This is a genomic window from Streptomyces corchorusii (genome assembly GCF_001514055.1).
In the GTDB taxonomy this organism is placed as follows: Bacteria; Actinomycetota; Actinomycetes; order Streptomycetales; family Streptomycetaceae; genus Streptomyces; species Streptomyces olivaceoviridis.
Genome location: NZ_KQ948351.1, coordinates 656,248 through 711,065, shown reverse-complemented (window position 1 = coordinate 711,065; position 54,818 = coordinate 656,248). Strand labels below are relative to the sequence as shown.

The following is a 54,818-nucleotide window of genomic DNA, read 5'->3' as shown; positions in this document are numbered from 1 at the left end:
TCGCAATCGGGATCGGATTGCTGATGGGGGCGTTGGCTGCGCCCGCCGCAGCCACGTCACCCGCGCAGCTAGACTGCTATGTGGCGGGTGACTACAACCAGTTCGTGGCGAACACGCCGTGGCACGTCGAGCCCTACGGCAGTAGCCGGGTCGCCGCCCGCGGCGGCGGAGCTTTCTACATCATCCAGTACTGCCAGAACGATTACGGCAACTGGTGGTTCCAGAGGGATGACTACCTGTGGGCGTACGAGAAGTACGTCGGCGTGTGACCTCAGCCTGATAGCGGGCAGTCCGGCGTCATCACCTGGACCCGACGCTAGGTGAGGGTGCCGGCCGCCATCACGTGGACCTTCACGCCAGCCCCGGCCGGTACTGCGGTCTGCCCGCCGACCAGGACGCCGGTCGACTGCCACACCCGCACGCTGGCCTGAGTGGCTGTCACGGCTTCCAGGGTGACGAACAGGCCGCGCGGGTCGCTCGGGTCGGGGTCGACAGCGGTCGCGGTGACGACGGGCGGCTGCGTGAACGGGCGCGCGTACACCCAGGTTGCTCGCCCGTCAGCCGCGGTGCTGACCACGGTGGCGGCTGGCGGCTCGCCCCTCGGGCCGGCCGGACCCTGTACGCCCGGCGGTCCGGGCGGTCCGGGTGGGCCCGGCTCGCCCTGGTCTCCCTGCCGGCCGCGCGGCCCCGGTTGCCGCGCCGCCCGTTGCGCCTCCCGCAGGACGCCCGCCATCGGGTTGTCCGGGATCAGTCTCGCCGCCGGCCGGTACGCCATCAGTCCTCCGCACTCACGGGTCCGAACTGGACCTTCACCTGCTCGCCCCCGCCGTCCGCCGACACTGCCACACCGGTGATCTTCATCCGCTGCGAGATGTTCCGGCACGTCGCGGTCGTCGTGACGTCCACACACCAGCCCGGCACCAGGCGGGCGATGTCGACCCCGGCGTCCGGGGACAGGGTGACCTCCTGCGAGTCCAGGTAGACCGGTACCGGCAGCGACGCGTTCAGCCGCGACCGGGCCGCCGCGTCGGCACTCGCCTGGTCTGTGATGCTCGTGTCCTGCACGCTGCGCTCGATCAGCCCGTAGTACGGGTGCGTGCCGCCCGCGACGCCCACGACGCCCGACTCGTCGCTGCCGTACACGATCCACCGCGTCGCCAGCGCCGTACCGTCCTCCGCGACACTCAGCCCGTCCGGCAGGTCCGCGTCGGTGAGCCGGCCGACGCTGGCACTCCAGTCATCCGGCATCAGCAGCAGCGTCTCCCCGAAGGCCGTGAAGTCCAGGCCCGAGTCCGCCAGGTCCCGCAAGTGGTCCCCGCTCTGCCCGATGGCGGCCCGGTACGCGCGGGAACCGAGGACGCCGGACTCCTGAAGCACCTTCACGCTGTGCCCCGGATCGTCCGGGAACATGGCGTCCTCGATCACCCACTCGGCGATCTCCGTCAGGTCCGTGTTCGTAAACGCCCGGGTCTCGTGCGGGGTGCGCCGGTTGAGGACCGACACGATGTCGGCCGCCGCGATCTGCACCGTGCCGACACCCCACGTCGGCTGGATGATCTGCCCGCCCCACACGTAGACGTCGTTCCGGTAGATGTGGAGCCAGTGCCTCATCGCACGCATGTCGCCCAAGGGGCCGCAGCAGTCCCAATCCGGTTCGATCGTCACTCGCGCCGTGGAGGCGTCGTTCAGCAGCCGGTTCCACTCCAGCTTCGTGATGGTCTGCGCCTGGGCCAGCAGCGCGCCCCCGCGGTCGGAGATGTACGCGGTGTACTCGGCCGCGCACCCGAGGCCGGCCATCACAGGGCCCTTCCGGACACAGCGAGCGACAGCCGGGTGTCGGCCGCCGGCGGCTCGAAGCTGTCCGTCTCCAGCAGCAGGCAGTACTCGGCGCAGTCCAGGACCGGCCACGACGGCGGGGCCCCGTCCCGGCCGAACACCGTCGTCGCCGGGGCGCACTCACCGCCGCAGTAGACCGCCGCCCGGCCCGTCTGCCCATCGAGGAGGAGTTCTGACCCGGCCGCGAGGTAGGACACCGTCCACTGGGCGTACGGCTCACACCGCTTCTTCTCGGCGACCTCCTCACACGTCAGGCCCTCGTCCGCGCTCGTCCTCTGGAACAGCGAGATCGTCAGCCGCCGCAGATCGGTGCTGCCCGCGTACACCGATATCTGGGCGACGTCGTCCATCCAGCCCGGCCGGCCGGACAGGTCGATCTCGTACACCGCCTCGTTGACGGCGAGCGCGTTGCAGAAGCACGTCACCGGAGCCGACGGCACCGGCGGGGCCGCGGAGGCACACGACGGGTCCGCGCAGCTGTCCTCCGCGTCCACGCACGCCGCGAGACGGCACCCCGTGCAGGCCGCCCCGCCCGGCGGATGAACACACCACTGGATGCACTCGCCGTCGGTGTCGGTCGGCAACCCAACGTCGAGAAGCTCCACCGGGTCCGTGTACGCGAACGGGCTCGCCGCCGTCATCGTCCACTCCACCTGAATGATGTCGGCTCCCATGGAGCAGGTGCCGCCCGCGCACGAGCCGTCCCCGTTCCGGCCGGTCACCTTCGGTCCGGACGTCAACGCCACCCGCCGGAAGGTCCGCCGGTGCGCCGCGTTGAACTCCTCCCGGGTCATCTCCTCCCCCGGACAGCACGCGTACATCTCCACGCAGTCCCCGCCGCACTGCGAGCCCGTGCAGCCCTGCAACGCTGCCTTCAGGAACTGCAACCCGTACTCCACGCCGCAGCACGTGGAGCCGAGGAGGATCGCCGTGAACGTCATCTGCCTCGGCTGCACCCGGGCCGGACCGATCGATCCGCCGCCGGTCACCGCGGTGCTCACCGACCGCTCCACGGGGTAGTCGTCGATGCCGTCGATGCTGAGCAGCAACACGCCGGCGAACTCGACGCTCTCCGGGGCGTCCGGGTCGTACCACTCGGCCGGGGTCAGCGGATCGTCAGGCGTGGTGTACGGCAGCCCGTCCGGGTCGAGGACCTCCGAAGTGAGCGTCTCGCAACCGCAGATGTCCGCGCCGCTCGTCAGCGGCGAGCCGACCGTCCGCAGATACTGGCGCAGCCGGGCGTGGTTGACCACCTCCACGCCGCCCACCGTCACGTAATCGACCAGCAACGTCGGCACCTCTCTCAGGTCAGGTTCGCCAGCGCGATGCGCCGTAGGACCACGCGGGCTGTCTGCTCGGGGTCGTCGGCCGCCTGCACGGTGATGTTGTTCGTGATCTGCGCCCCGATCGGGCTGCGCACCGCGCCCAGGCCGCTCGCGGCGCGCTGCCCCGGCACCGGGAGGACGAGACCGGCCGCGGTGAGGTCGCCGAGCGACGGCTGCACCACCGGCCCGGCAACCACACTCGCCAGGCCGGCCAGCGGCTGACTGACCGCGTCGCTGAGACGCCGGGCCGAGACCTTCGCCGAGTTCGCCAGGTCGCCCAGCCGGCCAAGCAGACCACGCTGCAAACCGGCGCCAGTGAGGTCACCGATCTTCATGAACACCCGCGACGGCGACTTGATCCCGAGAGCCTTCCGGATGCTCTTCTGCATGGACAGCGCGATCTTCAGCATCAGATCGTCGATGTCTTTCTGCTGCGCCTTCAACCCGGCCAAGAAGCCCGCGCTGGCCTGCTTCCCCGCGTCGAACAGGTCGTCGGCCGCGCTCTTGCCGAGGCCGTTCGTCGCGTCGACGAGCTTCTTCTGAAGCGAGTTGATCTGCTTCAAACTGGCCGTGGACTGGGTCGACAGGAACGAGGCGAGCTGCGCGCCCTGCTGCGGGCCGAGCGCGATGATCTGCTGCAACAGATCCTTCCGCAGGCCGCGCTTGGACAGGTCGTTGACCTGCTTGGTGAAGTTCTTCACCTGGGTGATCGCCTGGTCCAGGCCCTCGGTGATGGCGAACTTGCTGATGCCGCCCTGGGTGAGGTTCTGGAGGCTGAAGCCCTGCAACGCCGACGCGGCGGTGTCGGCCGCGAACTTCTTGGCGTCGGCGATTCGTTTCGCAATGGCGTCGCGCTGGTCCGCCAGCTTGGTCAGCTGCTTGTTGCCGTCCGACACCAGCCTCAACAGCTGGTCGTCCAGCTTCGTCTTCTTGCCCCTGAACGCGTTCCGGATGTCCTGCGCGATCTTGTCGGTGGTCTGCTTGATCTCCGCGGCCGACCCGGTCAGACCGATCACGAAGCCCTTGCCGGTGTCGCGGCCGATCTCGATGAACACCTTCGACGGCGAGCCGATCTTCAGTGCACTTTTCGCGGCGCTGATCGCCGAACCGACCACGTCCTTCGCAGCGGAGGCGACCGCCCCGGCCATCGCCCTGACACCGCTGATCAGACCGGCGACCAGGTCCCGGCCGACACCGACCAGCGCTCCCGAGGCACCCGCCAGGGCGCCCCGAACCCTGGACGGCAACCCGGCGAAGTACGACACGACCCCCGCGACGGCCAAGGTCGCGGAGGACAGCATGGACGAGCCGGCCGACCGCAGCACCGCCGCCGCCCGGCCCGGCAGCGACGAGATCGCCGACGCCGCGCGGCCTGGCAACTGCGAGAAGAACGAGACGACGCTCGCGATGCCCGAGCTGGTCGCCGACCGGGCCGAGGCCCACGCCGACAGCAGCAGCGAGGCGAGCCGGCCCCCGAGCGAGGCGAGCGCGTTGACCGCCATGCCGGGGAACTGCGTGAAGAGGGCGATCGCCAGGCCGATCCCAGTACCGATGGCGGTACCGACGGCCTGAAGTGACTGGTGGAACAAGGACGACAACAGGCCGGGCAACGCTTGCAGCGCCGCCATGATCATCGACGGCAGGTTCTGGAAGAACGTGACGACCACCAGGAACGCCGAGGAGATCAGCGAACCGAGCTGTGACAGCCCGGACATGATCATCGACGGCAGGTTCGTGATGAACGTGACGACGGCCGTGATCGTGGTGATCAGGCCGGTCAGCACTGAGACCACGCCCTGCACCAGGGGCACGACGCCCTGGAGAACGAGCCAGCCGGCGAACGCCGCCGCCACCTGGACCAGCGGCGTCACGATCTGGAGCAGCATCCCGGCCAGCGGGGCGACCGCGGCGACGAGGTCGGCGACAGGCTGCACGAGCGGCAGCACGGCCTCGACGATCGCCATGAACGCATCGACCAGGCTCGGCAGGATCGGCAGCAGGGCGGCCGTGATCTGCTGGATCAGCGGGACGAACGCCGCGACGATCTGCCCCACGGCCTGCGCGAGCGGCGGCAGGAGCGGCGCGAGCTGCGCGAACACATCAGCGACGGCCTGGCCGATCCCCACGGCGAGCGGCGTCAGGGCCTGCACGAGCTGCACGAAAGCGTCCGCAAGCGGCGGCAGCACCGGCATCAGCTGCGCGACCACTTCCTCAATGATCGGCTCGAACGCCTGCGCCAGCGCGGACAGCACCGGTGCGAGCGCTGTCGCGAGTACGGACACGATCTGCCCGACGAGCGGCAGCAGCGGCGCCAGCGCCTCGATGACCTGGCCGATGGCCTCGCCGAGCGGGCCGAGGCTGGGACCGATCACCTCGAACGCGCCGGCCAGCCCCGTCGCGATGGCCTGAAGGCTCGGCGCTATCCCCGCCAGAGCGGGCCCCAGCGCGTCGATCAGGCCCGTCAGCGCCGGCCCCAGGGTCTGGAAGACCGGTGCCAGGGCGGGCGCGATCTGGCCGATCTGCGTCACCAGCGCGGCCAGGATCGGCCCCAGCTGCTGCGCGATCGACGCGATGGTGCCGAAGAGGTTCTGGACCGCTGACTGCCCGGACGCGGTCTTCAGGAACTGGGCGATCTGCCCGGTGATCGTCTGGATGTTCGCCAGGAGCCCGCCGCCGACGTCGCCGGCCGCCTTGAAGACGCTGGACAAGATCGAGCCGACGTTCTGGGCGATCCCACCGAGCTGCCGGAAGACGGTGAGCGCGCCCTGGATCCACTTCAGGCCGTCGCCCGCCCGGGTGGCGTTCTCCAGGAACGAGGCGACCTTGTTGACCACCCCGTCCAGGACGCCGCCCAGCCCCCGAAAGGCGGGCAGCGTCGACGACGTGAACCGCGCGATGGCCGTGAGTAGCCGGTCGACGCTGTCGGACTTGATCCCCGCTATCTCGGTCCTCAGTCCGGCGAAGACGCCCTTGACGAGGTTGACCGCAGACGACGACTTCGCGAACCCGGCCACCGACGACGCCAGCCGCCCGAACTCGCTGGCCACACCGGTCATGCCGGCCTTCAGCGGCCCTCCGAGAGCCTTCGCCGCCGCCTCGATGTCCCCGCGCAGCGGCTTGAAGAACGCGCCCTGCACGCTCGACTTCAGCGAGTCGAACGCGGGCTTGAGTGCACGGACTTCCTTCGCTGCCGCCTGCGCCGCCGGGGACAGTCCTTCCAGGGACTTCTCGAACTCGTCCGCGTCGCCGGTCAGCGCCGCCGTGAACGCGTCCCCTACACCGGCCAGGGCGAGCTTCAGCGTGCCGAGAGCCGCCTGCACGCCGAGGAACGCGGCCGGGGCCGCCGCGACGATCCCGACCGCGGGGGCGAGCGCACCGGCCAGCGCCGCCACACCTTGCGCGGCGCCCGCCGCCGCAATACCGATCGCACCGAACCGGAGGACGCCCGCCAGGGTCCGGCCGACACCGCCCGCGATCCCGGCCAGCCCCGCCAGCGAGCGCGTGAACCGGTTCGTATCGACGTCCGCGGGCACCCGGACGCTGGGCGCGTTGTGCCGGCGTATCCGGTCGTCGAAGTCGTCCAGGTCGGGGACGACGCGGATGGAGACCTCTTCGCCGGCGAGAGCGGCCCGCAGCCGCTCCATGAAGAAGGTGACGTCCGGCGTCACCGGGATGTTCAGCGACTCGATCCCGGACAACCCGGCAAGGAGCCGTGCATCGAACCGGGACAGGTCCGGCTCCACCCGGATCTGCACCGAGACGTTGCGCAGGCTGTTCTGAAGGTTCCGCTGGATCTGCCGCGCGATACCGTTCGTCGCCCGGTTCAGCGCCGCCTGGATCCGCCGCCCGAGCTGCTGCGCATCAGCGACGACCCCGGTGTCATCGAGGTCGATCGTGATATGCGCTGACCCGAAGTCCTCGTCTTCGCCGGCCACCAGGCAACCCGCTTCCGCGTGTGGTTGCCCGGCCCTGAACCAGTCAGCTTGGACCGCCCCGGCAGGCGGGGCGGTCGATCTTCAGATTATCCGCTAGCGGCCCATCAGCCGTGCGTCCTCGCTCGCCATCGCGGCCATCAGCGCCTGCGCGTCGGCGACGCTCATCCCGGCCGGTCTGGGCCGCCCAGCGGCCCCCGCACGAGGCCGGTAGCCCTTCGGCGGGGCATACAACTCCGCCCGTCTCCGGGCCCGCTCGCTGTCGTCCTTCGCGCCGGCCTCGATCTGCGCCTCGGCCGCGTTCAGCATCCGCTTCAGCGGCCACTGATGGGGGTCGATGCCCTGGAGGGCGAGGGTCCCGTCCCACGAGTCCCACCAGGCCGCGACCTGGGCGCAGAGCCGGAAGACGACCCAGTAGGGCGGTTCCCACTACCCGCGCCGTACAGCTCGACGACAGCCTCCAGCATCTCGGCGACGGCGCGCACCGGCAGCCGCAGCGCGTCCTGCGCCCGGGCGCCCGGGTGCTCGGCGGCGAACGCCAGCGCCTGGTCCTCGTCCTGGAACGACTCCAGCACCTTCCCGTCGCGCACGACGTCCAGGCGCAGGAAGAACTCCGCCGACTCGGGCAGCATCTGCCGGGCCAGGAACACCCGGACCGCGCGCATCGTCTTCCGCAGCGTCGTCGGGTCGGCTTCCTCCAGGTTCTCCAGGTCGACGCCCTTCGCCTTCTGCGCCTCCTGAAGCTCCATGTAGGCGTCCACGAACTCGTCGCCGTACACCTCGGGTTGCAGCTCCAGCTCGTGGGGGCCGACCTCGATGATGTGAGGCTCGGTGTTGAGCGCGATGGTCTTCCGCACGGGTCTCGTCCTTCTCTTCCGCTCCGTGCCCGGCCCTCAACCAGTCGGCACCCAGAAGGGTAGCCGCACACCCCAACGGCCCTGTACAAGCCGACGGGGATCAGCGGCCCATGCGCAGCGCGCGGCCGAGGAAGTTGTTCGCCCTGGTGCCGGGATGCCGCACCAGCCGAGTGAACACCACCTCTCCGCCGACCTCGAACCGGAGCACGCCGTTACGCCGGCGCGGCCGGATCAGGTGAGGCCTGGTCCCGTGCAGCACGTAGAGCACCGCCGGGTGGTCGCACCGGACGACACCCTCAAGACCGCGGGGCCCCTGCTGGACGTCCCAGCTGATGTACCGGCCCATCGACCCAGGCGCCTCCTGCTCGGCGATCCGCGCCACCCTGGCAGTGCGCTCCCGCAGCTTCCGCTCGACCCGGCCGCCGCGCAGCCGCAGGAACCGGGCGATCCGCCCGGGTTCCATCCTCACCTCGGCGCTCATACCGGGCCCTCCGCACAGGGCGAGCAGGGCGGCAGCGCCACCGTGACGGTCTGCTCGATGCCGACGCACCCGCCCTGCGGGCCGACGGTGCGCTGCTGCCCGAGAACGAAGCGGCGGCCTCGCCGCCCCTGGGGCGCGGTGTGCGGCAGGCAGCACAGCAGCGCGTTGTAGACCGCCAGCGCGTCGACGTGCAGGATCCTCGCGGCCTCCCGCAGCTCCTCACAGCTCGGCGGGCAGCCTTCCTCGTTCGGGACGGGCGCGCACCGCAGCACCGTGATGACCAGCTCCACCGCGGTGACCGGCGGAGGCTGGCAGTTCCGGGCGTCCCGCACGGTCTGGTCCTGCGACGGGAAGCTCTGCATCGTGGACGGGAAGACGCGGGTCACGTTGACCGACAGCTGCCCGCCCGTGCTGCCGGTGCAGGGGTCTTCGCAGCCGTCCCAGGCGGGCAGGCCGGGGACGACGCAGCGCCGGCAGTCCGGGCAGCCCGGATGCCCCTCCACCTCGGTGGCGACCTCATCGAGGGCGGCGCACACGCACGCCAGGACGGTCTCGGCGAGTTCGTCGATCGCCAGCGGGCTCAGTGCCATGCGTGTCTGCCTTACGGGTGGGTGGTGGTTCGGGGTCGCCGGTGGTCGACGGAGAACACGCGGCTCTGTGAGGTCTGCCGGTAGGGGTTCACGGCCATGAGCCAGGAGTCGACCTCGGGCAGCCCGGTCAGCCTCTCGGTGTACATGGTGATCGGGTCGCTGAACTCCAGGTCGACGCCCTGTCGGGACACCCTGCTCAGGTTCCGGTTCCGCTGGAGGTTGCAGCCGCACGAGCCGCCGCACCCCTTGACCAGGTGACAGACCAGCGCGGAGAACGCGGCGAGCGCCGCTTCGTCGAGAGGCAGCCCGACCCGGTACGTCACGCAGAACGTGTTCGGCGCTCCACAGGGAGCGGCCATGTCCTGGCAGTCCGGCCAGCATTCACCATCGGTGCGAACGAGCAGGTTCGACGCATCCACCCGGTAGGCGGACGGATCGAGGGTTACGCCGTCGACCTCGACGGACACGATGTCGTGGACGGGGCCCTCCAGCCGCACTTCGCACAGCTCCCCGCACGAACAGTCGCTCGCGCACCCGCACACGGACGCGTTCCGCCACTGCCCGTCCCGGCCCAGGTACGGCACCCACGGGCCGGCCGTCGCCCACCGCACCCCGAGCGGGTAGCCGTCCAGGCAGCTGCGGCGGCACGGCCTGACCGTGAACGGGCACAGCGGGCCCCAGCGCCGGCCGGACAGGGCCCAGAGCAGGTTTGTTGCGACGCGCCGCCATCTGTCGACCGTCTCCTCGCTGGTGTCCTCGGGTAGCGAGCAGCAGTCCGGCACGAACGGCCACGGCGCGCAGGGGTAGGGCTGGAGCATCAGCGTCTCCTCCCCGTCTCGTACGGGCAGGGCTCCGGGAACGCCGCGCGAATGAACCGGCCGACTGCGCCGTTCGCGAAGCTGTCCGGCATCGTCGACAGGAACGGCGAGCCGGCGTCGAACTGGGGCCCCCGATGCTGCACCTTGACGTCGGCCATGGGGGTGCCGCCGATGCCGTTGAGGACCCCGAACACGGTGCGCTTGTGGGCGTCGTGGCCTGGCGCTGTGTCCAGGGCCAGCAGCATCCCGGTCTTCTCCACGGGCAGCGGCACGTGCAGGTCGTACGAGACCGGGTCGTCGTGCCCCAGCCCGACGAGGAAGTCCCGCGTCCTGCGCATCTCGGCCAGGTAGGGGGTCGAGCGGGTCCCGAACTGCGCCTCCAGCTCCCGCACAGGGCCGCGGTGGTACACCGGCAGTTGCTCCGGTTGCGGGCGCATGACGAAGAAGTCGTCGTTGCACCAGATGAACGGGTCCGACACCTCGGGGTGTTCGCACGCCGCACGCATGGCGGTCGTGGTGTTGACGTACCTCGAATTGCCGCGCTGGTGGGTGGGGATGTGCCGGGCCCCGGCCGCCCACCACGGGCGGAAGCCGACGATCCACACATGCCGGTGCGGGAGGTTCGCCGCCCACGACCGCAGCGCGTACCGCAGCAGCTCATTGTTGGCGCCCTCCCGCACCGGCACGACCAGATCCGCGAGCTCCATCACGCCGACATGGAGCCGCACAGGACCGGCTGGTAGTCGCACGTCGGGGTGGGCGGCGGCGTGGTCGTGAGGAAGATCCGGCGGTGGCAGTCGGGCCCGAGCGGGGTGAGCATCGGGCCCGGTGTGCCGGCCGCGTCGACCGGCATCACGTCGTACGGGCCGACGCCCCACGAGCCGCCCGCGCGGGTCGAGCCGGTGATCTGGAGGGTCACCGCCTCCGAGCCGACCTCCAGATCGCCGAGGAGCCCGTTGCTGACCCACGGCATCAAGAAGTACAGCCACTGGCCCTGGGCGCCGTCCGCGCACTCCTCGCCCAGCACCTCGGCCCACAGCTCCAAGGCGAATCCGGTCTTGCAGGCCACGCCGCAGGTGTCGATGCCGATCGGGGTCCCGTCGAAGCCGAGAACGACCGGCTGGCCCGTCAGCAGCTCCAGGATCTCCGGGGAGACGCTGAAGATGTTGAGCTCCAGATCGAAACCACGGAACACGGGGCAGCCCTTGCGGTAGCCGCAGACCTTCCCGTTGGCCGCCTTGTACTCGATGTCGTCGCCGTCGTCGACGTTGTTGTTCATCGCGATGCTGCTGAAGCACTCCGCGACGAACGCGTTGTCGTCACCGCAGACCGGGTTACCGCACTGGTCGACACGCGTGATCCGCAGGACGTCCGCGTTCGCGATCAGGGGACAGGACATGGGCCGTAGCTCCCTCACAGCAGAGAGCCAGGCCCTGAACCATCGGCAGTGAAAGTCTAGCCAGCCGCCGCGGCGGCGAGGGCGCCACGCTGCTCTGGCACGCTCTCGGCCAGGCCGTTCACGGCGTCCGTCCACGCCGCCAGGTCGGTGCGCGCCTGGCTGGCGAGGAACGCGCTGCGGGCCAGCGCCGCAGCGGTCGCCTGAGCGCGGCGCGGGCCCTCCGCGTACAGGTTCGTGACCGCGTCCGCCCACGCCCGGTGGTCGTCGCGGTCGATGAACGTGCCGGCCTCGCCGAGGGCCTCGCACAGGCCCGGCGTGGGGTGGGCGATCACGGGGATACCGGAGGCGAGGGCTTCGACAGCGGCCATGCCGTAGCTCTCGTACACGCTGGGCATGAGCAGCACCCTGGTGTGCGCCCACACGTCGCCGCGCATGTCGGAGGTCTGCGGCAGGACACGCATGTTCGCCAGGGCCGGCCCGGTCACCTGCTGGCCGTGCGCGCCGGTCACGCCGAGGAACGGCAGCTGGGGCAGGGCGTGGGCGACGGCCCGCCACGTGTAGACGCCCTTGTCGGAGCTGAGGTTGACGAGAGTGACCCGGTCCCCCGTAGCCGGCGCCCGGTGCTCGTCGGGGAGGACGGGCGGACGCACGACCAGGGCTGGAGTCCGGTCGACCTCCAGGTACCGGGTGGCGAGCGAAGCCCTGACCCACTCCGTGTTGTAGACGATCAGGTCGGGCCCGGCCCACAGGGAGCGGGCCGAGAAGTCGTGGTCGGAGTGCATCAGCAGCACCGACCGCGCCCCGATCTCCCGAGCCAGGCCGGTGGCGCGCGCCGCGTAGTTGTGGTGGGTCACCATCACCTGTGGTCGCATCGACTGGAACAGCAGCTCGGCCGTGTGCGGTGAGAGGTGCAGGTAGGGGACGCCGTCCACCTCCCACGACAGTGGCGCCTCGGGCATCGACGAGCACACCACGAGCACTCCCATGCCCGCATCGCGGAGGGCGCGCATCATCGTCTGGAGCATCGTCTCCGAGCCCGCGCGCCGGTAGGGCACCCCGTAGTGGATCCACGCCACCACCTTGATGCGTTCCCCGGCGAGCGGGTCTGCGGGCACCGTGACCCGGGCCTGGACTTTCCGGTGCGCGGGCAGGCGCCGAATGCACGCCTCCTCGAACTCGCCGAAGTCCGCGTCGGCCTGCGGCAGCACGAGCCGCGGTGCCCGCGTCAGGTTCGGCGCCAGGCGCTCCGCCTGCCGATCGCCGGCCACCGTCACAACCACCTCGGGGCGAGCCGCCTGCTTGGCCCGCCACCAGTAGCCGAGCGGCCACACCCGCACCCCGTCGACCTCGCGCGGGCTTTCCCGCCGACGAACCGTGGTGACGACGTGCACCTCGTGCCCAGCCGCCGCCATAGTGCGCAGGTACGCGGGGGGATCCTGCGTCGGTAGAAGTGCCAGGATGCGCATGCGCTCTCTCTCCGTTCTGGTGCGCCTGGTGCCGTGTCAGCTGCTCGGGGTACTCACGCGACCCGCTCGTACCGCAGGGTGGTGCGCCCGCTGCCGTCCGACTGGATGCGAGCCACGGACGGCGCGGGACCGCTGAAGGTCTTCACGGCCTGGAGGCGGACGAGGCGCGAGCCGGGAACGCTGTACGGAACGAGGATCGATGCGTGCTGGTTGGTGCCCTGGGTGACGACCGTCGTTGCCGGGGAGACGCTCGTGGCGATCTGCTGGACCAGGACCTCGCTGTCGGGCACAACGACGCCCGCGGTGACGTCGAACAGCCGGGCACCGATCCATACGTTGGTGCCGTCCGACGCGGTCAGCACGGAGCGCACGTTGGCATCGAGGTGATAGGTGCCGGCGGCCGGAAGCGTCAGCTGGAGGCCCGTGTTCACCCATACCCCTGTACCGGTGGCCCCGAGGTCGACCACGGCGGGTAGCTCGGCGTAGCCCTGGCCCACGATCTGGATACTGCTGGAGGTCCCCATGGGTCAGTCCCCGTCCGTGTAGGCGTGTTCCGTCCAGTGGACGAGGAAGTCCGCGCCCGCTGCCGTGCCAGTGAAGATCAGGGAACCGTCCAGGGCGAGGTCGTAGGAGTCCCCGTCGACGCCCCACGACAGCGTTACGCCGGCCGGGACCGTGACGTCGTCCGCGTACGTGGTCGGGGCTCCCCCGTTGCGGGACCCTGAGCCCGCCGCCTGGACGCGCACGGCGCCCGCCAGGACGGTGAGCGTGACCGCCTGGACGTCTGCGGGGAACGAGTCGATGTTGCCGCTGGTCGCTGTGCCGGTGAACCGCTTGATCCGCGACCGCACTCGCTGCGTTGGGGAGGTTCGCACGTCCGGGACCGTCTGGACGGAGCACTCCACGATCTGTTTCGGGTCCGGGGCCGGAACAGTCACGCCGGCATCGTTGAGCCACCGCTGTGTGGTCTGCCCGTCGCAGTCCACTTCCGTGAGGCGACGGAAGACCTGGTCAGGGACCACGACCTCGGCCGGCGCGAAGGTCAGCGTCTCCCCGGTGTCGTTGTCAACGGCTGTGATGACGCCATAGTCCGTTCCCGTGGGCGGGAGAGCGCGGGACCTGATGTGGTACGCGCACGGGTCCGAGACGGCCGTGATCCAGCTTCCCCCGAAGGGGTCCCACGTGTTGAGGACCGCGCACAGGTCGGAGAGCAGCGGTGTGCCGCACTCGTCCAGCCCGTCGTTGAACGGCGCGGCGAAGACGTTCCGGCCGTTGATGATCCACGACGTGAACTTCAGGTTCGGCCGGTCGCAGATACCGGCCGGCGTGCCGTTGATGGCGGAGATGCCGCACGGCGTGGTCGCGCTGTTGTCGTAGGTGACGTACCGGTAGCCCGGCACCTTCCAGCACTCAGAGGCGATCGTCTGCGGGCACTCGATCGAGAGCCCGGCGGAAGTCCCTGACACGCTTACGCCTCCTTCATGGTGGAGACGATCTCGTGCCCGTCCTTCGGCGTGGCCGCCGCCACGCATCCGCTGGTTTCCGACATGGGAAGCTCCAAGAGGGTGAGGGTTCAGGCGACGCGCTCGAAGCGCATCGTGGTACGGCCGGACACCGTGTCACTTCCGATACCGGCCTCGATCGAGGCGCCTTGTAGGTTGATGCGCGCCGCTTCCAAGCGGATGGTTCGAGAGCCCGGCACGCTGTACTCGATCAGTACCGAGGCTGAGGCGTTGCCGCCGACGCTCGCCACGTCCGCCTGGGTAAGCCAGTACTGCTGAACGATGCACTCACTGTCCGGGACCACAGCCCCGGCGGTGACGTCCCACAGCCGGGCTTGCAACCAGACGTTGAAGTCGGCTCCGCGCGCCTGGAGGTTGCCGCGCACTGTGGTGTCGAGCTGGTACCTCCCGGCGCCCGGCAACGTGATCTGCAACCCGGTGTCGACCCACACGCCGGACGCGGTGGGTTGTAGGTTCACAGGCGCTGGGAGGACGGCGTATCCATGCTCGACGAAGCGGAGTCCCGCTGCGGTTCCGGTCATGCTGGCGTGTCTCCCGTCGGACCGATCCAGTGCATCGAGATCCGCGTCCGGCCGTCGGCGTTCGAGACGACGGATGCAGTGCCGGTCTGCCCGATCCGGTACGCCCACAGCGTGACGACGTCGCCCGCAGCGAAGGTGTGCAGGAAGCTGAGGCCGCCGGTCGCCTGGTTGCCGGTCTCCGCCCCGTTCACGCCGACGATCATGGCTTCGCTTCCGACGATCGCCGCGCCGTTCTTGTAGAGAGCGGTGGTGACGTACTCGGCGCCCGTCGTACTGGCGGGCATCCCCGCGGTGGCGCGGGCGTTGTAGTCGACTTCCCACACCCCGGCGCGTGGGATCGTCAGGGCCGGGACCTCCGTCACCTGCTCGTATACCCGGTCGGCACCGTCCAGGGCGTGCGAGAACTGGAGCGTCGCGTTCTGCGCCCACGAGCCGTCAGCGGCCACCTGCCACACCGCCGGACACGCCCCGTCCGCCGGCGGCGTGACCGCGATACCCGGCCCGGCCTGAAGCTGCACTTCCGGCACCAGGAGCCCGGACGCAGTCCGTCGCATGGTGTTGCACTCGGCCGGGTCCAGGCGCGGGAGGGCCCGGACGCTCCCACAGCAGCTCCCCGCCATCACCGGTACGTCCAGTTCAGCAGGTAGGACGCGGCGGCGGACGCGCCGGCGAAGGAGGCGGCGGCCAGTGCGGTATCTGCTTCCTGCTCCACGGACCATGTCAGGGAGGCACCGGCCGGCACGGGGACGCTCGCGCCGTCCGACATGGTCACCAGGACTCTGTCGCTCAGCACGGCGAGGCTGACGCTCTGAAGGCCCGGGTACGTTCCGGCGAGGTCTTGTACCGCGGTGCCTGTCACGCTCCGAACGCCCGTGCTCAGCGGCCCTGGTGGCTGGTCTGCCGCGGTGCACTCGACCGGCGCGATCGGCGTGTAGGGCTTCGTCAGGTCGCCGTCCAGATACGTACCGAGCAACTCCGGGGCGCCCCCGCCGCACGGGTCGACGGCCCACAACTCCGTGTACGTGACGTCCCCGACGCCGTCGCCGTCGGTGTCGTCGCACCCGCAGCGTTCGATGACCTGCCGCGCGCAGGACTCGCAGGCGCCGACGCTCCCGCCCGGCGTGTAGGCGGTGGTCCCATCGAGAAGGGTGTCCCCGGCGGCCGTGAGCGTGCCGGTGGAGTTGTCGACGGTCCAGTGCCGCAGGAACTGCGTCACGGTGCCGTCCGTCGCGGTGTCGCACAGCAGCAGCTGAAGGTGGTCGATCTCCTCGGTGGAGGCATCGCACACCCCGACCGTCCCCGTCGGCGTGTACGCGGCCCCGGCCAGTGTGTAGTCGGAGAAGCCGACGATGGCGCCGGCCTCGTCGCGCCGGAAGTCCCGAGTGAACGCGGTGACGGTGCCGTCGGCCGCGACGTCGCACAGGACGGCCAGGTCCTGCTCGGGCTGTTCGGTCCCGGACGGGCACACGGTGATCGTGCCCTGCGGGGTGTACGTCTGCCCGGTGGTGGCGTCGACGAGTCGCACCGACTCGATCGAGCCGTCGGCGGCGTACTTGTACTCGACGAGCACCAGCCCGACGACGTCGCCGGCCTGGTCCACGTCGCAGAAGGTCCCCGAGACCTGGATGGAGCGGGAGTCACCGCATGCGATGGTCCCGGCCGGTGGGGCGCCGGCGGAGAACGTGCCGGTGGTGAGGTTGATCCAGCCTTCGGAGGTGACTGCGCCGTTGCAGTCCCGCACGACGGTGACAGCGATCGGTGTTCCGTCCGCGAGGCACAGCCCGACCGTGGTCGTCGGAGTGGTCGGGGAGGCGCAGTCGTTGACGGGAAGGCACACGCCGACGGTGCCGGTCGGGCTGTAGGCGGTGACGCCGTCGAGGCGGGTGTCGGCCGTGCTGGTCGTCGTTCCGTCGCTGGTGAACGTGCGCAGGAACGGCACGCTGCTCCCGTCCGCCTGGACGTCGCACAGGAGCTGCGTCGAGCGGTCCGTCGCGGCGGGACAGGGGACGATCGCGGGCGCGGTCAGTGTCGCGCCGGTCTCCGTGTCGAGGTAGGTGACGGCCGGGTCGCCGCAGGCCGCGCACTTCAGGACCGCGGCGGTGCGCGTCGCTCCGCCGCCGGCGTCGTAGCAGACGGTTCCCAGGACGACCGGGGTGTCCGCGGTAGCGTCCGGGCAGTCCGCGGGGGCGGTCGGGGTGTACGGCTGGGCGAAGTCCCCGTCCCGGTAGGCGCCCAGGAGCTGCGGGGCGCCGCCGTCGCAGGGGTCCAGCGCCCACACTTCGACGTAGGTGACGTCGCCGGTGCCATCGGCGTTGGTGTCGTCGCAGCGGGTACGGGTGCTGATCTGCCGGGCGCACTGGTCGCTGGGGGATCCGCAGACACCGAGCGTGCCGGCCGGCGTGTAGGTGGCGCCGGTCGTCGGGTCGACGATCCGTGTCCCGACCCGGGCGCCGGTGTTGGTGTCGTAGATCGGTTCGACGAGGGCGAGGCCGGCCACGGTACCGTCCGCGAGGACGTCGCACAGGAGAACAGCCTCGACGTCCACGCGGGGCGTAGCCGCCGCGCTGCCGCTGATGATGACGGGCCCCTGCCCGCAGCATCCACTCACAGGGTGACTCCCCGGGTGTAGGTGACGGTGACGATGCCGCTCACCGCCGTGATGGTCAGGGGGCCGGTCAGAAGCGCGTCCCCCTCCTTGTTCGTGGACCAGGTGACGGTCTCGCCCTGGAAGAGGGTCGACGTGCCGTCGCTGGTGGTGATCTGGCCCGGCCCGGTGTGGGCGGTCACTGTGACGGACTGGAGCCGCGCCGTGGTGGCAGCGCTCCAGGAGTCGCCCACCGCGAGCTGGACGCGGCCTGCCTGGACGCCGAGGGCGGGTTCCGCGTCGCCGCCCGCCTCGCAGGGCACGGGGGCCACGGGGGTGTACGGCGCGGACAGGTCAGGGCTGTACGTGCCGATGCTGACGAGGTTGCCTTCACAGTCCACGGCCAGGAGTTCTATGTACTCCTTGTCCGGGCTTCCGTCCCCGGTGGTGTCATCACAGCGGCACACCTCAAGCACGTTCTGCGCCGGGCAGGGCTGCTCCGGGCAGCAGGAGCCGCCACCGGCCGTCTCGCACTGGCCGATGGTGCCGGTCGGCGTGTACGGAGCGCCGTCCAGCGTGGTGTACGTGACCGATTCCACGGCGCCGGTCTCGCAGTCGGTGACGACGTTGGCGAGGACCTGAGTGGGGCATCCGGCCTGGTCGTAGGTGGTCTCGGCCGTGAACGCGGAGAGCTGCCACGAGGTCCGGGCCGCGGTGATGCCGTCACAGGAGTCGTAGGTGTCGAAGCCGAGCACCGCGGCGATCTGACCGGCCGCGAGGTCGGCGGCCGGTACGTCCGCCTCGACGGTCAGGGTGCCCGTCCAGCCGATGGGGGCGTTGTTGGGCGGCGCCTGGTGGGTGATCCGCGTGGTGCCGTTGAAAAGCATCAGCCAGCCGGTGGGTCCGCACGCTGCTGTGGGGCCGAGCTGGGCGACGTCCACGGACAGCTTGACGTGCGCGGTGCCGGTGTCACAGGACGGGCGGGCGGCCTGCACGGTCGCCGCCATGGTTCGCACCACGCCGGACGGGTGAGGGCCAGGCGCGGGGTCCGGCCCGATCGTGATGCTGCCGCCGCTCCACAGGGCCGCCGCGCCGCCGGGCACTGGCACGGTCGGCGGGCCGCCGACGTACGCGTTCGGGTCGGTGTCGGTGACGGTCGGCGTGGGCGTGCCACCGGTGGGCAGGTCGCACACCAGGAGCGTGCTCGTGTTCCGGCACGGCTCGGCGTCCGAGGAGCAGACGCCGGCGGTGCCCGCCACGGTGTACGGCGTGGTGCCGTCCAGCTCAGTGTCCACGGTGGTGGCGACCTCGCCGGTGCAGTCGTACGTCAGGCGCCGCAGGAACTGCGTCACGGTGCCGTCCGCCGCGGTGTCGCACAGGACCAGCGTTTCGGTGTCGCCGCAGGGCGCGGCCGAGCCTCCGGAGCCTCCCCCGCAGGCCATGTAGCCGTCGGGCAAGCCGCCCTGGTACCGGTTGCCGTCCGGGTCGATGTACGTGGTCGTGCCGCAGTCGCGGTGCTCGACCGTCCAGTACTCCGGTGCGCCCGGCACGCGGTAGGTGAGGGTCACGTCCAGCAGGACACCGCCGGAACTCGGCGGGGTCGTCTCGGTGACGCGGATGGCGAGGAGGTTCGTTCCCCGCACGGCACCGGCGATGCGGTGCTCCGTCTCCGTATACGGCGGCCGGTTGAACCACGTCGCCTGTGCGTTGGTCCGCGTCTCCGCTGCGCCGTTGAGGGCGTAGCCCAGCACCGCGTTGTCCGCGTTGAGCGTGTCGATCTTGATCGTGGTGGCATCCAAGACCGCATCGTCCGGCAGCTCGAATGCCGTAACCATGTAGTAGTCGGCCGGGGCCCCCGAGGGGAGCGGCGTGGTCGCCGTGCTCGGGGTCAGGGACACCCAGCCGCCGCCGGGGGGACGCGGGGTCGTCCACGCCGCTGGTCCGGCCACGTCGTAGACGGTGCGGCCTCCGGCCGGGGTCATTCCCCAGGTCCAGGCCGGATCGACTCTTCCGGAGGTGTTGTTGCCGGGGTTGGACACCACCCGCTGTGAGGTCGGCAGCAGCGGGGTGACGCACACAGCTTCCCGTGTGGTCTCGCAGCACTCGCCGAGCCGCGTGCCCGTCGGCAGCGTGTACGGGGCGCCGGTCATCGCGTCGACGAGCCGCGTCGTCAGCGCCTCGCCGCTGCCGTCGTAGACCGTCTCACGCCGGACGCGGGCGACTGTGACACCGGTGGCGGCGTCCACGACGCACAGAGGCCAGGACTCCACGTCTGCCGTCTCTGGCTCGGAGCAGACGCCGACGATCCCAACCGCCGTGTACGGGGTGCCGTCCAGCAGGTAGTCCGTGTGGCCGGTGATCTGCCCGTTCTCGTCGCGGGCGTAGTCGCGGATGAAGGTGGTGACCGTGCCGTCCGCTGCGGTGTCGCAGAGCAGCACCAGGTCCCGCTCGGGCTGCTCTGCGACACCAGCGGGGCAGTGCCGTAGCTCACCCTGGAGGGTGTACGTGTTGCCGGTGGCCGGGTCTACCAGACGTACGGAGGCCAGGGAGCCGTCCACGTTGTACTCGTACTCGACGAGGACCAGGCCGAGGACGTCCCCGGTGGTCGGGTCGACGTCGCAGAGCAGTCCGGCGAGCTCGAACGCGCGGCTGTCGCCGCACGCCATGGCGCCCGCGGGGGGCGCTCCGGTGCTGTAGGCCCCGGTGGTGAGGTTGAGCCATCCGTCCTGGGTGACGGTGCCAGCGCAGTCCCGGGTGACGAGGACAGCGATCGGGGTCCCGTCCGGCAGGCACAGGCCGAGCGTGGCGGCCGGCGTCGTCTGCGCCTCGCACGGCGTGTCCGGGCTGCCGGCCCCGGCGCAGGTGCGGACGGTACCGGTCACCACGTGCGCGGTGACGCCGTCCAGCTCGAAGTCCTCGAACCCGGCCGTGCCGTTCAGCCACGTGTAGCGGCGCAGGAACGGGCCGCTGTCGTCGCACAGGGGCAGGGTCTCGGTTGCGGGACACCCGTACTCGCAGTCCACCGGGGAGGCCGGCGAGTACGGCACCGACGGGTCGTCCTGGTAGGTGAGGACGAGCGTGGCGGTGCCGTCCGCGCGGACACACCACAGCTCGCTGTAAGTCTGGTCGGCGGCGCCGTCGCCGTTGGTGTCGTCGCAGCGCTGCACGCACACGGTGTCGACACAGCCGGTGTCACAGGCCGCCGTCCCTGCCGGTGGAGGCCCGGCCGTGTAGAGGCCCGTGGTGAGGTCGATCCAGCCCTCTTGGGTGACCGCTCCGGCGCAGTCCCGCACCACGGTGACAGCGATGGGGGTTCCGTCCGTGAGGCACAGGCCCACCGTGGCAACCGGCTCCGTCGGGTTCGCGCACGCGGGCACGTCCGGCCCGCAGTTGCAGTTCGTGAAGTTGCCACTGACCGCCATCAGTCCGCCTTTCCGTTCATGACTCGTCACCGCATCCCGCCGACAGCCAGGAGACGTAGACGGCACTGCCCTCCGGCACTTCGATGCGGAAGGAGTCGCACAGCACGCCCGGCCGGCATTCCGTGCCCGGAGCGACCCACTGGAGGCTGACCCCGCACTCGTTGATCTGCACGCCGTCCGTCGCCCCGGCGCAGGGGTAGACGGTGACCGGCCCGCACGCCACGGAGAGGCTGACGCTCTCGGTGGCGGCCGGGATGGTCCACGTCTCCGGGCCCGTGAGGCCGGCGAAGCCGGGGCACATCGGCTCCGGAACGCACCGCTGGCAGTCCGCGCAGTCCCCGACCGTCCCGGCAGGCGTGTACGGGGTGACGCCGTCGGGGGTGGTGTCCACGCTGCTGATGACGGCGCCGGTGCAGTCGTGGACCAGGTGCCGCAGGAACGGCACACAGTCCTGGTCGCACAGGCGCAGCACCGTGACGGACGCGCAGTCCTCCGTGCCGCACGGGCCGGCGTCCTCGGGCGCCGGGCCGTGCGTGAACTCGCCGTTCGCCGGATCGAGCCAGCCGACCAGTTCCGGCTCGGCTGGCGGGCTACCGCAGGCGGTGCAGCCGGACCGCGCCAGCAGCAGCACGGTGGTGCCGTCCGGGCGGCACAGCAGGGTTGAGGTGATGGAGGGGGCGCAGCATGCCTCCCCGGGCTCGCCGCTACCGCCGCCACCGCAGGCACACGGGGTGGGCGTTACTGCCATCAGTCCGCCTCCGGGTGGGCCTGTCGGCGGTGCGTGTCACGGCCGCGCGCGGTGGTGAACGGCCGGGAGCAGACGTCACAGGTGATGGCCGCGCCCTCCCCCTCTGAGGGCGCGGCCTCAGCCGGGGCCGGCCTGTGCTCCGGTCCCGGCAGCTGAACGGCGTCCGGGGCGTACGCCGCCTCGGGCACCTCCGGTAGAGGCTCACCGGGGACCGCTGTGCGCCACTGGGAGGCTGCGGCGAGCGCCGCGTCTTCCTCGGGGGACCGGTAGGGGTGCCCGTCGACGGTCGACCCGATGAGCAGTGCTTCGGGCATGTGCGTGAACAGGCCGGGCGGGACCGCGAACGCGCTCGGCGAGCAGGTGCGGACCTTCGGCGTCTGCCGGACGGCCCACTTGGCGAACTCCACGCGCATGGCGCGCGCCGGCTCCACGGTGATCATCAGCACGGGCACAGCGACACCCTTATGGCTGCTGCCTCGCAGCACGCGACTTCGACGACGAAGGAGCGCTCGGCGAGGACGAAACGGTCGTTGGTCGTGATGCGGAAGCTCTCCGCATCGGTGCCGGGCACGATCTCGGGCGCCTCCCGGCGGACCCGGATAGGGCCGGTGATGTAGAGCCAGGCTTCGCCGTCCGGGGCCTGCGTGCAGTCCTGGCCGCCCACGTTCAGGGCGTAGCCGGCGCCGAAGATGACGCCGTTGCCCATGAGGGTCTCCGGGCAGCGGTCGTCTCGGGTGCGGGTGACCACGTTGCAGCAGCCCATCAGCGCCGCTGCGGCGGCCGGGACGTGGAGGAGTCCCTGCCCGCCATAGGTCTCGGCGAGCCATCCTTCGAGTGCGGCCACGCCCTGGGCGACGGGGACGGCGGCGCCGGGGGTGAGGTCCACGGCCATGTCGCAGAGGACGTCCCGCATGAACCACTCTTCGAGCGCCCGCTGTTCGCCCATGCGCAGGGTCTCGCGGGCGTGCTGCACGGCCTCGTCGTACGGCCAACCGATCGTGCCGCAGGTGACGCCGGCGTAGATCGTGATGGGTGCGGCAGTGCACACCCCGGGCCGCTCGAACGTCTTCGTCGCCGGGCCGGGCGTGGTGCTGCCGTCGGGGCACCACTCCCAGTCATGTGCGGCAGCGCACGACAGCGGCATCCACTCGGTGCCGAGAAGTTCGTGCACGTCAGGCACGTCGACGATCTCGACGCAGCCACCGAGGATGCCGTACGGCGACGGGTTGCCCGGGATCGGGTCGACGCGCTTACGGAGTCCGGCTGCTGGCATCTGCCTCACCTCCGCTCATCCGGGCAGCCCCGGCCGGGCAGAGGGCCGGGGCTGCGGATGGGGTGGGGGTCAGCTGCTGCCTGCGGCGCAGACCAGTTCGAGCTGGGCGCCGGTCGCGCCATCCGGGCAGACCGGGACGGTGACGAGGCGGGTGTCCACCGACCTGTCGACGAGGGCGACACACTCCTCCGCGAACAACGCGGTGTAATCATTCGTGACAAATTTGGTCGAATCGTGCACGACCCCCAGATTGACCTCCTCGCCGCGACCGATCTGGATCGAACCCGACGGGTACACCAGGAAGTTGACCTCGGCCGGCCACTCGGTGGCCGGGTTGGCACCACCGATGTCGACCGGGACCGCCGGGGACAGGCCGCGCGCGAACTGCACCCGCACACCCAGCGTCGAGAACACGTCCTGGATGCAGGTCGGGGACAGGTCGCAGATGTTGACGCCGTTCTGCCGCGCCAGGTCGGCCAGGAACAGGTTCCGCGACCACCAGGGGAAGACGACCTCCAGCGCGATCGTCTCGCACAGCGAGTGCCGCTCGATCATGTCGGCGGCCTGGAGCGCGACAGCCGCGTAGATCGCCGACAGCGCACCGAAGGTCGGGGCCATGACGACCGGGGTGGCCGTGTTCAGGGCCTGCTGGAACAGGACCTGCTTGATGCGGATCTCGTGCGCGACCATCGCGTTGCGCAGGTACCAGCTCACCAGCTCCGGAAAATGCCTCTGGGTGAGAATGCCCGCCTCCAGGCACACGCCGACCGCGTCGCAGCGCACCTCGACCGGGTCCGGGCACGGAATCGTGTAACAGGGCTTCGTCGCACCGGAGATGTCGTCGGCCTCGGTGTGGACCCACGTCATGCTGGAGACGTCGAGGCTGAGCGGCTTGTAGTACCTCAGCCCTCCGCGTGCGAGCTGGATCTCCGGGGCGTCCCACAGCATGTCCGGGCAGGCCACGCCGGTGATGTCGTACAGCGTTTCCGAGGGCGCACACCAGCCGCCGCTCGCGACGAGGTCACCCTGCGGCAGCCGCCCCTGGTTCTGCGCTGCGATCGCCACGGTGGTGCCCTCGGGCGCCGAGCTGGAGTCGGTGACGATCAGGTCCTGCGCGAACGGATGCCGGTACGAGATGACCTGCCCCACCCCGCCACCAGCGGTTTTGAGCGCATTCGCGCGGCTGATGATGCCGCTGACGACCTGCCCGAAGTCGAGCGGGGCGCCCGGGGTGTAGCCGGGGACGTCGACGGCGGCGGTGATGGTCGTGCCCGGCGCCGGCGGCTCCGGGAGGACCCGGGGCTGGGAGGCGCGGACGTTGGCGAGGTTGAGGACCGGCCGCTTCGCCAGGATCGCCGACGCGGACACCTCCGGTTCCGGCTCGACCGGCGCCACGGGCTCGGCCGGGGTGTCCTCGACCGCGGGGGCAGCAGGCTCGGTCGGCGGCTCCGGGGCCGCCGCCGGGTCCTCGCCACGCACCTTCGCGGCGAGCTGCTCGATCTCCGCAGCGGTGGCCTTCGCGGCGTCGATGCGGTCCTTCTGCTCCTGCCGCATCGCCTCGATACCGGTGGTGAGGGCCCGCAGCGCGGTGACGTCGTCGGGGGTGACGAGGTTGGACTTGGCCTTGGCGTCGAATGCCTGGACGGCGCCCTCAAGGGCGGCGGCAAGCTGCTCGTCGTCCAGGGCGCTGAGGTCTTCGGGGAGCTCGAACGGCTCGGGCATGTCAGGACTCCTGAATGCTTCGCAGGAGTCAGGCCCTAAACCATCGACTGGAAGGTCATATTAGCCGCACGTACGGCCCGCGATGGTCGTCACCGCAGGCCGTACGCGCGGGGTGTCAGGCCCCGCCCGCGGTGCCGGGTGCCGGGCTCTGCCCGGCGGCAGCCGCCTCGGGGTCGGGGTCGATGACGCTGCCCGGGTAGTTCCTGGAGACGGCCTGTGCCGTGGCCAGGGTGTGGGTCTGGAAGGCGACCTTGCCGTTACCGCCGTCGAGGACGACGCGGTACAGGGTCCGGCCCGGCACCGGGGCAGCGGTGCGCGCCCGGCCCTTGTTGCAGCCGCACGCCATCAGACGCCGCCCTTGCTGATCTCCCGGACGGTGCGGCCCGTGCCGCGAGCGGCCATGGCGTCGGCGGTCGTCTTGTACGGGGTGGGCCCGAACACCCGCTTCCCAGCGGCGTCGACGACCTCGTACTGCGTCTTGTTCTTCTGGCAGGAGCACGGCATAAGTCAGTTCCCTTCCTGGGGCTGGGCGGCGGTGGCGGCGATCTCGGCACGCAGGGGTGCGAGTCGGGCAGTGAGTTCTTCGAGTTCGGCGCGAGCGGCGGCGGCACGCTCGGCTTCGCGGGCCTTGAGGGCGTCGGCGAACTGGTCGAGGAACGCGGGCTGGAGGAGCGCGGCGGTGACCTCGCCGGCCACGCCCGGGGCCGGGGCCTGGTCGCGGGTGCGGGCGTGCTCGGGCTCCGGTTCCACGTCCGGGACCGTGGCCGGCTCGCTGGTGGCGGTCTCGTCGATGACTGCTGCGGCAGCGGTGAGGGCGAGGTTCGCCCGGTCCACGACCGCGGCGGCACTGAGCGGCGAGGAGTGGCCGGGTACCGGCACGGACAGGACGGCGCGGAGCTGCCAACGCCCGTCGTCGCCCTGCGTCATGTGGTACGAGGGCTGGCACGCGGCGAACACAGTGCGGTCCCACGGCGACAGCCAGGGAGCGGCAGCACCGGAGAACCACATGCCGCCCTCGTTCACGCCGACCGTGATCACCGCCGCGACGGTGCGGGTGTCGTCGAACTGGCACACGGCGGTCTCGCACTCGTAGCCGTCGCGGTGATGGCCCACGTTCATCGTCATCGCGCCCGCGCGGACCTCGGTGCCGTCGTCCAGGCGGAACTTCGCCCGTAGGAAGTGCGACAGGTCCAGGCCCCGCGCGGCGAGCTTCTCGATGGTCACCTTCCGGCCGTGCACGGCGTGGGGTACGCCGGCCTGCGCCACCCAGCCGTAGGCGCGGCCGTCGACGATGTGGACGCCGCCGCTGCCCGGTGGCAGTTCCTCGGGGGTGGGCTCGCGGAACCATGCGGCGGGGAGGGGCTTCTCCGACTGCATCACCTGCCACGCGGAAGCGACGATCTGCGCGCCACGCTCGTCGTACAGCGCGTCGAGAGCTGCGGCGGCCGTCGCCTCGTCGCCCCACGGGTGCACGGGCAGGTCGGTGTCGTCGGACGCGGCGGCCGTGACGTCGCCCTCGGGCAGCGTGGACGCGCCGACGTACAGGCCCCGGGCGATCCGTACGACCGTGCCGGCCGCCAACGCACGGGCCAGGTGGCTGTGCACCGTTTCGAGGGACATGCCGAGCTTCTCGGCCAGGTGGCGGGGCCGGACCGGTGTCGGGGAGCTGCGCACGTAGGTGACGAGCCGCTCGTGCCCGTCGCCGGACGAGGCCACCACCGCGGATGCGGTCTGTTCGCCGGGCGGGTCGAGGACGATGCGGGCCTTGTCGTAGGCGGGCATCGCCACGAGCGTGGCGCCGCGCAGCCGGGCGCGGGTGATACGCACGAGGTAGTCCCCGGACCTCTCCTCGTGGAAGACAACGCCTTCGTCCGGGTCGGAGTCGCCGGCGGCTGCGGTGATCTGGTTACCGAAGACACGGCGGGCGGTCGCGGCGGAGATCCGGCCTCCGGGGCTGGTGAACAGCATCACCGAGCGGGAGCTGTGCGCCATCTCGATCCCGGACGCGGTCCACTCGGTGCGTTCCCGGCCGGTGAGCATCCACGTGCCGTCATCAAGGCGCATGACGCTCGCGGACGCGAACGACGCGGCCAGCGCCGGCCCCGCTTCCTGGCCGGGGCTGGTGGTATCGACGAGCTGCACGTCCACGTCGTCCAGGTCGACGGACACCCCGAGCGGCGCCTGCTGCTCCAGCAGCGTGACGGCGTCGTACCCGGCGGGCTGCGTCAGGTACAGCACGCCGCTGCCGGTGATGCGGTCGCCGACCCGGCCGAGTTTCTGGATCGACCCGGCCAGTTCAGCACCGTCGTGGCCCTGTCCCATCGCCTCCGCGTACTGGAGCGGCCACGGGCCGGTGCCGTCCCAGTACAGGGCGCCCGGCGCGAAGACTCTGCCGTCGCCGGTCTGCTGGTTCTCGAACGCGAGCGCTGCGCCGTCGACGTCGGGGGTGGACCAGGTACGGACGGGCGGCGGCGGGGTGTCCGCCTCTTCCTGGACGGGGGTGGCCATGGGTGGGTCCTCCTCTGCGGGGCGGAGCGGGATGTCGAAGTGCTCGCCGGCGAACGCCACGCGCAGCCTGTCGAAGGTCACCGGGCCGACGTTCTCGACCAGGTCGTGGAACCGGTCGGGGTCGGCGCTGTAGACGGCGGTGACGTGCGGGTGCCAGGGCGTGTGCTGTGCGGGGATCTCGGGCAGGATGCAGAACTCGTGGGTGTCCTCCACGGCGTAGACCGCTGCCACGCGAGCGTCTTGCAGGTCGGGGCCCTGCGGGTCACGGTCTTCGCGGTTGTCGCCGATGCTCCACACCCACACCGGTTCGTCGCCGTGCGGGTTCCAGTGGGCGGCACCGAAGGCGCGTGCCGAGATGGGCAGGGTGGGGGCGTACTCGCGCATCGTCGTGACGAGGGCGGCGCGCTGCTCGGCCGTCCAGTCGTCGCCGTTGCCGAGGAACATCAGCGTGCAGTGCAGCTCGTCGGCGGGTTCACCGTCGGCGAGGGCCAGGCGCTGCGCGTCCTCCTCGGAGGGGAGCAGGGCGATCATCGCGCCGGTGTGCTGCACGGCCGCCGCGGTGCGTTCCTGCGATCCGAAGACACCAGCGCGCGGACTGTCCTTCGATACTGCGGACGCCGCGCGGGTTTCTGGTGCCAATCGCAGGTAGCAGCGGCAGTTCACGGTGAGCGCGGCGGGCGCCATCGGGTCCCCCGGGTACTGCATGGGGATGCCGGCCACGGTGAACGCCTCATCGATGAGGCGGAGCGCCCCGTCGACGGCGTCGTGGGCGTGCCGGACCCGGGCGTCGTGCTGCGTGATCCACTGCTTGACCAGGGGCCGGTCGGGGCCGGTCAGGTCTCGTGCCGCCGCGAGGGTGGCCGCATTCCACGCCCGGGTGGACTCGGTCCGCGCGATCCGCGCCTCGCGGGTGACGCCGAGCTGCTCGCCTTCGCGGGAGAACAGCTGTCGCAGCCTGCCGCGGAGCTGGGCGACGTCTTCCCCGGCGTCGAGGCCGGCGGCGAGTTCGGCCACGGCGGCGGCGGTGAGCCGGCCCCCGACGGCGCGTAGCAGGTGCCAGGTGTCGTTGACGTACGCGCCCAGCGACGGGGGAAGGCTGTCGCCGCGCTCGTACCGGCCGGGAAGGTCGTCCCACCCGTCCGGCAGGCCGGTGCCGGTGTCGGCCGCGGCCTGCTCGGCGGCGGTCTCGGCGACGCCGAGGAGACGCCGCAGGAGGCGCGGCATCCGGGCACGCCACATGCGGCCGATACCGGCGAGGGAGAACCGCGCGGCGACGATCTCCGTGGCGTCACGCAGCTCGCTGCTGATCTCGGCCGCTACCTCATCCAGGACAGCGGCCACCTCTTCGGCTATCGCCTGCTCTGCCGCCGCCAGCTGCTGTTCGGCGTCAGCCACGGTTCACCTCCAGACTCGTGTTGGGGCAGTCGTCCGACAGGGGGGTCAGCCACACCACCGTGGCCTTGCCTCGGAAGCTGAAGGGGCCTGCGTCCAGGTCGATGCTCACGCCGTCCAGCCGAGTCGCGGACAGCACGCGAAGCCCGTCGCAGTGGGGGCACAGGTCGAGCTGGTGGAAGTGCTCAGCCACGGGTCACCTCCGGCCCGTCGAGGTCGCATATCTCGCACAGGGCGTAGAACTGGGCCCGGGTGACACCGGCGGGCGTGAGGAGATACAGGGGCGCGCACGCCACCGTGTATGCCTTGCAGCGCGGGCACCACTGCGCGTGGGCGTCGCCCATGACCGGGGTGACGAGCGGGTGCACGCCGGCACTCATGCGGCCTCCGTGAGGCAGGCCGACAGGCGGAGCACCTTCTCGGTCTGGTCGTAGCTGTGCGCCATGCGGGCGGCGATGAGGGCCCGCGCGTAGTCGTCCAGGGCGTCCTTCAGGCAGTCCGGGCTGAGGCCGTACCGGTCGGCGACCTCGGGGACGCGAACCCATGCCCCGTCGAGGAGGTGCCAGGCGTCGATCATCGCGGTGTCCACCGGGTACACCGTGTGCACTTCGCCGGGGCGGATCTCCCGGGCGCGTGCGCGTTCGCTGCGCGGGCAGGCCGGCTTGTTCCGGATGCGTTCCCCTGCGGTCGCCAGCGCCGCCCAGATCAGCACGTCGACGGCGGCTATGAGGCCCTCAGCGATGCGGGGGGCCGAGGAGGCGGGCAGGGTGTCAGGGATGCTGGTCGTCTCTCCTACGGGCAGCGTCGTCACGTTGCTCTGCGTCTCCTCGTCCTGGCGGGGGTCGGTGTCGCTGGGGGTGGTCTCGCCGGGGCTGGGGGCGTCGGACTCGTCGAAGCCGGTCTCGCGGCGGGCTGCGGCAGCGGAGATCAGACCGGCCTGGTACGCCTCAAGGGCGGTCTGGGCGCGGTTGGCCTGGACGCGGAGCTGGCTGGTGTCGTACCAGACGAGCCACTCGTCCGGGTTCTCCACGGCCTGGTCCTCAAGGAGGGGACGCAGCCACTGGGTGGTCAGGGCGTAGCAGACGATCGCCAGGCGGGGCTCTACGCCGAGACGGACTGCCTCGGCGCTGATGGCCCACGCTGACCAGTGGTTCGCGTCGGACAGGCCCAACAGGATCTCTGCGGGGACTTCCAGGCCGTTGGCGAAGCGCCTGATCGCCTCGTCGCGGAGTCGCAGCGCCAGCTCGTCAAAGTTCGACTCGAACGACAGCCACTTGATGTCGGAGATGACCTCGGAGGGCACTTCGAGGATGATCGGCACGGTCGCGGCGGCGCTGTCGGGTTCGCGGATCGCGGTCGAGGCGACGTCGAGGAACACCTCCAGCAGGTCGTCCTCTGCGTCGGCGCCCTGCCCGGGTTGGGTGGGGAATCTCGTGCCCTTGGGGACGAGGAGCACACCGCGCCCGGTGATCCGGGAGCGGGCAACGGCGGCGACGGCAGCGTTCAGCAGCTGGAGTTCCTCCAGCAGGGTGAGGCTGGAGCGCACGGGGCTGTCGGCCTCGATGTGCCGGTCCGGGGACGGCTCCCACACCCGTATCGCGATCGGTGCCAGCGGATCAGGTTCGGCGTCCGGGTTGTACGGCGGGATCGCCACGTCCTCGCCGTCGATCTCAGCGGTCAGCTTCCCGCCGCCCTGCTGCTTCACCTCGCGGGTGGACAGCACCCGCCAGTCGTAGCCGTCGACCGTGTTCGTCTTGTCGACGGTGGGGCGGACGACGATCCAGCCCTCGCCGGCGACGACAAGGTGCGGACCGAAGTCGCCGAGCAGCGTGGACTGCCCGTCGGGGCCGCCCGCGATCTCCCGAACGATGTCCGCCGCAGGGTGGTTGTCGGGGGCGCGTTCGATCGTGCCGTCAGCGGCACGCCGGCCCGCGAACAGGGTCGCGCCGGACATGGCGTTGCCGACCCACGTTCCGGCGAAGCGAACCTCGGGGACGTCCTTGAAGAACCGCCACGCCTCTTCCTGCCATCCGGCGTTGGTGCCGCCCTTGCGGAGGTTGGCCGTCTTGACGCTGTAACGGGCTGCTGCCGCGGTGAGCTGCCGGGGCATGGCTCAGCCGTCCATGGTGTCATCGCGCCGGTTCAGGAGGGCCTGGATGCCGGCGACGGCGAACCACTCGATGCCGTGGACGATCCATGAGGCATCGCCCCAGCTGTCGGTGGCTATCAGGTACACGAGGAGCGTCACACCGGAGAGCCAGTAGCCGAGACAGTAGATGCAGCTCACGAGCTGCATGACGAACGCGCGCGCCTTGGAGTCGATCTTGTTGGCGTGCCAGGCGCCGAGGCGCTGCCTTGCAGGGTCCAGGATCGAGTCGTGGACGCCGAGCTGGGTCGCTCTGTACGACGCCAGTCCCAGCACTGCGAGCATGGGCAGAGAGATCACAGGCCGCCTCCGTCTAGATCCCCAGGTCAGAACGGCGGCAAGGATACTGCGCATCAGTGCGCGCGCAGTGCGCACCGGACCGAATGGCGTCCAGCTACGAGAGGACCGCGCTGCCACGCCCAGGGTCGCGACGGTCGCCGGCGACGTCCGGGACCGGACTCGGCAATTCCACTTAACGGCTAGGTAACGGTCTCGCCGCTAGACCCGTAAATAGGCGACCTGCGACAACACCAAACGGCTGCGATCAAATGACAGACGCACGCGAAAAAATGACAGAACCCTGCGATCCGATAACCGCGTTTCCGCAGGTCACAGCGTTGTATCTCCCCTACCACGGTTATGTATGCCCTAGGCTCTGAAGTGACCGCGAATTCGTGGAACGACAAAGGGAAGCACTCGGTGGCACCGTCACGCACCTTTTACCGAGAGCTTCCCTGCCGTGCCACGGTCCCACCGTTCGAGAATCGAGAGGAACAAAAGCGTGGCCACGACCGAAGGTACCCCACCGCGGGTGCCCGACCCGACGACACCGGAGCCTGCGCGACCGCCTGAGACGGACAGGTCTACCCGGGCCTCCTCCGCTCTCGCCTGGGCGCAGCTCGCCCTGTGCGCCGCCAGCGTCATCTGCGGCGTCTTCATCGGCCTGAACTACTCGGAAGGCTTAGGGGAAACCCTGGCGGGCGCCGGCCTCGGCGGCGCCAGCATCCGCATCATCATCAACGTCCGCCGATAACCGCACGGACTGACGGCCCGGTACCGAGGTATGCGGTACCGGGCCGCATACCGGCCGAGGCCGGGCCGACGGCCAGCTTCAGCCACTGGCGTGAGCGGCACGTCCATGACGGCTCGTGCCCCACGACCGGGCGGCACCACCGCCGGGACCACTACTCCAGCGCGTCTACATAAACCGTGATCTTGACGTGGGGCCGCCGGACGCCGTCAGGGTGGACGGCTTGCAGAAGTCCGTAGTGGGACTCGATACCCACCACCCGGAGAGGTACCCGCTCGGTCCACAAGGTGATGGTCTCGCCGATGTCCGGCACACGAACGGGGCCTTCCACGAGCGCCAGGCCGAACGCGGGACCGTTGGGACGGCGGTACGCGAACCAGATGCTCTGGTCGAAGGGCCCGAGGCGGGTTCCGGGCTCGACGGCGGCCATGCCGGCGGCGTGGACGGCGGCGATGGGTTCGGGCAGGTCGGCAGTCATAGCGAGCATCGTCCCCCGAGGGCCATGCGCAGCGGGTCAGAACAGCGGCACCGTGTTCATGCCGTGCTGGTCCAGGGCGGGGCTGGCATCAGCGATGGTGTCGGGGTCGTCAAAGAGCTGTTCGGCGGGCTGCGGCAGGTCCACGATGGCCAGCGAGCCTGGGCAGGACACCAGGGCGCTACCAGGCTCGCGGACTCGGCCGGGCGGGTCGTGCCGCCATACGCGGCCCTTGGCGAGGCGCCCGGCGACTGGGCCGGCGGCTATCGGCCGGCCGCAGTCCCGGCACTCGATGCGGGGCATTTTCACGCCCACCAGTTTGCCGGGCCCGCTACGGTGCGGGGGCCGTCGACGGCCCGACAGGTCAGTCCTGTGCGGGGCCGCGGTGGGGCATCTCTCCTTGCCATGCCTCGTGTACGCCCCTGGTGGGCTCGGAGCTGCTGCGGCGGGCGACCCGCAGGCCGGGCTGTGGCCACTGGTACGTGACGATCCGGGTGGTCGTGTCGCCGAGCAGGTCGACCTCGACCTGGTAGCGGACCGTGCCGTCGCGCCAGTTCTGCCGGGCGAGGACCGGGGCGTGCCGCCACTTCCCGCCCGACATCACCTTCAGCGCCGGCCGGTCGGCCCTGGGCCAGGTCCACACCTCGGGCCGGGGGCCGTCCTCCTCGCGCCACGGGCGGGCTGGCTGCGCGTCCGGAATCGTGCTCATACATCCGAGGGTAGACACCCGGCGATGGTCACCCAGGAGGGGCTGTGCGGCTTGGGGAGCGGCTTGCCGTGTCGAGCGACGGCGAGCCCCCCGGTGTCGGGTCGGCGGGGCCGGCGTGGGTGGTCCGAGGAGGTTTGCGGGTCGACGGATCGGCGGTACGGGAAAGGGCCCGGAAGGCGGTGCCTTCCGGGCCCTTTGGGGTTACTTCTTCTTGCAGGGGCAGTAGCCGAGCTTCGTGCAGTCCCCGAACTTGGCGTGGAAGCGCTTGACGTAGCTGTCGAAGTCTTCGCGCCAGTAGCGGCCGAGGGCGTCGTCGGGTTCGAGGTCTTCGAGCATGGAGCGGATTCCCCAGACGAAGTAGTCGGTCTGGCCGTATTCCTTGCTGTCCTTGATCCCGGGGAGCTTTGCCGCTTCTTCCCATGCGAGGTCGCTGAGGCGGTGGTAGCGGTCGAGGTCCGTGGTGAGGTCCTTGACGGCGTTCTGTGCCCTGACCCAGCAGTCCTTCAGGTAGCCCGTCTCGTGGTCCACAGCGAACTGGAGGCAGGCGGCGAAGCCGGCCTTCCGGAGCTGCTGGCGGTCCTCGACGGGGAGGTCAGCGACGGCCTTGATGAATTCCATGTCGGATTCCCATCTGGTTCTTCCCGGCCATTCTGGCCGGGCAAGGCTTTCGAATTCTGCTATTCAATTGGCAAGGAACTGGGAGTTGTTGAGTGGTGCAAGTACTTTCTATCCAATAAACAACCCTTGATCCAGTGGAATTCTGGAATTTCCGGAAAGGAATTCTGAATCGAATAGGGGGCCCTGTGAGGGCCTGTGACCCAGGGGCGGGGAGAAGGGGAGGCGGCAGCGGTGGACGGGCTGAGAGCGGCCGTAGACAGCCTTGAACCCCCTGGCGGATGCCGAGGGGGTTCAAAGGGGTCAGCCGGCCGGGGTCAGCCGATACGACGCCCGTACGGGGATGCCGGCCGGTTCGGTTGCACGCTGCTCGGTATGCCGGTGCGCGCGCCGCTGGGCTGGGGGGCCTGTGGGAGCGGAGCGTGGACGATCGCGCCCGCGTTGGCCTCGGGGATCAGGCCGTACACCAGGACACAGGAGGCGTCGATCCGGCCGGGGCTGTCGGGGTCGGTCGGCTGCCAGGTCGCCCACTCCCGTTCCAGGTCGGTGAACACCCCGCGCAGCCGGACCTTGTCCTGCACCATCTGCTGCGCGATCGGCTCCGCCCTCAGCAGCTTCCCCTGCTTCGCGCGCACCGGGAGGACCGCCGGCATCAGGACGTGGTTCGGGATCTCCCCTTCCCGCTGGAGCTTCTCCCACGACGTCTGGACCGCCAGCACGCACATGTCGCGGCCGAAGTTCCACTCCACGTAGATGATCGACGCGTTCGTGCGGTACGCCAGCCGGCACGCGGCCATGGACCACTCCGCCGACGACATCGGCGCCGAGACGTCGTCGGTGATCCAGACGCGGCCGTCGTCGCCGAGGAAGCCACCGATGACGCCCGCGGTGTCCCGGCCGCCGCCGGACGGGTCGATGGACACGGCGATCTTCTGCGGCTCCACCGGTGTGGTGGTGTCGCGGAGCAGGCGCAGCAGTTCCTCGGACACGAGTGCTCCTTCACCGGGCTGCGGGTCGCCCTGATAGAGGGCGTGCCAGTCCCGGACGATCGACGTTGCCTTCTTCTGCGCCCACCAGCCGCGCAGCCGGGCCACGTCCCGGGTGGGGATCTTCGGGTGCGGCAGCGGCTCCCCCGCCTCCCGGCCGAGCGGGTCCGGGCCGAACTTGGGGTCGGCGACCGCGGGCAGGTGGATCACCTTCCACCGGCCGCCGTCCTCGACCCGGCCCTCTTCCTCGATACGGCGGCCGGCGAAATCGTCGGGGTGCCACCGGGTCTGGATCGCCACCACCGCGCTGCGGTCGGGCTGGAGACGGGTCAGGGCCGCCGAGCTGTACCAGTCGTGCAGCGCCCGCCGGGCGGCCTCGGATTCGGCGTCCGCGCGGTCCTTGTGCGGGTCGTCGATGATCAGCAGGTTCACGTCGAAGCCGGTCAGGCCCTTGCCGACGGACACCGAGCGGACACCGCCGCCCTTGGTGACCTCCCAGTCCTGCATCGCCCCGGAGCCGCCCTTCAGGCGCAGCTCCCACTCCTCGCCGTACTCCTCGACGTACGAGCGGATCCGCTTACCGCGTCGCAGCGCCAGGTCGTCGCCGTACGAGGTGACCGCGACCTTGTCGCCCGGGTACGTGCACAGCCACCAGAACGGGAACCACTCCGCGACCGTCGTGCTCTTCCCCACCTGGGGCGGGGTCAGGATCAGCAGCCGGTCCGGGCCGCCGTGCCCTACCTCGGCCAGGGCTTCACCGATGAGCTTCAGGTGCGGGCGCATCCGGAACGTGCGGTCGAGGCCGCGGGCGAGCGTCACCGGGTCCCGTAGCAGGTCGGCGCTCATCGCGCGGCGCGCGGCCTCCAACTGCCGGTAGACCTCCGCGTCGTCCAGGTGCTCCAGCTCGTCCACGGCCGTCGTCACGGGCTACTCCTCCTCGTCCTCGTCGTCGCCACCGTCGACGGCCTTGATGCGCTGGTTCACCGACGCCGCCAGCTCGCCGAGTCGGGCCCGGCGCTGCTCCGGGCTCATCTGCGCGAAGTCGGCGAAGTGCTGCGCGAGCGCGTTGCTGCCCTCGCTGGTGACGGCGATGGTCTCCGTGGGGTCGCCGAACAGCACCCGGCGGTGGCGCATGGCGACGTCCATCAGCCGGATGAAGTCGCCGGCGGACAGCTCGGCCGCGTTCAGCGTGGTGAGCCGCTGGGCGAGCTTGCCGATCGCCGCGCCGAGGATCTTCGCGTCGGTCTCGGCGGCCTTGCGGCGCTCCTCCAGCCACATCGCCTCGTACTGGCGGTCCAGGTGCCGGTCGTACGCCTCGACCCGTTCTCGCCACCGGTACTGGGCGGCGAGGTTCCTCACGTGCCCGTACGCGAGTGTCAGCCTCTGCGCGGCTTCGGTCAGGGTGCGGGTGCGGCCGAGGTCCCGGTAGGTGGCGAACTGTCCGTGTTTGTGGGGGGTCTCGTTGGGCTGACGTTCCCAGGGGTCGAGTTCGGGGCTGAGGGTGATGGGTGGGCGGGTGCTCATGTGGCCCGTCCCTCCGGTTGCACGGTGCGGTCGTAGCGGTAGTGCCAGAGGGGGCCGTCGTCGCCTGGGTTGACCTCACGCCGGTAGAAGAGTCGCTGGCCTTCCACATTGCGGAGTTCGTAGGTGTGGGGTGGGTTCCAGGGGTCGCCGGGGATGGCGAGGGCTCGCCCGTCGGCTGGTCCGCCTATGAACTGGATGCCGACGCTGCTCATGCCGGGTCGCTGGGGGTGTGGTTCGGGCCGGACAGGTACTCGCCGGCGAGGCGTTCGAGGAGGCGCCAGCCCTGCCCCTGCTCGATCTCGCCGCGTCCTTCTGCGGCTGCGATGGCCTTGTTGATGGTGACGGCGGCGGGTGCGGGCAGGGTGCGGGCGCCGAGGACGGTCTCCAGGCCGACGTGCCCGGTGTGGAGGTGGGTGCCGTCGGGGGCGGTGTAGCCCTCCTGAAGCTCGTCCAGGTGGCGTTCGACGATCGCGAGGATGGCGTGGAGGGCTGTGGCGACGTTGCCGACCTTGTGCGCGGCGTGCGTGGAGGCGAGCGTGTCCAGGGTCTGCTGGTAGTCGGCGCGTGCGGCGAGCCAGCTCTCGTTCTGGCCGAGGCGGGCCTGCTCGAAGGCTTCCCGGGCGGCTTCCAGCTCCATCGGCAGGAAGATCAGGCTCACGGTGGCGAAGTCCAGATTCGCTTCGGAGAGCCCTTCGGGGCTGACCTCGGCGAGGAGCTGGAGCTGGGCGTCGTCCAGGCCGGAGTAGGCCCGCCAGTCCACGTCTTCGATCTGGTCGTACAGCTGCTGGAGGGTGGCCGGGTCGTCCTTGCCGGTGATGGCGTTGTGGGACAGCTGGCGGGCGATGAGCTGGTCGCGGCTCTGCGGGTCGTCGATGAGCAGGCAGGTGATCTCGTCCAGGCCGGCTTCTACCGAGGCGTCGCAGCGGTGGTTACCGGAGACGATCAGCTCCTCGCCCTCCGGGTACTCGCCGGCGCCGTAGATCAGCGGGATGGAGGTGAGGCAGCCGTCCTCGCGGATGTTCGCGACGAGCCGGTCGTACTCCTCCTTGGTCTGGTAGTGCGCGTTCACGGCGAGGCGGGTGAGGCGGCGCGGGTCGCGCTGGACGAGGCGGGGCCTGATCTGGCTGCTGGTGGTCATCGCATGTCCTTGCCGTGTTTGGTCTTCCAGAGGGTGAGGGCTTCGTTCAGGTCGTACTGGCCGAGGGGGCCGCCGTACTGGAGCTGGTAGCGGTGGATGCCGTCGGCGCCGGGCTCGGTGCGCTTCTGGAGCTTCACGCCGGGGATGCCCCTGCCGTATTTCGCGCTGTTCGGCCGGTCCGTGAACGCGGTCGTGGCCCAGCCGTCGATCCGCTTGGACAGGCTGCGCTGGACGAGGAGCTGCGCTTCCTTCGTGGAGGCGGCCATCACGATGAGCTTCGACAGGCGCCGGTACCGGGTCCAGGAGACGGGGAAGTCCGACATGAGGTAGGCGGTGTTCGGGTCGAACTTGGGCGGCAGGTAGGCGAACGCGCCGATGAGCTTGCCGTCGACCGCGACACCGCACGCGATGAGCGGGCTGCCGGGCTTGATGGTCTTCGACATGAACTGGGAGCGGATCGCCGCGAACTGGCCGCCGGTGAGGACGTGGAGCGTCATGCGGTCGCCGAGTTCCTCGTCCTGCCCGATCTTCGGCATGGGGATCGGCTCGACGGGCTGCCGGGGCCGGACGATACGGCGGGGGCCGGCGGCGGCGTACACGTAGATCGGCAGGCCGCGGTTCGCGGTCTGTACGACGCCGGCCAGCTTGTCCCGCAGCTCGGGGCGCTCGATGTGCAGGCCGAGCACCCAGTTCGGCCGGTCCTGGACCTGCTCGATGATGCGTTCCTTGCCGTCCTCGGTCAGCTCGTCGAACGACGGCTCGGGCCACTCGAACGCGGCGTCGATGCTCGCGAACTGCGCCTGGTAGTCCTTCGCGTAGAACGGGGGGAACATCACCACGGGGGCGTCCGGGGGCACCTCGGAGTCGAGGTAGTCGCGGACGTCGCCGGCGAAGAACGAGCCCAGGCGGGTCTGGAGGCCGCGCAGCTTGGTGGCGGTCTTGTCGTGCATCCGCTCCCACTGGTCGCGGGTGGCGTCCATCATCCGCCGGTAGTAGGCGCCGTCCTTGCCGACGTACTGGAGGAACCGGGTGCCGAGCATCAGGGTGGCGAGGAGGTCTGTGCGGTCCTCCAGGTAGGGCTTGAGCCAGCCCAGGGACTCCTCGTACTCCGCGCGCAGTGTGTAGTTGAGCGGGTCGCCGGCGAGGTACCAGCCGAGGGCGCAGCTGTACGCCTGGATGTCGTTGCCGTGGACGCGGCGGGAGTCGCCGAACCGGGCGTGCAGCACCCGCTCGATCGTGAAATTCCCCGAGCAGCCGACGTAGATGTCCTCGCCGGGCCAGGTCCCGGCGTGCTCGTAGATGATCGAGCGGAGGGGCGCGGGTATCGAGCCGTGGAACATGGGCCGCTCCTGAAGTCCGTCTGCGCAGTGCGCACACCTGCGGGTTCGGTGGCCCATTGTCAGCGGTGGGACGGAATGCGAAGGGCCCCACCCGGGGGCTTGGGTGGGGCCTTCGTGGAGCGCCGGCCAGGGCTTGCACCTGGAACGCCCGACTGGAAGTCGGGCCGTGTTGCTTACACGCACCAGCGCGAGGGCGGTCGCGCCGCTGCTCGAACGACCGTCCGAATTGGAGCTTACATCAGCCTGGACTTGTCGGAGTCCTCGTCGCCGCTGCCGCCTTTGACCTTCCGCGGCCGGGCCAGCATCACGGCGAACATCACCAGCACCGCAAAGGAACCCAGTACGGTGAACAGGATCATCGGCCAAGTGGACACGCCAATCAACTGCGCAACGGATACGACGGCTGCCGTGAACCCCACGATGCTGCTGGCCCGTTCGCCGTACCAGGTCAACTTGCGTTGTTTCCGGCGGCGGGAAGCACCCCGGGCCCGACCGACCTTGGCGGTGATACGGGCTGCACCAATCGCTAGGGGCAGTGCGAAGAGCAAGCCCTTAAGGGAGCGGAGCGCCCAGTTCTTCGAGGGGTCGTCGAGGATGAAGTGCAGCTCGTTCTTCCAGGCGTGGGAGAGGTGGGGCCAGTCCTCCTTGGGGGTGCTCAGCCGGGCCGCGTAGAGCACGAGGAACGGGAGCCTTAGCGTGGCCAGTCGCGTCAGGGTAGTGCCCAGCTCCCAGACGATGGGCACGATGACTCCGACGATGAAGGCGACGCGCCAACCGTTGAAGTCCTCGCCGAGGAAGGTTGCTCCCTCGGCGGCCTTGGTGGCCAGGTTGGCGCCGATCGCGTTGTGCATGTCGGTCAGACCCCCTTGGGGCTCGGGTTGAGGCCCCAGCCCGGCGAGGATGCCGGCGGACGCACGCTTTCACTCAGTTCAACGAGGGCGCAGTGCGCTTCCCGGACGCCTTCGCCGGTCATCCAGTAGTAGCGGCGGGCCCTTCGGTTGTTCTGCCGGGCGGTCTCCTCGTCTTCGTCCTCCTCTTCCACCCAGCCGGCTTTCTGCATGCGGGCGAGGGCGGGGTAGAGGGAGCCGCTGCCGACGCGGGCGGCTTCCATCAGTTCGGTGGCGTAGAAGCGGCGGGTCGGGTCTTCCAGGAAGGTCTGTGCGATCCTCACCGCCGCGGGCGTGAGGTCCTTCTGTTCCATGACACGAGAGTACCCCCATCTGCCAGCCTTGCATAAGCCTGTTTGAGACTTCTGCAAGGCTGGCAGATGGGGGCGTTGTCCGCGCCGTGAGGTCCGGGGTTCCGCCTGTGACGGCCTCGTTGTCTGGTCTTGGAGTGGGGGAAGGCTCGGGGGGTTGGTCTGCTTAGACGTCCGTGTGGCCGCTGAGCAGGTCCAGTTGGACCGCGGTATGGTTCCCGCTCTCCTGGGCTGCGGGTCTGTCGTGGTTGAGGTGAGCGGCGACCGTCCATTCCCACCAGGCGGGCCGGTCCTTGCGGGGCCTGCCGGCCAGGATGAGCTGGTCTGCCTTTACGTCGTGCACGGTGCCGTCGAGTGTCAGCCACACCTCGCACTTGGGCAGGCCGGGCCGGGTGATCATGGCGTGCTGGTGGATGTCGCCCCAGCCGGGGTGCAGGGCTCCAGGCTTGACCCAGGTCCAGGTGCCGGGGCGGATGTCGCCGGGCGCGGCCGGGCGGTGCCGGTGCGGCGGCTTCTGCCGGCGGACGCGCCTGGGCTTGGGCGGGTAGTAGTGGGACGGCGGGTAGTGCGGGTGCGCCTCCCGGTACGCCTTCAGGTCGGCGGCCTGGCGCACGATGACGTCGGTCGCCGTGTAGCAGCGGGGCCCGACGTGCCAGTTCCGTGGGCCTCGGGTCTCCCACCAGGTGGTGGCGCCGCAGGTGCAGCGGCCCTGCCGCAGGAACTCGCCGGCGGTCTCGCAGGGCCAGGGCGTGGCGCAGGCCCTGCACTGCCAGTCGCCCTCGCGGGTGCCGGTGGGCAGGTGCTCGTCGGGCAGGCGGATCGGGCGGATCGTCCATCCTGTGGCCATCTGTGACGTCCTATCTCGTCGGGGTCGGGGGTGGTGGTGGTCTGCGGTCTGGTGGGGCGGTAGAACAGGCGTGAGGGCCGGGGAGCGCTGCCTGCTCCCCGGCCCTCGTGTGCTGGCCGGCTACGGGCGGGGACCGAAGTGGCCGCGCGGCGAGTGCTCGATGGGGGCGGGCGGCCAGGCGCCCTGGTCCTTCAGGTGGTCGTGGATGCTGTAGCCGTTGCGGGGGGTCCAGCCGCACGCGCAGTACGGACCGATGCCGACCATGGGCGGCACGATCGGCCGGTGGTCGGCGGAGCAGGTGCCGCAGTCGTGGTCGGGGTCTTCCATCGGGTGTTCCGGCAGGCGTCGTGCGGTGAGGCCGCGCGCGCGGAGGATCTCGCGTACCTCTTCGGTGACTGCGGTGTTGTCGGGGCTGCGGACCTGGTCGGGTGCCAGGGTGAGGCCGTCGTTGTAGCGGACCTCGCCGCCGAGCCAGCTGCGGGACTGGTCGTGGGTCAGGGGGGTCATGTGCAGCAGGTGCCAGGCCCATGCGTTGGGTTCGCCGTCGCCGTTGGGGACGGTGACGGCGACGATGCCGTACGGGTTGTACCGGGACTCGTCCTTGGCCAGGACGCGGGTGAGGAAGTCCAGGAGCATCACGACGTCGGCTGGGTCGAAGCGGATTGCTCCGTCGTACAGCGAGCCGGTGACGTTGACCTCGGCGCCGGTGCCGTTGTCGACGCCGATGGTCAGCCAGTCGTCCTCGTCGTAGACGGCGTTGAACGCGGCGGTGAAGATGGCCGCCGCTCGGATCACGGCTGTCTTCGGGAAGTCGTTCACAGGTTTCCCTTTCCGGGGGTTGGGTGGCGGGGCCGGGGTGCGCTGCCTGCTCCCCGGCCCTGGTGTGCTGGCCGGCTACGGGCGGGGCTGCTGGTCCCGGTCGGGGTCGGCGGGAAGGTCGACGCGCAGCGTGTCGAGCAGGTCCGTGACCTGCTTCCAGTCGGCTGCGAGGAGCGATGCCGTGGTGTGGAAGCTACGCATGTCGAGCAGCGTGTCCCGGACGTGCCGCCGGGTGGCGTCGTTCAGCTTGCTGCTGGTCTCGTCGTTGAACCGCCAGAGGACGGTCTCGCCGTCGTGCACGGTGGTCAGGACGCTGCCGTTGACGCTGATGGCGGTAGCGGTTGGCAGTTCCTCGCGGATCAGGTGGGTGATCAGGAGCAGGCCGCGGTCGAGGAGTTCGCGCCGCTTCTTGGCGGCGTCGCGGTAGGCGTCCTCGAAGTATTCGGTCCAGAAGGCTTTGCCGGTCATACGGGTGGGTCCCTTCGTGTGTGCTGGTGGTAGCTGGTCGGGCTGGGGCCGGGGGGCGCTGCCTGCTCCCCGGCCCGCGGTGCGGTCAGGCCTTGGCCATCTCCTCCAGGAAGTCGAGGGCCGCGCCGAGGGTGTTGGCGCCGACGGGGGTGACGTCGATGTTCCGGCTCGCCTCGTCGAAGTTCGCGGCGGGCACGATCACCTTCCGGTAGCCGGCGGCCTGGGCGGTCTGGACGAGGGCGGTGACGTCGGCCACGGGCAAGACCCGGCCGTCGAGTCCGAGTTCGCCGATCAGGACGACCCCCTTCAGGGCGGCCGGGTCGATGCTGCCTCCGGCCGCGAGGACCGCGCAGGCTGCGGCCAGGTCGAAGGCGGGACTGGGGGCCGTGCAGTTCGGACCGACGTAGACGGCGTTCTTTCCGGTGGGCCAGGTGTGGCCCGCGTTGGTGATCGCGGCGCGGATGCGGTCGCGGGTCTCGGCCGCGTAGGCGGGCAGGCCGCCGATGGAGAACGAAGGGGAGGCCTCCGGCGAGCGGGTTGCGGTGACCGTGAGGACGCGGTCGGCGGTGGCGGTGTAGGTCGCTACGGCGCTTCCCTCAGCGGCCTCTCGCGGGGCCGGCGCCGGGTCATCGGTCGGCTTGACGATGCCCCTGATGCGTCCCGCGAACATGCCGTCCCCGGGGTAGGCGAGGCGCATTTCGCGGGTGTCCCAGTCGGACAGCGTGCGCCAGTGGTGCGTGACCCCGGCGGTCAGCAGGCGGCGGAGGAATCCGACCGCTTCCGTGCGCGAGCAGTTCTTGCGCGGCTCCCCGTCGTACAGCTCGAACTGACTGGTGTTCGGGAAGACCGTGGCCAGCAGGGACTCGGCGCACGGCAGGGCGGGCCAGGCGACTCCCCGGCCGCGGCCGTCGGTGTCGACGATCACGCCGGTTCGGTACAGGGCGTTGCCGACCACGTAGTTCGGCGTGGGGAGGTCGTCCAGGACGCCGGCCGGCTGGGCGTCGAGGACGGCGAACTTCAGGTTGTAGGGGTTGCCGCTCTCGGTGAGGACGGCATCGGCGATGACGCCGATCCGGGTGGGGCGGGCGGTGGTGGCCATTCGGTGGCTCCTTCTGGGTGTGGTGGTGTGCCGACCCCGGGTGGGGCGGCTGACGGTTCCTGAGCGGGCGGCGCGCACCGGGCCGGGGCCCGTCACGCCGCCTGCTCAGGGGACGGCCCGGGGGCCGTCCGGCCGGTCAGATGCCGAACTCGCAGTACTCGCAGAACACCGTGCGCACCTGCCCCTTGTCGTTGAGCAGGGGCGTCAGCTCCGCCGTGCACTCCTTGCAGGTGCCGAAGCTGGTCGGCGGGACGGTGGGCGTCGCGGGCTGTATGGGGCGCGGCTCGGGGGTGCGGTTCGCGGTGGTGTTCGCGGTGGTAGGGGTGATGCGGATGCTCATGGCTCGCTGCCCTTCTGTGCAGGTTGGTGTGTTTTTGAACTACTTTCATTCTGCCCGAATCGGCTTGCCCTAGCCAGTTTTGACAAGCCGATTCAGTAAAGGAACTTCTAAGGAAACCGCAGGTCAGGCGACCATCGCGTACCGGTCGATCTCCTCGCCGGTGATGCACTCGACCAGCGCGCAGTACAGGACTTCCGCGACCGCCGGGGTGACCGCGTTGCCGAGCTGACGCACCTGGTGCCGCTTGGAGCCCAGGATCTTGTACTTCCCCCTGAACGCCATCGCCTTCTTGATCTCCTCGGGCTGGAGCATCCGGAACAGGACGTCGTCGATCCGGAAGTCCCGGCTGACCAGCGCGTAGCGGTCCCGGGTGGGCAGCGCTCCGATCGGGTCGGTGACCGGGCGGGCCTGCCCGTTGCCGTAGTACGGGACGAGGAGGTGATCCGGGGCGGTCACCAGGCCGTGGTGGTTGCCGCCGGCCGAGACGGTGTGGAGTGGGTGGCCGATGTGACGGGCCTTCTCCTTGTCGCCGCCGCCCCGCATGGGGACCACGAACGGGAGGTAGGCGAGGGCGGTCTCGGCTCGGGCCGTCTGGGTGCGCAGCGGGTCTTCCAGCCGCATGGCCTTCTTTCCGGTGCGGCCCTCGCAGGGGATCAGCAGGGGCGGGAAGGCGATGCCGTCGGTCTCGACCGTCGTCCTGGTCGGCATGGGCTGGCCAAGGTGGATGGCTTTGTCCCGCCAGGTCCCGCCGGCTGGGACGAGGAGCGGGCTGCCAGGGGCCTCAGGCAGTTGTTCTTCGTCGACGTCGCCGAACAGCGAGTCCTGCCCGTCCAGCTGGTGGAAGTCCGCGCCCCAGCCCCAGTACTTGGAGCCGCCGGCCCGGATGCGGGCGATCGTGGCCGGGGCCAGGCCCTCGGGGCAGTCGTCGGTCTTCTCGCGGTCGCCGATCGGCGTTCCCGGGATCGTGAAGTCGATGGCAGCCGCCGCGGGGAGGACGTACGGCTCAACAACCGCCCGGCAGTCCGAGCGGGGGCAGCGGTAGTCGTAGCTCTGCCGGTAGCGGCCCATGTCCTTGCCGGGCTTGCGGAAGACCTGGACTGAGCGGACCTGCTCTTCGCAGTCGTAGCACCAGGCGTCCGGCCGCAGCACCCACTTGTCGAAGTCGGGGTCTCGGCCCAGGCTCTCGTGCCAGTAGACGAAGTACAGCCTGTCGCGGGACTGTGGGACGCGGTCGAGAGTGCGGGGGGCGACGTGCATCGAGTTGATCGCCAGGAGCTTGGTCCGGTACCCGAGCTTGTGGAACTCGCCGACCCAGCGGTCCCACTGGTCCCAGCCCCGGCAGTCAATGACGTTCTCGACGACTCCGCCGAGGACCAGGCCGCCGCGGTTGATGACGCCCCGCAGGTACATCGGGACTTCTTCCATGAGGGCGCGGCTGCGCTCCTCGGCGGCCCGGCGCTCCTTCTCGCTCTTGAACTCGGGCTCGTCGAAGTCGAAGTCGCCTTGCAGCGTGCGGTCGAAGTCGACCTTCACACCTCGGGCCGCCGACCACTTCGGGCACTCGGGCGACGCCCAGAACAGCTGGCAGACCGGCCACTTCTCGACCGGGGCCCGGCGGATGTCGCCCTTCCACAGGTCGCAGTGCGGGTTGTTCCAGGCGTGGGTGGCGAGCGCGACGTCCCAGTGGTTCGCGCCTCTGGTGACCTGGACGCCGGGGACCGCGTCGGCGCCCTGTGTATCGCCGCCGGCCCCGCAGAACCAGCTCATGGCGGTCAGCACGCTGCCGTCGTGCTTGTACGCGCGGGCGGGGCTGGGGGTGGTGGCGGTGGACGCCGCCGCCATGGCGCGCGTGGTGGCGTCTATGTAGGGCACGTCGTTCTCTCCTTGCTGGCATGGGTGGGCGCCGCCCCGGTCGGGGCGGCGCCGGCTGGGCGGGGTGGGAGGTCAGCAGCCGCAGGTGCCGTTGGCGGCGGGCACCTGGAAGCAGCGGTCGCAGACCTTCGGGCGGGCGGGGACGGTGGCCCGGGGCCGGGCGGCCGGGGCGGGGGCCAGGACGCGGCGGCTGACAAACCGGGCGGGGTCGTCGAGCGCGTGGGCGGGGGTGTGGGGGGTGGAGGCGGCGCGGGCGGTCAGGGTGGCGGCCTGGCCGTCGCTGAGCTTCGCGAACACTGCCTGCTGGGTGCGGTAGTTGTTCCGCTTGCTCTGCCGGGTCCAGCGGGTGGTGATCGTGCCGGTGGTCTCGTCCTGCTCGATCTCGTGCATGGAGGTGAGGAGCTGGACGCGGACCAGCGTGGCGAGTTCACGGCCGGGGACCAGTTCGGTGCGCTCGGTGGTGGGCTGGCCGGGCTGCCAGATGGTGAGGGTCCAGATGTAGGCAGCGTCCGCGTCGATGTTGAGCTGGGCCAGGGCGGCGTCCGCGTCGGCGTGGAGGGCGTCGAGGGTGGTGCGGCGGATGTTGGCGCGCATGCGGTCTCCCGGTCGCTGGTCGGGGTGGTGGTTGGATCAAGATCATTCTTCCTGAATCGACTTACCCTAGCCAGATTTAACAAGCCGATTCAGTAAAAGAACTTCTAAGAAAACCGCAGGTCAGACGAGGTCTTCGTACCGGGCGTTCAGCTCGGCGGGCAGGAACACCCAGTCGGTTTCCGGTGACGAGTACCGGACGACCGCGACCCGACCGGGCCGACCCTTCTTGGCGCCCTCCGCGCGGGTGACGGTGGGGCCGAGGTAGGTGATCTGCCCGCGCCCGTACGGCTCGGGGATCAACTGGCCGGGCTTGATCTCCTCGCCGGTGGCGAGGCTGACGAGCCGGACGGTGCACTTCTCGGCCGGAAAGGCGGCGATCATGGGCACAACTTGCTCCTTGCTGGGGTGGGAGAGGTCAGGTGGTCTTCGCAGGCTGGGCGTCGCGGGGCAGTTCGCAGCTCGGGCACTTTAGGACGTGCCAGTCGTTGTCCCTGCCGCAGGCGCACCACCAGCCGGCGAAGTGCCAGCACCACGAGCCGCCGCCGATGCCGTAGCGGCACTCATCGTCGGGCTGGTAGACGTCGGCGATTCCTTCAGCGCCCCGGTCTTCCTCCCACCACTGCCAGCTCATGGTGAACACGACCGTGCGGCGCACGCCCACCGCGGCGGGCTCCACGGGCTTCACCTGGGCGCCGGGGCGGCCGGTGAAGAACGACACGGCCCTGTCGGGGTCCTCATCGAGGAACGGCCAGCGGATGTGCGCGACGGCCCCCCTCGGGTTGCCCTCGCGGTCGGTGCCGCCCTCGATGAAGTGGACGCTGCTCGGGCTGTCGGAGTAGCCGTCGATGACGTGCACCGTCTCCACGGAGTCGTAGCCGTACTCGTCCGCCAGTTCCAGCGTCCGGACGGAGAGCCGGCGGACGGTGTCGAGGGTGAAGCGGGGCATCAGAAAGCCGTTCCAGCGGCGGCCGGGGTCCAGCCGCGCGTCGTACGGGCCGAGCGTGTCGTCGATGCAGACTCTGGTCTCGATCTCGCTCAAGGGTTCGTTCCTTCCGGGTATGGGCGACGGGCGGGACATCGAGGCGTCCCGCCCGTCGTGGTGGTCTGGTCAGAGGCGGAGCAGGTCGCGGAGCACATCCATGCCGCTCTGCTCGCGCGACGGGGCGGGGCGTTCCTCGGCGCGCTCGCGGATGATCACGAGCGCGTCGGCGGGGACGACGTCGCACGCTCCGTCCCAGATCGGGCCGTCGTACAGGACGACGAGTGGCTTCGCGCGGTCCTCGGCGGTGAGGCTGCGGTGTCCGGCGCAGCCGCAGCCGGGGTCGTCGGGCCGGGGGTCGGCGGTGTACGGGGTGGCGTGGTCGAGCCGGTCGGTGTGGCCGTTCAGCTCGATCGTGGCGGCGAGCACGATGTCGCCTTTGCGGACGTCGCCGGCCGGGATGGCGGTCTCTCCGGGGTTGAGGTGCGGGCCCTTGCAGCCCTCGCGGTGGCGCATGGCGTTCCTTCCGGGTGTGAGTCCGGCCGGGATCCCGTGGGGTCCCGGCCGGCTGGTGGCGGTCGTCAGGCCTGGTCGAAGTACTTGGCGAGCGCGGCGAGCTGTTCGACCTGGGTGTCGCTCAGGACGTCGTTCGGGTCGCCGTTCTCGCCGTACAGCTCGACGGCGGAACGCATGACGCCGAGGGCGCCCCAGGAGCCGATGCGGGCGATGACGCCAGCGAGGAGTTCGTCACCGGCCGGGTTCGATTCGGGTCGGGCCTGGGTTGTGCTCACGGCTTCATTCCTTTCGGGTGTGGGTCCGGCCGGGACCCCATGGGGTTCCGGCCGGCTGGTCGTGCTGGCTGTGTCAGTGGCTCTGGGCCGGGTTGATGGCCGTCGTGTGGTCGTGCCCGGTCTGCTCGCGGTCGTGCGCCATGCCGCGGGCGCAGGTGGCGAGGTGCCCCGCCCATCCCTTCCGGGGCCCGTCGGGGATGATCCGGTAGACGAAGCAGCGGCGGCGGCAGAACGTGCAGTAGGCGCCGGGCATGGCGTCCTCCTTGTGGGGTGGTGGTCAGAAGAGGGAGGGCGGCGGGGTCGGCCGCTGGGCGCCGAGTTCGGGGATCGGCTCGCCGGTCTGCTCCAGCCACCACTTCGCGAAGTGCAGCCGGTGGCACCAGGCGTCCGCCGGGGGCAGCTTGTCGAGGCGGTCGAAGCAGAGCAGGACCAGGCGGGCACCGCCGTTGCGGCCGGCGAGGCCGGCCAGTTCGGCGTAGATGCGGTCGATGCCGTGGCCGTTCAGGATGCGCCGGTAGCTGAACTCGTACGCGTCCTGGGGGAGGTTCTGGGCGAGCAGTTCCCGAGTCGGTGTGATGAGCCGGGCGTGGCCGCGCAGTTCGTAGCCGAGCGTGAATCTGGGGTGGCCTGCGGTGGTGCGGATCGGAGCGCCCATCTCGGGCGTGAACTCCTGGTAGGTGCAGGTGGCGAGGTCCATCCTCGTCCTTTCCGGTCTGCGGGTAGTGCTACTTACATTCTCCCCGAATCGGCTTGCACTAGCCAGCTTTCACAAGCTGATTCGGTAAAGAAGTCCAAAAGAGACGCTGGTCAGGGGGTGATGAACAGGTCGAGCTGGCGGGGCTGGCTGTGGTGCCAGCCGTGAGTGGGCAGCGGTCCGCCGGCCTCGGCGTCGACCACCAGGAGGACGGTGCGCACGTTCGCCCCGGACGGCGCGAACGAGTCGTCGGGCAGCGGGGCGAAGGTGCCCTCGGCGAGGGCGATCAGCTCACGGAACTCGACGGTGGCCCGGTCGCTGTGCCACATCACCGACTCGGGCATGACCGCGACGAGCGTGCCGTCGTCGTCGAGGAAGCCCAGCGCGTGCTTCACGTGCTGCACGGCCGCCGCGAACGGCGGGTTCATCAGCACTCTGCTGTAGCCGTGGGGGCAGTCGAGCGGGTCCAGGTCGAGGAAGTCAGCGTGCACGATACGGCGGGCGGCGTCCTGCTCGCGGAGGACTGCGACGCGCCGCTCGTCGATCTCGACGCAGTCGACGACCGCGCCGCACTCGGCGGCCGGGCCCACGATGGAGCCGGTGCCCGCCGAGGGCTCCAGGACGCTCATGCCCTCGCTGATGCCCGCGTGGGCCAGCATCTCGTCCACCACCCGCGGCGGGGTCGGGTACCAGCCCTGCTCGTACCGGGTGGGGAACTCGCGGGTGGCGAGGCAGGCCCGCATGAACGCCTCCACCTCGAACGGGAAGACGTGAGCGCGGACCGCAGTTCGGCCGTCCCACCGGCCGCCGATCTCCTTCAGCATCTTGTTCACCTGCTTGTAGACGGCGCTGTCCAGCTCGAACGGGATCTGCACGCGGTCGCCGGCGATGACCGTGCGCTCGTCGGTGAGGACGTCGTAGACGCCGCTTGGGATCTCCATCGGACTCCTCCTGGATGGATAGGGGTCTGACCCCCTGAACGGGGCTTAGATCAGTAGAGGTGGCCTACGGTCTCGTCGACCGCGCGGGCGATGGTGTCGAGGTCGTCGGTCGGCTTGACCGGCAGCGCGAGCGTGTCGCCGAGCTGGTCGTTGCGCAGGAACAGCTCGCCGGTCGGCTGGGCGCCGATGGTGAACGGGGTGCCGTCCCAGGCCCGGAGGTGGCCGGTGGTGGCCCAGGGGCCGGGGTCTGCCCCCCACTGGTCGCCGAGGTACGTCAGGGCGGCCTTCGCGATGTCGTACGGAGTGAAGGGGGGCACGTCCAGGTTGTGGAAGCTGACGGGGTCCTTCATGGCTTCTGTCTCCTTGGAGGGGTGGAAGGGGGCGCACCGCAGGGGTGCGGTGCGCCGCGCTGTGGGCGGGTCTCAGGCGTGGTGCTGGCCGGCGGCGGCCCGGATGTGGACTTCGGTACGGTCGGCGCCGCACTGGGCCACCAGGTAGCGGATCTGGTTGTCCATGCCGCTGTTGTTGAGGTCGGCGGCCTGCCTGCCTGCTTCGTCGTAGGCGGCGTCGGAGTCGACGTCGTCCCACGAGCCGGTGTTGCTCTCGTCGCTGGCGTAGCGGGCGGCGGCGTCGTGTACCGCTTCGTCGAGGTCAAGCGGTTCGAGGCCGAGGGCCTCGGCGAGGGCGATCAGGCGGGCGGCTGCCTCGGTCTCTTCCGAGGTGAGCTGGGGACTGGCTTCGATGTCGATCACTCGCTGCTCCTGGGGGTGGGCCCCGCCCTCGGGGCGGGGCCGCTGGGGTGGGTGTCAGGCGGCGGCTTCGGCGTCGCCGGCGGCGGCCGGGGTGGCAGCCTCGGCGTCGTCGTCCTCGGCGGCCGTGGCGGCGGCCTCGGCGTCGGGGTTGACGGTCAGGCCGCTCGCGCGGACCTCGGCCACCATCTCGGCCTTCCGCAGGTTGGCCATGGCCTTGGTCGCGATGTCCTGGAGGTGCTTGATCCGCAGGCGGTGGCCGCCGATGCCACCGGGCGTGCCGGCGAGCAGCAGGGCGAGTTCCTCCGGGTCCGATGCGGCGAGCAGCGAGAGGATCTCGCCGACCTGGCCGAGCTTCTCGATCTTCCCGACCAGCTTCGAGCGGTCGGCCAGGATGCGGTCGCGCTCCTCGTCGGGCAGGTCGAGGGAACCGGGCAGCGAGTCCTGCCCCTTGTCCTTGCGGGAGGCGGCGGCCTCGTCGGACAGGACGAAGAAGCTGCCCTGTTCCTGCTGCCGCTTCTCCTCGGTGTGCAGGGCCTGCGCGAAGCTCTCGGCGTCCCGGGCCGACTTGAAGTCACCTCGGACCCACTTCGACAGGAACCGGACCTGGTTGGCGTTGGCGAGCTTCCCGACGTACCAGGCCAGGCCGACCGGGAGCTGCCCCTTCACCAGGGCTTCGCGCGCCTCGGGGCACAGGTTCAGCAGGTCGATCCGCCACTGGACGTACGCGGCGGACTTGCCGACCAGCTCGGCGATCTCGTCGACGGTGTACCCGGCCTCGGCCAGCTTGTGGAAGGCCTTCGCCTCCTCAACGGGGGTCATGTCCGCGCGGCCGACGTTCTCGGCGACGGCCATGGCGAAGGTCTCGCGGCCGTCGCCGACACCGTGCATGACGACGGCCTTCATCTGGGTGAGGCCGGCCATCTGGGCGGCCCGCCAGCGGCGCTCGCCCATGATGATCGTGTACCGCTTGGTGTCCTCGTTGTAGCGGACGTTGATCGGCTGGAGCTGGCCCAGCTTCTTCATGGAGGCGGCCAGTTCCTGAAGCGCAGCCTCGTCGAAGTGCTCGCGGGGCTGGCCCGGGTCGCGGTCGATCTTGCCGATGGGGATGGTGCGGAACTGGGTCCGCTTCTCGTCGCCGGCCGGGGCGGGGACGGTCTTCTTCGCGGGCGTCGCCTTGGTCGTGGGGGCCTTTCTGGCGGGCTTCTTCGCGGCCGGGGCCTTCTTGGCGGGTGCCTTGGGGGTGGTGGCGGTGGTCATAGCGCGTCCAATCGCTAGTTGGTGGGGTGGTTTGAACTACTTTCATTCTTTCCGAATCGGCTTACCCTAGCCAGTTTTAACAAGCTAGTTCAGCAAAGAAACTTCCAAAAGCCGCAGGCCAGAAGCGGTTTCCTCCGCCTTCTCGGCCAGCATCAGCGGGCGTCGGTGATGCAGTCCTCGTCGATGTCGAGGAATCGGGCGAGCTGGGCGGGGCTGTCGAAACGACCCCTGAGGGTGGCCAGGACCGTGTCGTCGGCGCCGGTGACCTCCACCAGGTCGTCGTGGAAGTCGACGCCGACCTGGCCGTGGCGGATGACGGTCCGCATGAGGGCGGCGAGGACCTGGTCGCCGGTGGGGTCGTCAGCGGCCTGCGGGATGTCCGGGACGGTGTTGCCCGGTAGGTGGGCCAGGCCGGACTGGGTGATCTCGACGGCCTGGCCGTCGTGGAGGCTGCGCGTGGAGTCGACGCGGACCCAGCCCGCCTGGACCAGCTCGTTGACGGTCGGCGGGGAGATCGTGCCGCCGGGGCTGTCGATGAAGACCGGGTGAGGTACGGCCGCGAACTGGCGGACGTCGCCGGCCGCGATGATGGCGAGGGCCCTCAGCTGGAGGTCGGTGGGTTCGGTGGTCATGGGGCTGTGTCCCTTCTGGTGGGCGCGTTGGGCCCTGCCGGGTGGTTGTGGTGGTCGGTTCCGTGAACTGGGCTGTGAGGTGGCCGGATCGGGGCGTTCGGCCTGCGTGGAGAGCGGTCCCGCGCGAGGCCCGGCACGGCCGGGCGGGTGGGGCGGGGCCGGCCGGGCGGAGGCCCGGCCGGCCGGCCCGGGTCAGCCGACCAGGATGGCCTCGCCGAGGGCCGTCAGCTGGACCTTCTGGCCGACGTACAGGGAGGTGGAGGTGTCCTTCGTGGCCCAGCCCTGGCTGATGGCGAACTCGACCATGTCCTTGCGCGGCTTGATGCCGTTGGTGACCTGGACGATCGCCTGTCCGACCCTCATCTCCTGGAGCTTGACCCCGTTGTCCCTGATGGCCTCCAGGGTCCGCTTCTGAGCCGGGGTCACCTTCGGGGCGTCTACCGGGGCGGGCGCGGGAGCCGGCTCGGGCTCGGCCTGCGGGGTGGCCTCCTCGGCCGGGGTGTCGTCGAACCGTTCCAGGAGGCCGTCGGTGGTCGCCAGGAAGTGCTGGGCGGCGTCGATCTCCATGCGGGCGGCCTCGTTGCGGATCTGGCAGGTGCTGGAGCCGGGCGAGCGGGTCAGCAGCTGGCGGGTCAGCTGCTTCCGTATGTCGGCCAGGGCCTCGCGGATGCCGGCCGTCTCGGCGTGCGTGAGGACCATCTTGAACGGCAGGGCTTCGGCTGCGGCGTCCATGGCGGCGCGGACCAAGCTGGTGTCGACGGCCGCGCCGAGGTCCATGAGGCAGTCGGCGAGCTTTGTGCGGGCGGCCTCTTCGCGGCGCGTGTACGTGGCGGACAGGGACTGGAAGACCTGGGCGAGGTCGGCGGCCATAACTTGCTCCCGTTCTAGGTGAGTTGGTGTGTTTTGAACTACTTTCATTCTTTCCGATATGGCTTCCCCTAGCCAGTTTTAACTAGCGGATTCATTAAAAGATAGGCAAAGAGGTTTGCTCGGGTGTCTGGTCATCCGCCTCCAGGGGTGGCAGCTCCGCGCCCGCGCTCCGCCGAGGGGATGGCAGCTCGGGCTTCGGTTTCGGGTTCTCGGCGTCTGCCCGCAGCTCGGCTACCACATCCGGGGCGAGGCGGTACTCCGCGATCTCCGCGTCGGTCGGCACCCAGCCGACCGGCCGCCGCTGGAACCGGTTCCGGACGCCGTTCACGCGCGCCCACGCCGACCGCAGACGTTCCTCGCGTTCTTCCCACTCGTGCAGCCGCCGCGTCGCCGCCCACAGTTCCTCGCTCTCGCGTCGCCGATTCTTCTCTTCCTCGCGGGCGAGGGCGGCGATCCGTCTGGCCTGCGCTCCGTGCAGGAGAGGACGCAGCTTCTCGGTCTCCTCGCTGCGGGTCTTCTCCACCGGCCAGGGCCGCCACCGCTTCCACACGGCCAGGGCGTGGCGGCCGTCGGCGGTGACGCGGACGGCACGCCGGCCAGTGGGGTCGGGCTCGTCGACGGCCAGGAACCCGGCGTCGACCAGCGGCCCGAGCCGGTGCATGGACGCCACCCGGCCGGGATGCCCCGGCACGGGCACGGTCCGCAGGACGGCGCCAAAGTCCCGGTACAGCTGTCCGGCCGCCGCGGCGGCGACCAGCTCGGCTTGCCCTCGCGACCAGCCCAGCGCCTCCGACTGCGCCCGCTCCAGGCGCAGCGCCTTCAGGTCGTCGGGTGCCTCCTCGGCTGCGGGCTCGGATTCGGCCGGGGGCAGCGCGCGCGGCCCGCTCTCCTCAGAGCGGGGCTCCGCCACGGGGAGGGCCAGCGCCTTCACCTCGGCCGCAATCCGCTCGAACGCGACCATCGTCGGCTGCCCGCCGTCGTCGCACTCGTCGCCCCGGACCATGTCTCGCAGGGGCGAGCACACCGGGGCGCGGTGGTCGTCGGCCCACAGCTGGGCGAGCGCGGCCGGGTCGGCGGGGAGCGCGTTCAGCTCGGCGGCGATCCGCTCGAACGCGGCCTTCGTCGGGCGCCCGTACTTGTCGCACTCCTTGCTGCGGATCATGTCGCGCAGGGGCGAGGACACCGTGGCCGCGTGGTCGTCGGCCCACAGCCAGCCGAGGACGGCGGGTACGATCGCCGGCCGTACGGCCGTCTCCTCGTGCGCGGCCTCGACGGCCACCTCCGCGGGTTCGACGGTCTCGGCCTCGGCGGCCTCGGCGGGCTCGGCGGTCACAGCGCTCACGGGGGGCTCCTCACGCACGCGGCTGCCGTAGTTGGCAACGGTCACCATCGGGCGCTCGCGGTCGTGGTAGCGGACCGACACATGGAACGGCCAGCCGGCCTCTTCCGACAGGCGCTCAATTTCGTCGGCGTGCTCGGCGATCACCTCTTCCGCGTGGCGGGTGAGGACGACGACGAACGTGCCGATCCGCTCACCGTTGCGGTAGTCGCCGGTGACACGGAAGTCGCAGCCCTTGCCCTGGGTGAGGCCGAGACCGCGCAGGACGCGGGCGATCGCGGTGGAGTGAGGTGCGGCGGCCATTCGGGGCCTTCCTTTCGCGCGGGTGGGGTGGGGGTTGAACTGCTCTCATTCTTTCCGAATCGGCTTGACCTAGCCAGTTTTAACAAGTCGATTCAGTAAAATGTCGGACAAGGAAGCCCAGCTCAGGCAGCCCGGGAGCCCCCGTTGACCAGCTGCTCCACGCGACCCACCGCGTGGACGATGGCCATGTGAGCGGCGGCGTCATCCCTGCGCTCGACCATGATGCGGCGGTGCTCGACGGCGCGGGGCCAGAGGTCGCCTTCGGCCAAGGTGTCACCGCAGGCCACCAGGGCATTCGGGCCCATCCCCCACACGATCATGTTGACGGCGCACCCGGCTGCGGCCAGAGGGTCGATCTCCTGCGCGAACCAGGTGAATTTGGCGGGGTCCAGGCCCATGCCCCGCAGGTGCTGGGCGGCGGAGCGGACCATGCCGCCTGTGCCGGCGCACGGGTCGAGGATCGAGTAGCCCTCGCGGATCGCCTCGCGGTCGTCGCCGATGATCTGCGCGGCCATCATGTCGCACACCTCGGGCGGCGTGTGGTACTCGCCGAGGCCCTGCCGTGCCGTGTTGTGACGCAGGCTGGTGACCGTCCACGACATCAGGTCGATCCAGCTGTTTGCCTCCGGGTCCGCGTGCCCGGTGCGGTCGAGGGCGTTGTGG

The 54,818-nt window shown here is 70.5% G+C and carries 63 protein-coding genes (2 of these 63 only partly in view); 2 read left to right on the top strand and 61 right to left on the bottom strand.

Features of this window, described 5'->3' with window-relative positions; genetic code table 11:
• Nucleotides 1-269, top strand: partial view of a hypothetical protein gene (locus AQJ11_RS03275; protein WP_159061638.1) — the 3' portion only. 31 nt of this gene lie to the left of the window's left edge; 269 of the gene's 300 nt are visible here — the last part of the coding sequence; its start codon lies beyond the left edge, outside the window; it ends in the stop codon at nt 267-269.
• Nucleotides 270-316: 47 nt separating this feature from the next.
• Here the strand turns inward: AQJ11_RS03275 and AQJ11_RS52085 are convergent, their stop codons facing one another.
• The 29 genes from AQJ11_RS52085 to AQJ11_RS03135 form a co-directional block, all read right to left on the bottom strand.
• Nucleotides 317-775, bottom strand: coding sequence for a hypothetical protein (locus tag AQJ11_RS52085; protein ID WP_059261768.1), 459 nt, complete (start codon nt 773-775; stop codon nt 317-319).
• Nucleotides 775-1,797: a hypothetical protein gene (locus AQJ11_RS03265; RefSeq protein ID WP_059261767.1), complete on the bottom strand. Its 1,023-nt coding sequence runs from the start codon at nt 1,795-1,797 to the stop codon at nt 775-777. Before AQJ11_RS03265 ends, AQJ11_RS52085 begins: the two co-directional genes overlap by 1 nt.
• The gene (locus AQJ11_RS03260; protein WP_341846271.1) at nt 1,797-3,134 is read right to left on the bottom strand and encodes a hypothetical protein; all 1,338 of its coding nucleotides are present in this window, start codon (nt 3,132-3,134) and stop codon (nt 1,797-1,799) included. The genes AQJ11_RS03265 and AQJ11_RS03260 overlap by 1 nt, the downstream gene beginning before the upstream one ends.
• 5 nt (nt 3,135-3,139) lie before the next feature.
• The gene (locus tag AQJ11_RS03255; RefSeq protein WP_059261766.1) at nt 3,140-7,096 is read right to left on the bottom strand and encodes a phage tail protein; all 3,957 of its coding nucleotides are present in this window, start codon (nt 7,094-7,096) and stop codon (nt 3,140-3,142) included.
• Between the two features lie 93 nt (nt 7,097-7,189).
• Nucleotides 7,190-7,402: a hypothetical protein gene (locus AQJ11_RS03250; RefSeq protein ID WP_059261765.1), complete on the bottom strand. Its 213-nt coding sequence runs from the start codon at nt 7,400-7,402 to the stop codon at nt 7,190-7,192.
• A 5-nt stretch (nt 7,403-7,407) separates the two neighbouring features.
• Nucleotides 7,408-7,950 (bottom strand): hypothetical protein, encoded by a 543-nt coding sequence (locus tag AQJ11_RS03245; protein WP_059261764.1) that lies wholly within the window; start codon nt 7,948-7,950, stop codon nt 7,408-7,410.
• 100 nt (nt 7,951-8,050) lie between these two features.
• A complete protein-coding gene (locus AQJ11_RS03240) occupies nt 8,051-8,431 on the bottom strand; it encodes a hypothetical protein (RefSeq protein ID WP_059261763.1) in 381 nt (126 codons plus the stop codon).
• The gene (locus AQJ11_RS03235; protein WP_059261762.1) at nt 8,428-9,021 is read right to left on the bottom strand and encodes a hypothetical protein; all 594 of its coding nucleotides are present in this window, start codon (nt 9,019-9,021) and stop codon (nt 8,428-8,430) included. Before AQJ11_RS03235 ends, AQJ11_RS03240 begins: the two co-directional genes overlap by 4 nt.
• An 11-nt stretch (nt 9,022-9,032) precedes the next feature.
• Nucleotides 9,033-9,839, bottom strand: coding sequence for a hypothetical protein (locus AQJ11_RS03230; RefSeq protein WP_244218076.1), 807 nt, complete (start codon nt 9,837-9,839; stop codon nt 9,033-9,035).
• Nucleotides 9,839-10,546 carry a hypothetical protein gene (locus tag AQJ11_RS03225; protein WP_059261909.1) on the bottom strand — a complete coding sequence of 236 codons (708 nt, stop codon included), beginning with the start codon at nt 10,544-10,546 and terminating at the stop codon, nt 9,839-9,841. Before AQJ11_RS03225 ends, AQJ11_RS03230 begins: the two co-directional genes overlap by 1 nt.
• Nucleotides 10,546-11,238, bottom strand: a complete 693-nt coding sequence (locus AQJ11_RS03220; RefSeq protein WP_059261761.1) for a hypothetical protein — start codon at nt 11,236-11,238, stop codon at nt 10,546-10,548. Before AQJ11_RS03220 ends, AQJ11_RS03225 begins: the two co-directional genes overlap by 1 nt.
• Nucleotides 11,239-11,294: 56 nt before the next feature.
• Nucleotides 11,295-12,704 (bottom strand): glycosyltransferase family 4 protein, encoded by a 1,410-nt coding sequence (locus AQJ11_RS03215; protein WP_079082199.1) that lies wholly within the window; start codon nt 12,702-12,704, stop codon nt 11,295-11,297.
• Nucleotides 12,705-12,757: 53 nt separating this feature from the next.
• Nucleotides 12,758-13,228: a hypothetical protein gene (locus AQJ11_RS03210; RefSeq protein ID WP_059261759.1), complete on the bottom strand. Its 471-nt coding sequence runs from the start codon at nt 13,226-13,228 to the stop codon at nt 12,758-12,760.
• A gap of 3 nt (nt 13,229-13,231) precedes the next feature.
• Complete coding sequence (locus AQJ11_RS03205) at nt 13,232-14,170, bottom strand: hypothetical protein (RefSeq protein ID WP_059261758.1); 939 nt, start codon at nt 14,168-14,170, stop codon at nt 13,232-13,234.
• Between the two features lie 107 nt (nt 14,171-14,277).
• The gene (locus AQJ11_RS03200) at nt 14,278-14,748 is read right to left on the bottom strand and encodes a hypothetical protein (RefSeq protein ID WP_159061637.1); all 471 of its coding nucleotides are present in this window, start codon (nt 14,746-14,748) and stop codon (nt 14,278-14,280) included.
• The gene (locus AQJ11_RS03195; RefSeq protein ID WP_159061636.1) at nt 14,745-15,194 is read right to left on the bottom strand and encodes a hypothetical protein; all 450 of its coding nucleotides are present in this window, start codon (nt 15,192-15,194) and stop codon (nt 14,745-14,747) included. Before AQJ11_RS03195 ends, AQJ11_RS03200 begins: the two co-directional genes overlap by 4 nt.
• 173 nt (nt 15,195-15,367) lie before the next feature.
• A complete protein-coding gene (locus AQJ11_RS03190) occupies nt 15,368-17,356 on the bottom strand; it encodes a hypothetical protein (RefSeq protein ID WP_059261755.1) in 1,989 nt (662 codons plus the stop codon).
• A complete protein-coding gene (locus tag AQJ11_RS03185; RefSeq protein WP_059261754.1) occupies nt 17,353-20,754 on the bottom strand; it encodes an RHS repeat domain-containing protein in 3,402 nt (1,133 codons plus the stop codon). Before AQJ11_RS03185 ends, AQJ11_RS03190 begins: the two co-directional genes overlap by 4 nt.
• Nucleotides 20,755-20,770: 16 nt before the next feature.
• Nucleotides 20,771-21,502 (bottom strand): hypothetical protein, encoded by a 732-nt coding sequence (locus AQJ11_RS03180; protein ID WP_159061635.1) that lies wholly within the window; start codon nt 21,500-21,502, stop codon nt 20,771-20,773.
• Complete coding sequence (locus tag AQJ11_RS03175; RefSeq protein WP_059261752.1) at nt 21,502-21,954, bottom strand: hypothetical protein; 453 nt, start codon at nt 21,952-21,954, stop codon at nt 21,502-21,504. Before AQJ11_RS03175 ends, AQJ11_RS03180 begins: the two co-directional genes overlap by 1 nt.
• Nucleotides 21,942-22,775, bottom strand: a complete 834-nt coding sequence (locus tag AQJ11_RS03170) for a hypothetical protein (protein WP_059261751.1) — start codon at nt 22,773-22,775, stop codon at nt 21,942-21,944. The genes AQJ11_RS03175 and AQJ11_RS03170 overlap by 13 nt, the downstream gene beginning before the upstream one ends.
• A gap of 69 nt (nt 22,776-22,844) precedes the next feature.
• Complete coding sequence (locus tag AQJ11_RS03165) at nt 22,845-24,497, bottom strand: major capsid protein (protein WP_059261750.1); 1,653 nt, start codon at nt 24,495-24,497, stop codon at nt 22,845-22,847.
• Between the two features lie 115 nt (nt 24,498-24,612).
• Nucleotides 24,613-24,843, bottom strand: coding sequence for a hypothetical protein (locus tag AQJ11_RS03160; protein WP_059261749.1), 231 nt, complete (start codon nt 24,841-24,843; stop codon nt 24,613-24,615).
• On the bottom strand, nt 24,843-25,001 hold the full coding sequence (locus AQJ11_RS49095) for a hypothetical protein (RefSeq protein ID WP_159061634.1): 159 nt from the start codon (nt 24,999-25,001) through the stop codon (nt 24,843-24,845). The genes AQJ11_RS03160 and AQJ11_RS49095 overlap by 1 nt, the downstream gene beginning before the upstream one ends.
• Before the next feature lie 3 nt (nt 25,002-25,004).
• On the bottom strand, nt 25,005-28,400 hold the full coding sequence (locus AQJ11_RS03155) for a phage minor head protein (protein WP_059261748.1): 3,396 nt from the start codon (nt 28,398-28,400) through the stop codon (nt 25,005-25,007).
• A complete protein-coding gene (locus AQJ11_RS03150) occupies nt 28,393-28,590 on the bottom strand; it encodes a hypothetical protein (RefSeq protein ID WP_059261747.1) in 198 nt (65 codons plus the stop codon). Before AQJ11_RS03150 ends, AQJ11_RS03155 begins: the two co-directional genes overlap by 8 nt.
• The gene (locus AQJ11_RS03145) at nt 28,583-28,777 is read right to left on the bottom strand and encodes a hypothetical protein (RefSeq protein WP_059261746.1); all 195 of its coding nucleotides are present in this window, start codon (nt 28,775-28,777) and stop codon (nt 28,583-28,585) included. Before AQJ11_RS03145 ends, AQJ11_RS03150 begins: the two co-directional genes overlap by 8 nt.
• Entirely contained in the window at nt 28,774-30,507 is a 1,734-nt protein-coding gene (locus tag AQJ11_RS03140) for a hypothetical protein (RefSeq protein ID WP_059261745.1), read from the bottom strand. The genes AQJ11_RS03145 and AQJ11_RS03140 overlap by 4 nt, the downstream gene beginning before the upstream one ends.
• 3 nt (nt 30,508-30,510) lie before the next feature.
• Nucleotides 30,511-30,843, bottom strand: a complete 333-nt coding sequence (locus AQJ11_RS03135) for a DUF1360 domain-containing protein (protein WP_059261744.1) — start codon at nt 30,841-30,843, stop codon at nt 30,511-30,513.
• Nucleotides 30,844-31,324: 481 nt separating this feature from the next.
• Here AQJ11_RS03135 and AQJ11_RS03130 point away from each other — a divergent pair, with 481 nt between their 5' ends.
• Nucleotides 31,325-31,576, top strand: coding sequence for a hypothetical protein (locus AQJ11_RS03130; RefSeq protein ID WP_159061633.1), 252 nt, complete (start codon nt 31,325-31,327; stop codon nt 31,574-31,576).
• 151 nt (nt 31,577-31,727) lie between these two features.
• Here AQJ11_RS03130 and AQJ11_RS03125 read toward each other — a convergent pair whose 3' ends face one another.
• The 32 genes from AQJ11_RS03125 to AQJ11_RS02975 form a co-directional block, all read right to left on the bottom strand.
• Entirely contained in the window at nt 31,728-32,051 is a 324-nt protein-coding gene (locus AQJ11_RS03125; RefSeq protein WP_059261742.1) for a hypothetical protein, read from the bottom strand.
• A gap of 36 nt (nt 32,052-32,087) precedes the next feature.
• A complete protein-coding gene (locus AQJ11_RS49090) occupies nt 32,088-32,357 on the bottom strand; it encodes a hypothetical protein (protein ID WP_159061632.1) in 270 nt (89 codons plus the stop codon).
• 55 nt (nt 32,358-32,412) lie between these two features.
• Nucleotides 32,413-32,757 (bottom strand): hypothetical protein, encoded by a 345-nt coding sequence (locus tag AQJ11_RS03120; RefSeq protein ID WP_159061631.1) that lies wholly within the window; start codon nt 32,755-32,757, stop codon nt 32,413-32,415.
• 201 nt (nt 32,758-32,958) lie between these two features.
• Nucleotides 32,959-33,375 carry a hypothetical protein gene (locus AQJ11_RS03115; RefSeq protein ID WP_059261740.1) on the bottom strand — a complete coding sequence of 139 codons (417 nt, stop codon included), beginning with the start codon at nt 33,373-33,375 and terminating at the stop codon, nt 32,959-32,961.
• Nucleotides 33,376-33,689: 314 nt separating this feature from the next.
• On the bottom strand, nt 33,690-35,282 hold the full coding sequence (locus tag AQJ11_RS03110) for a terminase large subunit domain-containing protein (protein WP_059261739.1): 1,593 nt from the start codon (nt 35,280-35,282) through the stop codon (nt 33,690-33,692).
• 3 nt (nt 35,283-35,285) lie between these two features.
• Nucleotides 35,286-35,882, bottom strand: coding sequence for a hypothetical protein (locus tag AQJ11_RS03105; protein WP_059261738.1), 597 nt, complete (start codon nt 35,880-35,882; stop codon nt 35,286-35,288).
• Nucleotides 35,879-36,094, bottom strand: coding sequence for a hypothetical protein (locus tag AQJ11_RS03100; RefSeq protein ID WP_059261737.1), 216 nt, complete (start codon nt 36,092-36,094; stop codon nt 35,879-35,881). Before AQJ11_RS03100 ends, AQJ11_RS03105 begins: the two co-directional genes overlap by 4 nt.
• Nucleotides 36,091-37,020 (bottom strand): ParB N-terminal domain-containing protein, encoded by a 930-nt coding sequence (locus AQJ11_RS03095; protein ID WP_059261736.1) that lies wholly within the window; start codon nt 37,018-37,020, stop codon nt 36,091-36,093. The genes AQJ11_RS03100 and AQJ11_RS03095 overlap by 4 nt, the downstream gene beginning before the upstream one ends.
• Nucleotides 37,017-38,360: a putative antirestriction adenine methyltransferase gene (locus tag AQJ11_RS03090; RefSeq protein ID WP_059261735.1), complete on the bottom strand. Its 1,344-nt coding sequence runs from the start codon at nt 38,358-38,360 to the stop codon at nt 37,017-37,019. The genes AQJ11_RS03095 and AQJ11_RS03090 overlap by 4 nt, the downstream gene beginning before the upstream one ends.
• Before the next feature lie 233 nt (nt 38,361-38,593).
• A complete protein-coding gene (locus tag AQJ11_RS03085) occupies nt 38,594-39,211 on the bottom strand; it encodes a hypothetical protein (protein WP_059261734.1) in 618 nt (205 codons plus the stop codon).
• A 5-nt stretch (nt 39,212-39,216) separates the two neighbouring features.
• Nucleotides 39,217-39,561, bottom strand: coding sequence for a helix-turn-helix transcriptional regulator (locus tag AQJ11_RS03080; protein ID WP_059261733.1), 345 nt, complete (start codon nt 39,559-39,561; stop codon nt 39,217-39,219).
• A 163-nt stretch (nt 39,562-39,724) separates the two neighbouring features.
• Nucleotides 39,725-40,405 (bottom strand): hypothetical protein, encoded by a 681-nt coding sequence (locus AQJ11_RS03075; protein ID WP_059261732.1) that lies wholly within the window; start codon nt 40,403-40,405, stop codon nt 39,725-39,727.
• 120 nt (nt 40,406-40,525) lie between these two features.
• On the bottom strand, nt 40,526-41,224 hold the full coding sequence (locus AQJ11_RS03070; RefSeq protein ID WP_059261731.1) for a hypothetical protein: 699 nt from the start codon (nt 41,222-41,224) through the stop codon (nt 40,526-40,528).
• A gap of 75 nt (nt 41,225-41,299) precedes the next feature.
• Entirely contained in the window at nt 41,300-41,692 is a 393-nt protein-coding gene (locus tag AQJ11_RS03065; RefSeq protein ID WP_059261730.1) for a hypothetical protein, read from the bottom strand.
• Nucleotides 41,693-41,777: 85 nt separating this feature from the next.
• Nucleotides 41,778-42,791 (bottom strand): magnesium chelatase domain-containing protein, encoded by a 1,014-nt coding sequence (locus AQJ11_RS03060; RefSeq protein WP_059261729.1) that lies wholly within the window; start codon nt 42,789-42,791, stop codon nt 41,778-41,780.
• 136 nt (nt 42,792-42,927) lie between these two features.
• Nucleotides 42,928-43,131: a hypothetical protein gene (locus AQJ11_RS03055; protein ID WP_059261728.1), complete on the bottom strand. Its 204-nt coding sequence runs from the start codon at nt 43,129-43,131 to the stop codon at nt 42,928-42,930.
• A gap of 123 nt (nt 43,132-43,254) precedes the next feature.
• Nucleotides 43,255-45,003, bottom strand: a complete 1,749-nt coding sequence (locus AQJ11_RS03050) for a DNA cytosine methyltransferase (RefSeq protein ID WP_079082198.1) — start codon at nt 45,001-45,003, stop codon at nt 43,255-43,257.
• A 72-nt stretch (nt 45,004-45,075) separates the two neighbouring features.
• Nucleotides 45,076-45,597, bottom strand: a complete 522-nt coding sequence (locus AQJ11_RS03045) for a hypothetical protein (RefSeq protein WP_059261727.1) — start codon at nt 45,595-45,597, stop codon at nt 45,076-45,078.
• Between the two features lie 120 nt (nt 45,598-45,717).
• The gene (locus tag AQJ11_RS03040; RefSeq protein ID WP_059261726.1) at nt 45,718-45,978 is read right to left on the bottom strand and encodes a hypothetical protein; all 261 of its coding nucleotides are present in this window, start codon (nt 45,976-45,978) and stop codon (nt 45,718-45,720) included.
• 34 nt (nt 45,979-46,012) lie between these two features.
• Complete coding sequence (locus tag AQJ11_RS49085) at nt 46,013-46,636, bottom strand: hypothetical protein (protein WP_059261725.1); 624 nt, start codon at nt 46,634-46,636, stop codon at nt 46,013-46,015.
• A 69-nt stretch (nt 46,637-46,705) separates the two neighbouring features.
• Nucleotides 46,706-47,092, bottom strand: coding sequence for a hypothetical protein (locus AQJ11_RS03030; RefSeq protein WP_059261724.1), 387 nt, complete (start codon nt 47,090-47,092; stop codon nt 46,706-46,708).
• Nucleotides 47,093-47,157: 65 nt separating this feature from the next.
• Nucleotides 47,158-47,367 (bottom strand): hypothetical protein, encoded by a 210-nt coding sequence (locus AQJ11_RS03025; RefSeq protein ID WP_059261723.1) that lies wholly within the window; start codon nt 47,365-47,367, stop codon nt 47,158-47,160.
• Nucleotides 47,368-47,440: 73 nt separating this feature from the next.
• Complete coding sequence (locus AQJ11_RS03020; protein ID WP_059261722.1) at nt 47,441-47,620, bottom strand: hypothetical protein; 180 nt, start codon at nt 47,618-47,620, stop codon at nt 47,441-47,443.
• Nucleotides 47,621-47,644: 24 nt separating this feature from the next.
• Complete coding sequence (locus AQJ11_RS03015) at nt 47,645-48,064, bottom strand: hypothetical protein (protein WP_059261721.1); 420 nt, start codon at nt 48,062-48,064, stop codon at nt 47,645-47,647.
• Nucleotides 48,065-48,174: 110 nt separating this feature from the next.
• Nucleotides 48,175-49,002, bottom strand: coding sequence for an SAM-dependent methyltransferase (locus AQJ11_RS03010; protein WP_059261720.1), 828 nt, complete (start codon nt 49,000-49,002; stop codon nt 48,175-48,177).
• Between the two features lie 50 nt (nt 49,003-49,052).
• Entirely contained in the window at nt 49,053-49,352 is a 300-nt protein-coding gene (locus tag AQJ11_RS03005; protein WP_059261719.1) for a hypothetical protein, read from the bottom strand.
• Nucleotides 49,353-49,424: 72 nt separating this feature from the next.
• Entirely contained in the window at nt 49,425-49,754 is a 330-nt protein-coding gene (locus AQJ11_RS03000) for a hypothetical protein (RefSeq protein WP_059261718.1), read from the bottom strand.
• Between the two features lie 54 nt (nt 49,755-49,808).
• Nucleotides 49,809-51,011, bottom strand: a complete 1,203-nt coding sequence (locus AQJ11_RS02995) for a ParB/RepB/Spo0J family partition protein (protein WP_079082197.1) — start codon at nt 51,009-51,011, stop codon at nt 49,809-49,811.
• Between the two features lie 152 nt (nt 51,012-51,163).
• Entirely contained in the window at nt 51,164-51,643 is a 480-nt protein-coding gene (locus AQJ11_RS02990; RefSeq protein WP_059261717.1) for a hypothetical protein, read from the bottom strand.
• A 192-nt stretch (nt 51,644-51,835) separates the two neighbouring features.
• The gene (locus AQJ11_RS02985) at nt 51,836-52,513 is read right to left on the bottom strand and encodes a hypothetical protein (RefSeq protein WP_059261716.1); all 678 of its coding nucleotides are present in this window, start codon (nt 52,511-52,513) and stop codon (nt 51,836-51,838) included.
• Between the two features lie 94 nt (nt 52,514-52,607).
• On the bottom strand, nt 52,608-54,155 hold the full coding sequence (locus tag AQJ11_RS02980; protein ID WP_059261715.1) for a hypothetical protein: 1,548 nt from the start codon (nt 54,153-54,155) through the stop codon (nt 52,608-52,610).
• A gap of 122 nt (nt 54,156-54,277) precedes the next feature.
• Nucleotides 54,278-54,818, bottom strand: the 3' portion of a protein-coding gene (locus AQJ11_RS02975; RefSeq protein WP_059261714.1) for an N-6 DNA methylase. The gene runs 512 nt beyond the window's last position; only the last 541 of its 1,053 coding nucleotides appear in the window; its start codon lies off the right edge, out of view; the stop codon is at nt 54,278-54,280.

Coding starts and splice junctions, on each gene's coding strand:
- AQJ11_RS03200 (WP_159061637.1), bottom strand. CDS start 14,748: ATGACCGGAACCGCAGCGGGACTCCGCTTCGTCGAGCATGGATACGCC.
- AQJ11_RS03030 (WP_059261724.1), bottom strand. CDS start 47,092: ATGCGCCACCGCGAGGGCTGCAAGGGCCCGCACCTCAACCCCGGAGAG.
- AQJ11_RS03055 (WP_059261728.1), bottom strand. CDS start 43,131: ATGAGCATCCGCATCACCCCTACCACCGCGAACACCACCGCGAACCGC.
- AQJ11_RS03220 (WP_059261761.1), bottom strand. CDS start 11,238: ATGTCCTGTCCCCTGATCGCGAACGCGGACGTCCTGCGGATCACGCGT.
- AQJ11_RS03090 (WP_059261735.1), bottom strand. CDS start 38,360: ATGTTCCACGGCTCGATACCCGCGCCCCTCCGCTCGATCATCTACGAG.
- AQJ11_RS03225 (WP_059261909.1), bottom strand. CDS start 10,546: ATGGAGCTCGCGGATCTGGTCGTGCCGGTGCGGGAGGGCGCCAACAAT.
- AQJ11_RS03095 (WP_059261736.1), bottom strand. CDS start 37,020: ATGACCACCAGCAGCCAGATCAGGCCCCGCCTCGTCCAGCGCGACCCG.
- AQJ11_RS03015 (WP_059261721.1), bottom strand. CDS start 48,064: ATGGACCTCGCCACCTGCACCTACCAGGAGTTCACGCCCGAGATGGGC.
- AQJ11_RS03045 (WP_059261727.1), bottom strand. CDS start 45,597: ATGCGCGCCAACATCCGCCGCACCACCCTCGACGCCCTCCACGCCGAC.
- AQJ11_RS02995 (WP_079082197.1), bottom strand. CDS start 51,011: ATGACCACCGCCACCACCCCCAAGGCACCCGCCAAGAAGGCCCCGGCC.
- AQJ11_RS03140 (WP_059261745.1), bottom strand. CDS start 30,507: ATGCCCCGGCAGCTCACCGCGGCAGCAGCCCGTTACAGCGTCAAGACG.
- AQJ11_RS03120 (WP_159061631.1), bottom strand. CDS start 32,757: ATGAGCACGATTCCGGACGCGCAGCCAGCCCGCCCGTGGCGCGAGGAG.
- AQJ11_RS03145 (WP_059261746.1), bottom strand. CDS start 28,777: ATGAGTGCCGGCGTGCACCCGCTCGTCACCCCGGTCATGGGCGACGCC.
- AQJ11_RS03105 (WP_059261738.1), bottom strand. CDS start 35,882: ATGAGCACCCGCCCACCCATCACCCTCAGCCCCGAACTCGACCCCTGG.
- AQJ11_RS03160 (WP_059261749.1), bottom strand. CDS start 24,843: ATGGCGTGCGGCTGCAACAAGGGCCGGGCGCGCACCGCTGCCCCGGTG.
- AQJ11_RS03075 (WP_059261732.1), bottom strand. CDS start 40,405: ATGGCCACAGGATGGACGATCCGCCCGATCCGCCTGCCCGACGAGCAC.
- AQJ11_RS03010 (WP_059261720.1), bottom strand. CDS start 49,002: ATGGAGATCCCAAGCGGCGTCTACGACGTCCTCACCGACGAGCGCACG.
- AQJ11_RS49095 (WP_159061634.1), bottom strand. CDS start 25,001: ATGCCGTGCTCCTGCCAGAAGAACAAGACGCAGTACGAGGTCGTCGAC.
- AQJ11_RS03080 (WP_059261733.1), bottom strand. CDS start 39,561: ATGGAACAGAAGGACCTCACGCCCGCGGCGGTGAGGATCGCACAGACC.
- AQJ11_RS03085 (WP_059261734.1), bottom strand. CDS start 39,211: ATGCACAACGCGATCGGCGCCAACCTGGCCACCAAGGCCGCCGAGGGA.
- AQJ11_RS03250 (WP_059261765.1), bottom strand. CDS start 7,402: ATGCTGAACGCGGCCGAGGCGCAGATCGAGGCCGGCGCGAAGGACGAC.
- AQJ11_RS03115 (WP_059261740.1), bottom strand. CDS start 33,375: ATGGAATTCATCAAGGCCGTCGCTGACCTCCCCGTCGAGGACCGCCAG.
- AQJ11_RS03005 (WP_059261719.1), bottom strand. CDS start 49,352: ATGAAGGACCCCGTCAGCTTCCACAACCTGGACGTGCCCCCCTTCACT.
- AQJ11_RS03040 (WP_059261726.1), bottom strand. CDS start 45,978: ATGATCGCCGCCTTTCCGGCCGAGAAGTGCACCGTCCGGCTCGTCAGC.
- AQJ11_RS03240 (WP_059261763.1), bottom strand. CDS start 8,431: ATGAGCGCCGAGGTGAGGATGGAACCCGGGCGGATCGCCCGGTTCCTG.
- AQJ11_RS52085 (WP_059261768.1), bottom strand. CDS start 775: ATGGCGTACCGGCCGGCGGCGAGACTGATCCCGGACAACCCGATGGCG.
- AQJ11_RS03165 (WP_059261750.1), bottom strand. CDS start 24,497: ATGCCCGAGCCGTTCGAGCTCCCCGAAGACCTCAGCGCCCTGGACGAC.
- AQJ11_RS03065 (WP_059261730.1), bottom strand. CDS start 41,692: ATGACCGGCAAAGCCTTCTGGACCGAATACTTCGAGGACGCCTACCGC.
- AQJ11_RS03100 (WP_059261737.1), bottom strand. CDS start 36,094: ATGAGCAGCGTCGGCATCCAGTTCATAGGCGGACCAGCCGACGGGCGA.
- AQJ11_RS03125 (WP_059261742.1), bottom strand. CDS start 32,051: ATGACTGCCGACCTGCCCGAACCCATCGCCGCCGTCCACGCCGCCGGC.
- AQJ11_RS03210 (WP_059261759.1), bottom strand. CDS start 13,228: ATGGGGACCTCCAGCAGTATCCAGATCGTGGGCCAGGGCTACGCCGAG.
- AQJ11_RS03235 (WP_059261762.1), bottom strand. CDS start 9,021: ATGGCACTGAGCCCGCTGGCGATCGACGAACTCGCCGAGACCGTCCTG.
- AQJ11_RS03170 (WP_059261751.1), bottom strand. CDS start 22,775: ATGCCAGCAGCCGGACTCCGTAAGCGCGTCGACCCGATCCCGGGCAAC.
- AQJ11_RS03215 (WP_079082199.1), bottom strand. CDS start 12,704: ATGCGCATCCTGGCACTTCTACCGACGCAGGATCCCCCCGCGTACCTG.
- AQJ11_RS03230 (WP_244218076.1), bottom strand. CDS start 9,839: ATGCTCCAGCCCTACCCCTGCGCGCCGTGGCCGTTCGTGCCGGACTGC.
- AQJ11_RS02990 (WP_059261717.1), bottom strand. CDS start 51,643: ATGACCACCGAACCCACCGACCTCCAGCTGAGGGCCCTCGCCATCATC.
- AQJ11_RS03020 (WP_059261722.1), bottom strand. CDS start 47,620: ATGCCCGGCGCCTACTGCACGTTCTGCCGCCGCCGCTGCTTCGTCTAC.
- AQJ11_RS03185 (WP_059261754.1), bottom strand. CDS start 20,754: ATGGCGGTCAGTGGCAACTTCACGAACTGCAACTGCGGGCCGGACGTG.
- AQJ11_RS02980 (WP_059261715.1), bottom strand. CDS start 54,155: ATGGCCGCCGCACCTCACTCCACCGCGATCGCCCGCGTCCTGCGCGGT.
- AQJ11_RS02985 (WP_059261716.1), bottom strand. CDS start 52,513: ATGGCCGCCGACCTCGCCCAGGTCTTCCAGTCCCTGTCCGCCACGTAC.
- AQJ11_RS03180 (WP_159061635.1), bottom strand. CDS start 21,502: ATGGCAGTAACGCCCACCCCGTGTGCCTGCGGTGGCGGCGGTAGCGGC.
- AQJ11_RS03265 (WP_059261767.1), bottom strand. CDS start 1,797: ATGGCCGGCCTCGGGTGCGCGGCCGAGTACACCGCGTACATCTCCGAC.
- AQJ11_RS03060 (WP_059261729.1), bottom strand. CDS start 42,791: ATGGCCACCACCGCCCGCCCCACCCGGATCGGCGTCATCGCCGATGCC.